The 42,391-nt window shown below is 44.0% G+C and carries 38 protein-coding genes, 1 pseudogene and 1 other annotated feature (1 of these 40 running past the window's edge); of the genes and pseudogenes, 11 read left to right on the top strand and 28 right to left on the bottom strand.

The features are described from left to right. Nucleotides 1-833: a sequence feature (16S ribosomal RNA rRNA prediction is too short), on the bottom strand (it extends 139 nt beyond the left edge of the window). A 366-nt stretch (nt 834-1,199) separates the two neighbouring features. Then, nucleotides 1,200-1,766, bottom strand: coding sequence for a D-glycero-beta-D-manno-heptose 1,7-bisphosphate 7-phosphatase (gene gmhB / locus Xmir_RS09100; RefSeq protein ID WP_099114068.1), 567 nt, complete (start codon nt 1,764-1,766; stop codon nt 1,200-1,202). A gap of 178 nt (nt 1,767-1,944) precedes the next feature. On the opposite strand from gmhB, the gene metN reads away from it, so the two are divergent. The 6 genes from metN (at nt 1,945) to proS (ending at nt 7,712) form a co-directional block, all read left to right on the top strand. Continuing rightward, nucleotides 1,945-2,976 (top strand): methionine ABC transporter ATP-binding protein MetN, encoded by a 1,032-nt coding sequence (metN, locus tag Xmir_RS09095; RefSeq protein ID WP_099114067.1) that lies wholly within the window; start codon nt 1,945-1,947, stop codon nt 2,974-2,976. Next, nucleotides 2,969-3,622, top strand: coding sequence for a methionine ABC transporter permease MetI (locus tag Xmir_RS09090; RefSeq protein WP_099114066.1), 654 nt, complete (start codon nt 2,969-2,971; stop codon nt 3,620-3,622). Before metN ends, Xmir_RS09090 begins: the two co-directional genes overlap by 8 nt. Before the next feature lie 161 nt (nt 3,623-3,783). Beyond that, entirely contained in the window at nt 3,784-4,599 is an 816-nt protein-coding gene (locus tag Xmir_RS09085) for a MetQ/NlpA family lipoprotein (RefSeq protein WP_099114065.1), read from the top strand. A 155-nt stretch (nt 4,600-4,754) separates the two neighbouring features. Continuing rightward, nucleotides 4,755-5,150: an Rcs stress response system protein RcsF gene (rcsF, locus tag Xmir_RS09080; RefSeq protein ID WP_099114064.1), complete on the top strand. Its 396-nt coding sequence runs from the start codon at nt 4,755-4,757 to the stop codon at nt 5,148-5,150. 19 nt (nt 5,151-5,169) lie between these two features. Further along, on the top strand, nt 5,170-5,877 hold the full coding sequence (gene tsaA, locus Xmir_RS09075; RefSeq protein WP_099114063.1) for a tRNA (N6-threonylcarbamoyladenosine(37)-N6)-methyltransferase TrmO: 708 nt from the start codon (nt 5,170-5,172) through the stop codon (nt 5,875-5,877). A 113-nt stretch (nt 5,878-5,990) separates the two neighbouring features. Then, nucleotides 5,991-7,712 (top strand): proline--tRNA ligase, encoded by a 1,722-nt coding sequence (proS, locus tag Xmir_RS09070; RefSeq protein WP_099114062.1) that lies wholly within the window; start codon nt 5,991-5,993, stop codon nt 7,710-7,712. Nucleotides 7,713-7,809: 97 nt separating this feature from the next. On the opposite strand, the gene nlpE is transcribed toward proS, so the two are convergent. Further along, complete coding sequence (gene nlpE / locus Xmir_RS09065; protein ID WP_099114115.1) at nt 7,810-8,511, bottom strand: envelope stress response activation lipoprotein NlpE; 702 nt, start codon at nt 8,509-8,511, stop codon at nt 7,810-7,812. Nucleotides 8,512-8,901: 390 nt separating this feature from the next. Here nlpE and rof point away from each other — a divergent pair, with 390 nt between their 5' ends. Beyond that, nucleotides 8,902-9,168, top strand: coding sequence for a Rho-binding antiterminator (gene rof, locus Xmir_RS09060; RefSeq protein ID WP_099114061.1), 267 nt, complete (start codon nt 8,902-8,904; stop codon nt 9,166-9,168). Nucleotides 9,169-9,331: 163 nt separating this feature from the next. Here rof and Xmir_RS09055 read toward each other — a convergent pair whose 3' ends face one another. From Xmir_RS09055 to rpsB, 22 genes and pseudogenes are all read right to left on the bottom strand, one after another. Next, a complete protein-coding gene (locus tag Xmir_RS09055) occupies nt 9,332-9,790 on the bottom strand; it encodes a VapA/VapB family virulence-associated protein (protein ID WP_099114060.1) in 459 nt (152 codons plus the stop codon). 191 nt (nt 9,791-9,981) lie between these two features. Further along, a pseudogene (locus Xmir_RS28140) lies at nt 9,982-10,104 on the bottom strand (IS1 family transposase); the annotation flags it as partial. Between the two features lie 312 nt (nt 10,105-10,416). Beyond that, entirely contained in the window at nt 10,417-11,502 is a 1,086-nt protein-coding gene (locus Xmir_RS09050) for a DUF3472 domain-containing protein (RefSeq protein ID WP_099114059.1), read from the bottom strand. Between the two features lie 493 nt (nt 11,503-11,995). Continuing rightward, nucleotides 11,996-13,357, bottom strand: a complete 1,362-nt coding sequence (gene tilS, locus Xmir_RS09045; protein WP_099114058.1) for a tRNA lysidine(34) synthetase TilS — start codon at nt 13,355-13,357, stop codon at nt 11,996-11,998. Nucleotides 13,358-13,389: 32 nt separating this feature from the next. Then, on the bottom strand, nt 13,390-14,307 hold the full coding sequence (locus Xmir_RS09040; protein WP_099114057.1) for a DMT family transporter: 918 nt from the start codon (nt 14,305-14,307) through the stop codon (nt 13,390-13,392). A 254-nt stretch (nt 14,308-14,561) separates the two neighbouring features. Then, a complete protein-coding gene (gene accA, locus Xmir_RS09035) occupies nt 14,562-15,521 on the bottom strand; it encodes an acetyl-CoA carboxylase carboxyl transferase subunit alpha (RefSeq protein ID WP_099114056.1) in 960 nt (319 codons plus the stop codon). Nucleotides 15,522-15,533: 12 nt separating this feature from the next. Further along, nucleotides 15,534-19,016 carry a DNA polymerase III subunit alpha gene (gene dnaE, locus Xmir_RS09030; RefSeq protein ID WP_099114055.1) on the bottom strand — a complete coding sequence of 1,161 codons (3,483 nt, stop codon included), beginning with the start codon at nt 19,014-19,016 and terminating at the stop codon, nt 15,534-15,536. 41 nt (nt 19,017-19,057) lie between these two features. After that, the gene (rnhB, locus tag Xmir_RS09025; protein WP_099114054.1) at nt 19,058-19,648 is read right to left on the bottom strand and encodes a ribonuclease HII; all 591 of its coding nucleotides are present in this window, start codon (nt 19,646-19,648) and stop codon (nt 19,058-19,060) included. After that, nucleotides 19,648-20,832 (bottom strand): lipid-A-disaccharide synthase, encoded by a 1,185-nt coding sequence (gene lpxB, locus Xmir_RS09020; protein ID WP_099114053.1) that lies wholly within the window; start codon nt 20,830-20,832, stop codon nt 19,648-19,650. Before lpxB ends, rnhB begins: the two co-directional genes overlap by 1 nt. A 4-nt stretch (nt 20,833-20,836) precedes the next feature. Continuing rightward, nucleotides 20,837-21,634 (bottom strand): acyl-ACP--UDP-N-acetylglucosamine O-acyltransferase, encoded by a 798-nt coding sequence (lpxA, locus tag Xmir_RS09015; RefSeq protein WP_099114052.1) that lies wholly within the window; start codon nt 21,632-21,634, stop codon nt 20,837-20,839. Nucleotides 21,635-21,637: 3 nt separating this feature from the next. Further along, on the bottom strand, nt 21,638-22,090 hold the full coding sequence (gene fabZ, locus Xmir_RS09010; protein WP_099114051.1) for a 3-hydroxyacyl-ACP dehydratase FabZ: 453 nt from the start codon (nt 22,088-22,090) through the stop codon (nt 21,638-21,640). Nucleotides 22,091-22,237: 147 nt separating this feature from the next. After that, nucleotides 22,238-23,266, bottom strand: a complete 1,029-nt coding sequence (gene lpxD, locus Xmir_RS09005; protein ID WP_099114050.1) for a UDP-3-O-(3-hydroxymyristoyl)glucosamine N-acyltransferase — start codon at nt 23,264-23,266, stop codon at nt 22,238-22,240. Between the two features lie 4 nt (nt 23,267-23,270). Beyond that, nucleotides 23,271-23,768 (bottom strand): molecular chaperone Skp, encoded by a 498-nt coding sequence (gene skp / locus Xmir_RS09000; RefSeq protein ID WP_099114049.1) that lies wholly within the window; start codon nt 23,766-23,768, stop codon nt 23,271-23,273. 151 nt (nt 23,769-23,919) lie between these two features. Then, the gene (gene bamA, locus Xmir_RS08995; RefSeq protein WP_099114114.1) at nt 23,920-26,310 is read right to left on the bottom strand and encodes an outer membrane protein assembly factor BamA; all 2,391 of its coding nucleotides are present in this window, start codon (nt 26,308-26,310) and stop codon (nt 23,920-23,922) included. Nucleotides 26,311-26,344: 34 nt separating this feature from the next. Next, nucleotides 26,345-27,700 carry a sigma E protease regulator RseP gene (gene rseP / locus Xmir_RS08990; protein WP_208620416.1) on the bottom strand — a complete coding sequence of 452 codons (1,356 nt, stop codon included), beginning with the start codon at nt 27,698-27,700 and terminating at the stop codon, nt 26,345-26,347. A 6-nt stretch (nt 27,701-27,706) separates the two neighbouring features. Beyond that, nucleotides 27,707-28,570 (bottom strand): phosphatidate cytidylyltransferase, encoded by an 864-nt coding sequence (gene cdsA / locus Xmir_RS08985; protein WP_099114047.1) that lies wholly within the window; start codon nt 28,568-28,570, stop codon nt 27,707-27,709. A gap of 9 nt (nt 28,571-28,579) precedes the next feature. After that, a complete protein-coding gene (ispU, locus tag Xmir_RS08980) occupies nt 28,580-29,332 on the bottom strand; it encodes a (2E,6E)-farnesyl-diphosphate-specific ditrans,polycis-undecaprenyl-diphosphate synthase (RefSeq protein WP_099114046.1) in 753 nt (250 codons plus the stop codon). A 266-nt stretch (nt 29,333-29,598) separates the two neighbouring features. Further along, nucleotides 29,599-30,795 (bottom strand): 1-deoxy-D-xylulose-5-phosphate reductoisomerase, encoded by a 1,197-nt coding sequence (gene ispC, locus Xmir_RS08975; protein ID WP_099114045.1) that lies wholly within the window; start codon nt 30,793-30,795, stop codon nt 29,599-29,601. Nucleotides 30,796-30,966: 171 nt separating this feature from the next. Further along, the gene (gene frr, locus Xmir_RS08970; protein ID WP_099114044.1) at nt 30,967-31,524 is read right to left on the bottom strand and encodes a ribosome recycling factor; all 558 of its coding nucleotides are present in this window, start codon (nt 31,522-31,524) and stop codon (nt 30,967-30,969) included. Nucleotides 31,525-31,691: 167 nt separating this feature from the next. Next, nucleotides 31,692-32,420: a UMP kinase gene (gene pyrH / locus Xmir_RS08965; protein ID WP_099114043.1), complete on the bottom strand. Its 729-nt coding sequence runs from the start codon at nt 32,418-32,420 to the stop codon at nt 31,692-31,694. Nucleotides 32,421-32,567: 147 nt separating this feature from the next. Beyond that, nucleotides 32,568-33,425, bottom strand: coding sequence for a translation elongation factor Ts (tsf, locus tag Xmir_RS08960; protein ID WP_099114042.1), 858 nt, complete (start codon nt 33,423-33,425; stop codon nt 32,568-32,570). A gap of 148 nt (nt 33,426-33,573) precedes the next feature. Then, nucleotides 33,574-34,299 carry a 30S ribosomal protein S2 gene (gene rpsB / locus Xmir_RS08955; RefSeq protein WP_099114041.1) on the bottom strand — a complete coding sequence of 242 codons (726 nt, stop codon included), beginning with the start codon at nt 34,297-34,299 and terminating at the stop codon, nt 33,574-33,576. 382 nt (nt 34,300-34,681) lie between these two features. Between rpsB and map the strand changes: the two genes are divergently transcribed. The 3 genes from map to dapD all read left to right on the top strand — a co-directional run bounded on the left by map (nt 34,682) and on the right by dapD (nt 39,156). Then, nucleotides 34,682-35,479 (top strand): type I methionyl aminopeptidase, encoded by a 798-nt coding sequence (gene map / locus Xmir_RS08950; RefSeq protein WP_099114040.1) that lies wholly within the window; start codon nt 34,682-34,684, stop codon nt 35,477-35,479. A gap of 160 nt (nt 35,480-35,639) precedes the next feature. Further along, complete coding sequence (glnD, locus tag Xmir_RS08945) at nt 35,640-38,294, top strand: bifunctional uridylyltransferase/uridylyl-removing protein GlnD (RefSeq protein WP_099114039.1); 2,655 nt, start codon at nt 35,640-35,642, stop codon at nt 38,292-38,294. Between the two features lie 37 nt (nt 38,295-38,331). Further along, nucleotides 38,332-39,156: a 2,3,4,5-tetrahydropyridine-2,6-dicarboxylate N-succinyltransferase gene (gene dapD, locus Xmir_RS08940; protein ID WP_099114038.1), complete on the top strand. Its 825-nt coding sequence runs from the start codon at nt 38,332-38,334 to the stop codon at nt 39,154-39,156. Nucleotides 39,157-39,235: 79 nt separating this feature from the next. On the opposite strand, the gene Xmir_RS08935 is transcribed toward dapD, so the two are convergent. Then, nucleotides 39,236-39,637, bottom strand: a complete 402-nt coding sequence (locus tag Xmir_RS08935; RefSeq protein ID WP_099114037.1) for an HVO_A0114 family putative DNA-binding protein — start codon at nt 39,635-39,637, stop codon at nt 39,236-39,238. 430 nt (nt 39,638-40,067) lie between these two features. Between Xmir_RS08935 and Xmir_RS08925 the strand changes: the two genes are divergently transcribed. Continuing rightward, complete coding sequence (locus Xmir_RS08925) at nt 40,068-40,454, top strand: DUF3461 family protein (RefSeq protein ID WP_099114036.1); 387 nt, start codon at nt 40,068-40,070, stop codon at nt 40,452-40,454. 84 nt (nt 40,455-40,538) lie between these two features. Here the strand turns inward: Xmir_RS08925 and Xmir_RS08920 are convergent, their stop codons facing one another. The 3 genes from Xmir_RS08920 to Xmir_RS08910 are packed head-to-tail and all read right to left on the bottom strand — an operon-like array spanning nt 40,539 to nt 42,119. After that, a complete protein-coding gene (locus Xmir_RS08920; RefSeq protein WP_099114035.1) occupies nt 40,539-40,985 on the bottom strand; it encodes a flavodoxin in 447 nt (148 codons plus the stop codon). Nucleotides 40,986-41,020: 35 nt separating this feature from the next. Then, nucleotides 41,021-41,791, bottom strand: a complete 771-nt coding sequence (gene truC, locus Xmir_RS08915; RefSeq protein ID WP_099114034.1) for a tRNA pseudouridine(65) synthase TruC — start codon at nt 41,789-41,791, stop codon at nt 41,021-41,023. Nucleotide 41,792: 1 nt separating this feature from the next. After that, nucleotides 41,793-42,119, bottom strand: coding sequence for a YqcC family protein (locus tag Xmir_RS08910; protein ID WP_099114033.1), 327 nt, complete (start codon nt 42,117-42,119; stop codon nt 41,793-41,795). Between the last annotated feature and the right edge of the window lie 272 nt (nt 42,120-42,391).

Genomic DNA, 42,391 nt, shown 5'->3' with positions numbered 1-42,391 from the left:
CCTCCAAATCGACATCGTTTACAGCGTGGACTACCAGGGTATCTAATCCTGTTTGCTCCCCACGCTTTCGCACCTGAGCGTCAGTCTTCGTCCAGGGGGCCGCCTTCGCCACCGGTATTCCTCCACATCTCTACGCATTTCACCGCTACACGTGGAATTCTACCCCCCTCTACGAGACTCTAGCCAACCAGTCTTAGATGCCGTTCCCAGGTTAAGCCCGGGGATTTCACATCTAACTTAATTGACCGCCTGCGTGCGCTTTACGCCCAGTAATTCCGATTAACGCTTGCACCCTCCGTATTACCGCGGCTGCTGGCACGGAGTTAGCCGGTGCTTCTTCTGCGGGTAACGTCAATCATGAAGCGTCTTCAGCTTCATGCCTTCCTCCCCGCTGAAAGTACTTTACAACCCGAAGGCCTTCTTCATACACGCGGCATGGCTGCATCAGGCTTGCGCCCATTGTGCAATATTCCCCACTGCTGCCTCCCGTAGGAGTCTGGGCCGTGTCTCAGTCCCAGTGTGGCTGGTCATCCTCTCAGACCAGCTAGGGATCGTCGCCTAGGTGGGCCCTTACCCCGCCTACTAGCTAATCCCATCTGGGTTCATCCGATGGCGTGAGGCCCGAAGGTCCCCCACTTTGCTCCTAAGAGGTTATGCGGTATTAGCCACCGTTTCCAGTGGTTATCCCCCTCCATCGGGCAGATCCCCAGACATTACTCACCCGTCCGCCGCTCGCCGGCAAAGAAGCAAGCTTCTTCCCGCTGCCGCTCGACTTGCATGTGTTAGGCCTGCCGCCAGCGTTCAATCTGAGCCATGATCAAACTCTTCAATTAAAGGTTTGATGCTCAAAGAATTTAACTGTGTTAGTTCGTAATGAATTAACTGTTCAGTCACTCTTCAAGACTGGTATCTTTTTCGCCTTCCGGCGTGGATAGCGTCTTGCGAGTGCCCACACAGATTGTCTGATTAATTTGTTAAAGAGCGTGGCAACCAGAAACATTCTTTCGGGTTACGAGGCTGCGTATCTTACGCTTTCCTCTGAGAGTGTCAAGCCTTATTTTTCAGGGCTTTTCACTTTGTCATCTCGACATGTTTGTGTGTTTGTCGTGACAACGGAAGCGCATTATAGGGAGCCTTTAAATTTAGGCAAGCCTTTTTTGTGATTTTTTATTTGAACGATCACAATTTAGGCTAAAAGGCTATTTTTGCCTGTTTTTTATCACATTTGGTAGGTCTGCCAGACTATTAATAACCAAGTCTGCAGCTTGTTCTGCTGCTTCTGTTACCGGTTTTCCTGTACGAACGAGGATCTTAGTTCCAACATTAGCGTCATGTGCTGCCAACATATCTTCTATTTTGTCTCCTACCATATAAGAAGCTGACATATCGATATGTAATGCTTGCTGTGCATCCAACAACATACCTGGTTGTGGTTTACGGCAATTACAGCTCTTCTTATATTCTTCATCATTCCCTTCCGGATGATGAGGGCAATAATAGATACCATCAAGATCGACGCCTCGGTCTGCTAATGACCAATCCATCCATTCTGTTAGCTGCATAAACTGATCTTCTGTAAAAATTTTACGTGCAATACCCGACTGATTTGTTACCAAGACCAGTGCATAGCCCATTTTCTTCAATTCAAGCATGGCTTCAATCACACCATCAATAAATTGAAAATTATCTATCTCATGCACATAGCCATGATCGATGTTAATCGTGCCGTCACGATCTAAAAATACGGCGGGAATACCTTGAGTCACCTGATTACTCCAAGAATGGATCAAGTAAACAGTATCGCATGATTTATTGCTGAATGAGAATGCAGCATTTAATTTATTCCCAGTTGACTTAGACGTCTAGACGCCTTAACATCCACTTTAATTCATGACTTGTTGAAATGTTCTCAAGTCATTCATCTATACATCTAATAAGAAAAAAATGATAAGACTGACTCAGATAAACAAGATATTTCAACAAGGCGCGCGTTCAATCAAAGCGCTTTCAGATATCAACTTACATGTCCCACAGGGGCAAATATATGGCGTCATCGGTTCTTCTGGTGCGGGAAAAAGTACCTTAATTCGCTGTGTGAATATGCTCGAGCGCCCAACTTCGGGTCAGGTATTAGTTGCAGGGCAAGATCTCACTTCTCTTTCAGAACGTGAACTAACTCGCGCACGTCGCCATATTGGCATGATTTTCCAACACTTTAATTTATTATCATCCAGAACAGTATTTGACAATGTTGCGTTACCTTTAGAATTGAACAACACGCCAAAAGCTGAAATAAAGGCTAAGGTTAATGAATTACTGGAGTTGGTTGGCCTTGCTGATAAGCATGACGCGTATCCTGCCAATCTGTCTGGTGGTCAAAAACAGCGCGTCGCTATTGCCCGGGCACTTGCGAACTCGCCGAAAGTACTTTTGTGTGACGAAGCCACCAGCGCATTGGATCCAGCAACAACGCGTTCTATTCTGGAACTATTAAAAGACATTAACCGCCGTTTGGGGTTAACCATTCTTTTGATCACCCATGAAATGGATGTGGTTAAGCGCATCTGTGATCAAGTTGCAGTCATTAGTGGCGGCCAATTGATCGAGCAAGATGTTGTCAGTGCAATATTTTCGCATCCTAAGACTCCGGTGGCTCAAGAATTTATCAAATCTACACTGCATTTGGACATTCCTGAAGATTACTTACAAAAGTTACAGCCGGAATCTGCGCCTGATCGCAGTCCATTATTGAAGTTGGAATTCACGGGTAAATCTGTTGATGCACCTTTAATTTCCATGGCAGTTCGCCGCTTTAATATCGATATCAGCATATTGAGTTCCCAAATGGATTACGCGGGTGGCGTTAAATTTGGTGTTATGCTGGCTGAGTTGGATGGAGAAGGCGATAGCATCAAATCAACAATTGAATTTTTAGAAACGCATCATGTGAAAGTAGAGGTTCTCGGTTATGTCTGAAGGAATGATTTTATTATTAGCTAAAGGAGTCTGGGAAACCCTCGTAATGACTTTCGTTTCTGGTTTCTTTGGCTTTGTGATTGGGTTGCCGGCTGGTGTACTTTTATATGTTACCCGTCCTGGGCAGGTTATTGAAAATGGCACACTTTATCGCATACTTTCTGCATTGGTAAATATTACTCGTTCAATACCTTTCATTATTCTGTTGGTATGGATGATTCCATTTACCCGTTTGATTGTAGGCACATCAATTGGCTTACAGGCGGCGATTGTTCCGTTGACCGTAGGGGCGGCCCCTTTCATTGCCCGCATGGTGGAAAATACATTATTAGAGATTCCGACAGGCTTAATTGAAGCGGCGCGAGCGATGGGTGCAACGCCATTCCAGATTGTTAAAAAGATTCTTTTGCCGGAAGCACTGCCAGGTTTAATTAATGCTGCCACCATTACCTTAATTACTTTAGTCGGTTATTCCGCAATGGGCGGGGCTGTTGGTGCAGGCGGTTTGGGCCAGATTGGCTATCAGTATGGTTATATCGGCTATGATGCAACAGTAATGAATACCGTATTAGCATTACTGGTTGTTTTAGTGTTCTTGATTCAATTAGGTGGCGATCGTTTAGCCAAAACCGTTAATCGTAAATAGCATTATTTCAAATAAGGAGCCACTAACGGCTCCGCTTACAAGGCTTATACCTAAAAGCCTCATTGTAATAGTACTTGTAATAGGTAGTGGTACTTGTAATAGATAGTACACAGTAGCTTGATAAGACAGGTTATAAATCAGTATTCAATAGGGGTGAAAATATGTCAGTAAAATTGAAATCCATTGCAGTAATCAGCGCTTTATTAGGTTCATTAATTATTGCTGGTTGCGGCCAGGAACAACGTGATCCAAACCATATCAAGGTTGGAGTTATTGCAGGGCCTGAGCTTCAAGTTGCTGAAGTTGCCAAGCAAGTTGCTAAAGATAAATATGGCCTTGATGTTGAGTTGACGACATTCAATGACTATGTTTTACCAAATGAGTCACTGAGCAAGGGAGATATTGATGTGAATGTCTTCCAGCATAAGCCTTATCTAGATCAACAAATAAAAGAACGTAACTACAAGCTGGCTATTGTTGGTAACTCTTTCATCTTCCCAATGGCGGCCTATTCCAAGAAAATTAAATCACTGGATGAATTGCAGGATGGTTCTCAAATTGCTGTCCCCAACGATCCAACCAACTTAGGTCGTTCGCTACTGTTATTACAAAAACAGGGTCTAATCACTTTGAAAGAGGGAGTAGGCCTGCTGCCGACCGTTCTGGACATTACCAGCAATCCTAAGCACTTGGATATCGTCCAGCTGGAAGCACCTCAATTACCACGCTCACTGGATGATCAGAAAATTGCTTTGGCTATCATCAATAACACCTATGCAGGGCAGATTGGTTTGACCCCAGAGCAAGATGGGATCTTTGTTGAAGATAAAGATTCACCTTACGTCAATATCATCGTTAGCCGTGAAGACAATAAAGATGCCGAAAATGTGCAAAAATTCGTGAAAGCATACCAATCTCCAGAAGTAGAACAAGAAGCACAAAAAGTCTTTAAAGGTGGAGCAATAAAAGGCTGGTAATCTTTCATATTCAGTCAATCAAGATTAAAATTATCGGGCGGATATTTTTATATCCGCCCGTTTTCGTTGAAAGAAACAAACGACTTTATCGTAGTTTCAATCAATAAGATTAAACCTGTTCCTCACTGACTCTATCAATATAAGGATTCAACTCGATGCGTGTGTTACCTATCTGTTTCATGGCGCTCTTTATGGTGGGGTGTACTTCACTATCAACTCAGGTCGATAAATCCAGTACATCAGATTCGAAGTTGAAACGTCAGTCAGTCAAGAAAAGCAAAACACCATCTTACGTCCATCTATACACCAAAACAGATGAGCTGTTAGGTTTACCATTTAAAGATTTAGGTATTGTAGCTGGGGAATCCTGTCGCAGTACGTTACAAGATCCCCCTGCCAGCATTGCAATTGCCCGGCAAAACATGCTGGCAAAAGCAAATTATCTAAACGCTAACGCGGTCTTACTTCATAAATGTGCGATCTTACCTGGTCAAGGTTGCTACCAAGTTGCCATTTGTGAAGGTTCAGCCCTGCTAACAACCAACAAGTAATTATTATTAAAAAACGCCCATGGCAGATTTTCATTTTACGCAAATCGGAACCATTCATTCTCCTTACAAAGAGAAGTTTGCCATTCCCCGTCAACCGGGTTTGGTGGAAGATGGTACAGGACAGTTAGAATTGCTTGCTCCTTATAATCAGATTGATGCAATACGAGGGCTGGAGCAATTCAGTCATTTATGGATCATTTTCGTTTTTCACCAAACCATGAACGGCGGCTGGAATCCATTAGTGCGCCCTCCCCGTTTGGGAGGAAATGCCAAAATGGGCGTATTTGCCACTCGTTCAACTTTCCGCCCAAATCCGATCGGCATGTCCTTAGTTGAATTGAAAGGAATTCAACACGCTAACAATCGTATCATTCTGGAACTTGGCAGTTTGGATTTAGTGGATGGTACACCCGTGATAGATATCAAACCTTATTTACCTTTTGTCGAATCACGTCCAGAAGCTAAAGCAGGGTTTGCCCAATCAGCACCAATTGCTGATATGAAAATCAATTTCTCGGCAGAAGCGGAATACCAACTTTTATCCCATCAAGCCAATTATCCTCATTTGCGACGTTTTATTAGCCAGATATTAGCTCAAGATCCTCGCCCGGCCTACCGTAAGAAAGAACGAGAAAACCGAATATATGCCGCCCATATATTGGATTTCAATGTCCGTTGGTTGGTGAATGACACTATGACAGAAGTGGTTTCTATCGAACACCGCTAAAACCACTTTTGACATCGCAAGCTCGCTGGTAGACTAGCAGTTTATTTTTATTTTCTGGGCAGGGTGGCGCTACTTGCCGCCCAGAAGCAATTTGCTATCCAATGGAAACTTATATGCGTACTAGCCAATATCTGCTCTCTACTTTAAAAGAGACGCCTGCTGATGCAGAAGTAGTCAGTCATAAACTGATGCTTCGTGCCGGCATGATCCGTAAACTCGCCTCAGGTTTGTACAACTGGATGCCGACAGGTGTCCGCGTGTTGAAAAAAGTTGAAAACATTGTTCGTGAAGAGATGAACAATGCGGGAGCGATTGAGGTTTCCATGCCGGTAGTTCAGCCAGCAGATTTGTGGCAGGAAAGTGGCCGTTGGGAACAATATGGCCCAGAATTACTGCGTTTTGTTGATCGTGGTGAACGTCCTTTCGTTTTGGGGCCAACCCATGAAGAAGTGATCACCGATTTGGTTCGCAACGAAGTCACCTCATATAAACAGCTTCCGCTGAATCTGTTCCAGATCCAGACCAAATTCCGTGACGAAGTTCGCCCACGTTTCGGTGTTATGCGTTCACGTGAATTTATCATGAAAGATGCCTATTCTTTCCACACCAGCCAAGCGTCTCTGCAAGAGACTTACGATAAGATGTATGCTGCTTACAGCAAAATCTTTACCCGTATTGGTCTGGATTTCCGCGCGGTTCTGGCAGATACCGGTTCAATTGGTGGAAATGCTTCTCATGAGTTCCAGGTTCTGGCAGCCAGCGGTGAAGATGATATCGTATTTTCAACCGAATCTGACTATGCAGCTAATATTGAGTTGGCGGAAGCAGTTATGCCATCTCAGGAACGTGCGGCTCCATCTGAGGAAATGCGTCTGGTTGATACACCAAACGCAAAAACTATTGCTGAGTTGGTCGGACAATTCAACTTACCAATTGAAAAAACAGTCAAGACGCTGATCGTTCATGCTGCGGAAGAGAGCGGACATAAGTTAGTTGCTTTGTTGGTACGTGGTGATCATGAACTAAATGAGATCAAAGCAGAAAAATTACCTCTGGTAGCCAGCCCACTGAACTTTGCGACTGAAGAAGAAATTCGTGCCATTGTAAACGCAGGCCCCGGCTCTTTAGGCCCTGTAAACCTGCCTATGCCCGTTATTATTGATCGCAGTGTATCCATCATGAGTGATTTCGGTGCAGGTGCCAACGTTGATGGCAAACACTACTTTGGTATTAACTGGGAGCGCGATCTGCCAGTGCCAGAAGTGGCTGATATCCGTAATGTCGTCGAAGGTGACGCCAGCCCAGATGGTAAAGGCACACTATTAATCAAACGTGGTATTGAAGTTGGTCATATCTTCCAATTGGGTACCAAGTACTCTGATGCCCTGAAAGCGACAGTACAGAACGAAGACGGGCACAATCAAGTTGTCAGCATGGGATGCTACGGTATTGGTGTAACCCGTATCGTTGCTGCCGCCATTGAACAAAATCATGACGATCGTGGCATTATCTGGCCAAATGCGATTGCTCCGTTCCAGGTAGCAATTCTGCCAATGAATATGCACAAATCTTATCGAGTAAAAGAAGTCGCTGAAAAATTATATGCGGACTTGCGCGCCAACGGTATTGATGTGATTTTTGATGATCGCAAAGAACGCCCTGGTGTTATGTTTGCTGACATGGAACTGATTGGCGTACCACATACTCTGGTTATCGGTGATCGTAATTTAGATAACGATGAGATCGAATACAAATACCGTCGCAGTGGCGATAAGCAGATGCTGAAACTGGAAAATATTGTTGAATATCTGCAAGGGCAAATTCAGCAAGCTTAATTTTACTTACGAGCAATAACTCAGTAAAAGCATCAGCGTAAATTGAAAAAACCTGCGTAGTTATCGCGCAGGTTTTTTTATGTGTCTCTGTTATGCGTTATTTTTTTGTATTGCAAGAAGATGACTTATCAAAACGGATTTTGCCTGTTTGGATCACTGAATTATCAAACAATCCATCTTCCATTGAAGGACGCAACGTGTAGTAACCCTCAACTTCCACATAAACTGGGGTTCCTCCTTCCACGCCCGTGGCACTGTAACCACGTTCCAAGTCAATATTTTCAGAAGCATCATAACGTTTGCCGGTACGACATTCCGTAAAAAGGGCTGAATCAGCAAAATAGCTGTATTCTCCTACCAATTTTTTCGGGGTTACCTTGACCAACTCATAGTTAAATTTCGATTCGATTGGCTCGCCGTTGATATCCAGCATAACCAAACTTTCATCTTTCATTTGGTAATAAGATTTTTTGCCATCTTCATTGCTCAATGTGACTTTTTTACCCTTTATTACCCACTTCCCTGTTTCAAAGAAAGTATTTTCCTCACTTTTAGCTTCCAGATAAGACTGCCCCAATATATAGGTCCCATCTTTGGCAAGCTGTAAGGTAGTGTCGATACCTGCGCAATCTGCACAAGGGATAACACCATTAAACACTTTCTCGGTTGGTAACGTCTTACCCTGAGATACATTGCCCGTCTGCAATGCCGGGTTATTCTGCAACATGGAGTTGTCCTGACATCCAACCGATGTAAATACTCCCGCAGCTAACAATACAAATAAAATTTTCTTATTCATCATCATTTAAACCCAATAAATTCAAAAGAATACCTAATCAATTTCGAGTTACAGTACGGCCAACGAAATAGCAACTTGAAGGATAGAGGGTATAACCCATTTTTTATAACGTCCACTCCCTATAAAACATGAGACTTAAGTAACAAAATTGACGCTACTTTACCGCATCCCAAAATACTCAGTGAGAAAAATCAAATTTTATGGCGTAATTTCATTGCCTGATGATGAGGGACAGGTTTAATCTACTCTTAATTTCAACGCAATTCCCACAGATGTATTTAGTAATCACGGTAGATTACTGTGCTATAGTCGTAGGTAGCATTTTTTGCGTTTGAGTTTGGTCAATCACGGGCGGCACGATTACCGCCAGTAACATAGTGGTGAGCAAATATGTTTATAGATACTGAATATCAACCAATTAACTGTGACGATTACGATAACCTTGAACTAGCTTGCCAACGCCAGCTTCATTTGCAGATCCAATTGCGAGATGGTGAAATATTTGAAGGAGAAGCTAAGGAATTGATTTTAAGAAAAAAAGTAGAATATCTCCTCATTGAATCAAAAGAAAAATCCCGTGAATTAAGGTTAGATCACATTATCAGTTTCAGCAATCCAGAAATTGGAACCATTGTTATTGAGCATTCTTCATTGTGATAATAACTTGCGATAATAATAGTCATTAACATGTAGAAAATCTCTACTACACTACAACAAAAGTCCTCACTTAATACGAGGACTTTATTGTTTAGTCATCCTCTTTCATATGAACCCGTTAATTACATCAAAACTGTCATCACAGTCGATGCGCACATGTATTTTATTCTGTTGGTGCCCACCGTCCCTTTCCGGCACCTGTGGATACCACTGTCGAGAGTCCTGCCCCTACAAAACTTCCCAAAAATGAGTTATTTTTATTAAAAAACATGATTATTGAGGTAGTAACATTCGAAGCATGCCAAAAACTATCTGTATTATCAATCAACTCATCATAATTACTGGTATAAACCGTCCCCAAATATTCTCCCTTACCTGGAGTACCCAATGTATCCGCCGAACCATCAAAAGTCACGTTATTATCTAAAACCACTTCTAAGGAAGCATATAATATGTAGCAAGTAAGCACAAATTTTGCACCGTAAAAATCTTTTTTATCACTTAAAAGAAATTCTTTACTTATTTCATCAATTTTACTTTGTTCTAACTTACCTTTCATATCATTGCAGAATGTAGTCAAAGATTGTAATTTAACTTCATGTTCATTAAATTCATATTTCATTATAATTCACCTTATTTAGAATAAATAACACCATTTCTAATTTTAAAAAAATCATTGCACTATAAAATGACAGTGATTAATTATAAAATCTGCTCTATATATTTAGGTGCGATTATTTCCAAGGCATTAACATAATAATAAACAACCTTAATAATACTGTAGCACCAATTTAGTAATGTCATCTTTTAGTAAAGTTGAAAGGTTCGTTTGCAGGATAACCAACGATAGCGTTGATGTCCCGCATCGCCTTTACCGTGTTTTTTGACGAATTCTGTGTGTTAACAAAATCGACATTTTACTTCAACTGCCGCCATTTAATTTCTCCAAAAAAAGGGGGAATTATATACCACCATTAACGAGTTGAATACGTGACCCATTAACCCAATATTTTATAATCTGGAAAAATATTGTAATAACTCTCAGGAATAAAATACACACCATCAATCAAATACCTATGATGATATATATTTTAAATGTGTTAATATTAAATCTATAAGTAGATAAATACATTCACCTTAATAATATTATATAGTTGCTTTGCATAAAATGAATTATTTATATCATCAAAATAGTCAATGAAAAGTACATATTTAGGATCAATGTCGACAAATTAGAATGATAGTATTTTACTTTATATCAATTGATATAGATTTAAGGTTTGACTTTTGATTAAATATATCAATAAATTCCACGGTGGCATAATATCTTCCGTTAGTAATATTACCTACATAAATTGACTCATTTCTTTTTTCTGGTATAGATTGTGAACTGTGAGCCATAAGCTCACCATGTAAATTATTTTTATATATTTTCACAAAGTAACTCAACTGTGGAGGGGTGTTTTCAGAGTTTATCCATGCTACACTAATAACACCATTATTAAAAAACATAGTCATGGATTCAATTCTAGGTTGAATTACTGGTTTTGGTTTTTCATCAAATTGGTTAGGATAAAGTATTATTTCATTTTTATTGTTATTAAACTCACCGCCCGCAATCAACCTAACATTAACCCCTTGATATAATTCAGCATTCCAATATTTCGGATTACCTCCGGCCGTTGCCTGATAATGCAAAGGTTTTTCCCATTGGCCATATTTATTTAGGCGAAAATGTTGCCCATAGACACCATAATAACCTAATTCATTTCCAGCAAAACGTTCAAGAAAACCTGTACATCCATTACCTGTAAAATAAAGATCTCTATCTGGTATTTTAACTGAAATATAATGAGTCCACTTATTATCCTTATATGAATACATAAACATAGCCATTCTCGTTGAATCTTCACCCTGAATATACCATCTGCGAAGAACAATTGAGTACCAATGATCTGGAAACCAAGGCATTGGATTTAATGTCTGTAAACCAGAGCCTTCTCCTCCAAAATGTTTCGAATAGGTATTGGGAGAAGAATATGTCAATTGAACCTCTGTTGGAAGCGAAGGATCTTTTTCAATTTTATCCCATATAGAGCATATGTTATTACGAATAAAAGGTACTCCATTGATAACTGAGTTTACTTGATGTTGTATCCCAGCATATCCACCGCGATCCTCAAAATAAAAATTACATCCAGACCAGTAAATATACCCTTTGTCTCCATTATTAGGAACCATTTGCTCTACATATATTAGTTCGGCGTAATTAGAATTGAAAACAGAGGTTACAGATGGGCCACTTGTTGGCACATTTGATGAATCGTTATTCATTCTTCATCTCCTTAGTATTTTAATAAAAATAGGATTAAAAATTATTATTAAATATACTTTTTCATACTAAGCTTTTTCAAAAAAACAAAAAATATAGATAAATTCCATTTTAATGCTCGAACTTCATTAACTTAAATATATGATAAATTAGGTGAAATTTCTACTTTGTAGGATTGGGTGATATTTTAAAATTGGTTTGACAAACACCAATAGTAATAAATAAAATACCACCCCTGCCTTAAAATTTACCTTCACTTTATCACATCAAAATTTTCTTTATATTTTTAAAGATAGTATACATTTATTTATTTTCAAGATGAAATTATTTCATTTGAAATCACAATGCTTTTACATCTCACATTTTTTAGCCCTAAAAATCACATATTCTATTGAATTTAATCAATAAAAAAAGATTGCATCAGAAATAACGCAATCTCTCAAGTCAGCAAAATTGTTATCCAAATTTCTGTCAATGTAATAACAGCTACATTCTTCAATGTGGTGTAGGGTTTTTATTCCAATAAACGATAACCCCCATGTCATCAACCAAACATTGCCCTTCTTTGGTGACAAAAACCCCCAGTGCCGCAATCAGTTTATCGCCATAATAAAGCAGTGGAATCCTCTCCCTGAGCCAAGGTGCAACGCCAAGCTCCTGCCACAATTTTTTACTCTGGCGGGAATGCTGCCGCCCCACGATACTGATATTCCCCTGAACACCAAAACGAATTGTCACTTGTTCATTATTATCAGGAGCTCTTACTTTTATACCGTTTTCTTCCGCCCGAACCAGCGTTCCCAATCCATCAGGCAACGCCAGTTCCTGTTCTATATCCCATTCAAGAACCGTTCCCGCCAAAAATTGATGCTGAGGAACCAGCCATAGTTGCTGCCGATAACGGCGAATATGATATTGCCCCAATTTAAAACAAGGCCCTGCATCTTGCCGGGCGAGCGCCACTTCTGACCAAATTCGTTGAAGCTGCTCCCGCGCAGGCATTTTTACACCCTGCTGGTTGAACCATCGGCGCAACAATGCGTTACGTTTAGCTTCAGAACACCTTTCCAAAGGTGGAATGGAAATCGCACCTTCCAATGTGGTTAGTGAGTTCAATGATTCACTCAACAGTTCATCCAACAACCTTTCTTGTTCCCCACATAAACCTGCACTGCGGGAAACGGCTTGTGGGAAATGAGGCCAACGCTGGTTGAGTAATGGCATAATATGCAGGCGTAAGAAATTACGATCATAGCGATCATCCTGATTGCTATCGTCCTCAATCCATTTCAACCCCTGCGCCTGAGCATAGGCTTCTAATTCTGCCCGGCCTGCATTCAATAGTGGACGAATTAATGTCGTTTCAGCAAATGGCATACAAAAAGGCATGGAAGATAACCCAGCAGGACCACTTCCCCGTTTCAATGCCAACAAAAATGTTTCTGCCTGATCATCAAGATGTTGTGCTGTTGCCAGAATTTCACCCTGCTGTAGTTCACGTTGAAAAGATTGGTAACGGGCATCTCTGGCCGCAGCCTCAATGCCATTCCGCCGGATATCCAAACTCACTTTTTCAGTTCGAAAATCAACCTGCCAGTCAATACAAATCTGACGACAATGTTCAACCCACAAATCCGCCTTTGCATTTAAACCATGATGGATATGGATTGCCCTTAAGGTCATTGGCTCACAATTCTGTTGCTGATAATCCAGTTGCTGATATTGAGTTCGCAGACGAACCAGCAAATGTAACAATACGGTGGAATCCAATCCACCGCTAAACCCAACCAAAATCTTTTTATGCGGTTCAATTTGTTCTGCCAACATCGTCAGCAGAGGTTCATGAGTATTTGTCATTACGGACTCAAGCCTTCTTCATATCTGCCAGATTAGTCTTCAATCAAATCATCCACTGACTTCTTCCCTTCGGGATCGTTGCCTTTGGCCCGGATACAAAGAAGTCCAGAGATGATAACAAGCGCTAATCCCACCACATAAGCAAGAACAAAAGCATCACCGAAAAACAGAATAATCCACATCATCGACAAGACGGGTGATAAGAATAAGATTGAAGCTATTTTATGAGAATCCGGGCTGCTCATGGCCTTGAACCAAATAATATAGGAAATACCATTCAGTATGATGCCATTGAGCAATGTTGGCATCAGTGCATCACCAACAGGTAAGTTGATGCTGCTGAAAGCGAACATAAATACTGCGGAAACTAATGTAGAGAAAATGAATACCCAAAGCGTGCTGATATAGGGATCAATAGCAAATTGTCTCGATAATACGGACATCAGCGCAAAACAAAATGAGCCACTAAATACCAGAAACAATGCCTGAGGATGTTCTACGGCAATCTCGGTTATATTGCCTTGCGTGAAGGTAATCACCACAGCCATGAACCCCATCACAATGCCAATCATCTGCCTAATGGACAACCTTTCTTTGAACAGAAAAAACGATAAACCGATTATCATTAATGGCCAGCTATATTGAATAACTAAAACAGCAACACCATTCTCGATGGAATAACCATAATAAAGCAACAGATAGAAGAAACAGTCTAACGCGCCTAAGATCAATACCTTAAGCATAATTGGAAAAGGAATGTATAATAGTTTCTTCCAGTTTCTCCCCATAATGAGAGCAACAACAAATACCGCTAAAACAGACAGGACATTTGACCAGAATAAATATTGGAAATGATCCATCTCTTTCTGACCAACACGCGCTATAGAAGGAATAAAACTCCAGATAAACACACAAGAGAACGCATAAATAATATATTTATATTTAGCCATAGAAAAACTCAACTTATTATTTTAAAGCCCAACGACTGAGGCCCCGAATCCATCCCAATATCCCTGAAAATGATAATACCAGCTGGCAAAGAACGTGATGGTTTCACCCGCCATAAACAACAAAACAGGTGGAAATATTGAGGAGTGATAATTCCCCAGTATTTCCACCTGCTATTAGTCATATTGAAAATAAAGCTGTAACTATCCAAAAATAGTTATCAATAAAACAGCTTTCAGAGCCCCATTTCCTAAGCTCAGCAGTAACCGTACTGCATTAAACGCTCATAACGACGGTTAACTAACTCTTCGCTGCCTAGTTCACTCAACTCAGAGAGATCAGCCAACAATTGCGTTTTTAATGTCTCAGCTATCTCTTCATGATGACGGTGTGCACCACCCAATGGCTCCGGGATAACAGTATCAATCAGTTTCAACTCTTTCAGGCGTGGGGCTGTATTTCCCATTGCTTCTGCTGCCAATGGCGCTTTTTCAGCACTTTTCCACAAAATGGAAGCACAACCTTCAGGAGAAATGGTCGAGAAGGTGCTGTATTGCAGCATGTTTACTTTATCGCCCACACTGAGCGCCAATGCGCCACCAGAGCCTCCTTCACCGATAACCGTACAAATCACCGGCACAGAGAGGCGGGACATCTCACGCAGGTTACGGGCAATCGCTTCTGATTGACCACGCTCTTCTGCTCCCACACCAGGATAGGCGCCAGGAGTATCAATGAAAGTGATGATTGGCAATTTAAAACGCTCTGCCATTTCCATCAATCTCAACGCCTTGCGATAGCCTTCCGGTGATGGCATACCGAAGTTACGACGGATTTTTTCTTTCGTTTCCCGGCCCTTCTGGTGACCAATGATCATAACCGGACGACCATCAATACGCGCCAATCCGCCCACAATTGCCTTATCATCAGCATAGGCTCGATCACCCGCCAATTCTTCGAAATCGGTAAAAATGTGTTTAATATAATCCAGCGTATAGGGACGCAGAGGATGGCGTGATAATTGAGATATTTGCCATGCCCCCAAATCAGAGAAAATCTTGCGAGTCAGCTCTAGGCTTTTTTCCCGCAGACGCTGGACTTCTTCATCCAGATTTATATCTAGCTTTTCATCTTGACGGCTAACTGCGGTGAGCGAATCAATTTTCGCTTCCAGCTCGGCAATCGGCTGTTCAAAATCCAGAAAATTCAGACTCATAACGTTCCTATCTTAGTCAAATTCTAATTCTACCTGCTCGTTACCCAGCAGAGTTCGCAGATCTGTCAAAAGGGTGTCCGTTGGCGTTACCCGCCATGTTGCCCCGAATCGTAAACGGGCACGGGCATCTACCCGCTGATAATAAAGATGAACCGGTATCGTACCTGAACGATGTGGCTCCAATACACCACGAAGACGGTTCAATAATTGCTCATCAATTTGCCTGTCTGATAACGAGATAGCAAGCCCACGTGCAAACTTTTCACGTGCCTCACTGATATCCATTAATTCACGAACCGTCATTTTAAGCCCACCGCTAAAGTCATCAAAGCTGACTTGTCCGGTAGCAATCAAAATTTTATCCTGCTCTAATAAATGCTGATATCTTTCCAACGCATCAGAAAACAGCATGATTTCCAGCCGTCCTGAACGATCATCCAACGTGCTGATACCAATGCGGTTACCCCGCTTGGTTGTCACTATTTTGGATGCCAACACCAAACCTACCACTGTCGTTACCTGACCACGAGGCGTCGGGTTCACATCTTTTAGACGCAACCCATTTGTATATCGTTCAATCTCTTTTAAATAACTTGTGATCGGGTGACCCGTTAAATACAGCCCAAGCGTTTCTCTCTCACCATCCAGAACAACCTGATCCGGCCATTTTGGCGTACTGGCATATGAACGCTCAACCTCTTCAGGCTCTTCGGCCAACACACCAAACATATCCGTTTGTCCAATCGCCTCCGCTTTGGCGTGTTGGTCAGCCGCTTTCAGTGCATCTTCCAGAGAAGACATCAACGCCGCACGGTGTGGCCCCAACCTGTCAAAAGCGCCGGACATGATTAACTTTTCCATCACACGACGGTTGAGTTTTTTAATGTCAGCACGCGCACACAGGTCAAAGAGTTCCTTGAAATGCCCTCCTTTCTGGCGGGCCTCGATAATGGCCTCAATCGGCCCTTCACCTACACCCTTGATCGCACCAATGCCATAAACAATTTCACCTTCATCATTAACGTGGAAGTGATACAGACCACTATTGATATCCGGTGGCAAGACTTTAAGCCCCATGCGCCAGCATTCATCCACCAGCCCAACGACTTTTTCGGTGTTATCCATATCCGCCGTCATCACGGCTGCCATAAATTCTGCCGGATAGTGAGCCTTCAGCCATAAAGTCTGATAAGAAACCAACGCATAAGCTGCGGAGTGAGATTTGTTGAAGCCATAACCCGCGAATTTCTCCACCAAATCGAAGATTTTCATCGAGAGTTCGCCATCAACACTCTGTTTTATCGCTCCCTCTTCAAATACCGAACGCTGTTTAGCCATCTCCTCTGGCTTTTTCTTACCCATTGCACGACGAAGCATATCTGCACCGCCAAGGGTATAACCCGCCAATACCTGAGCAATCTGCATCACCTGTTCCTGATACAGAATGATGCCATACGTTGGTTCCAATACGGGTTTTAAGGTTTCATGTTGCCATTCGACATCAGGATAGGAGATCTCTTCCCGCCCATGTTTACGGTCAATAAAGTTATCCACCATGCCGGATTGCAATGGCCCGGGGCGGAACAGCGCCACCAATGCGATCATGTCCTCAAAACAGTCGGGACGCAGGCGTTTGATCAGATCTTTCATCCCACGAGATTCAAGCTGGAATACAGCCGTGGTTTCGGAGCGTTGCAGCATATCGAAACTTTTCTGGTCATCCAGCGGGATGGCTGCAATATCAATCGGCTCCAGACCCTTTTTAGCACGGCGCGCATTAACCATCTCAAGTGCCCAGTTGATGATGGTCAGGGTTCTCAGGCCAAGGAAGTCAAACTTAACCAGCCCCGCATATTCCACGTCGTTCTTGTCAAATTGGGTAACGGGGTTTTGCCCTTCGGGATCGCAGTAAATCGGCGCAAAATCAGTGATCTTGGTTGGTGCAATAACAACACCACCCGCATGTTTACCTGCGTTACGGGTGACACCTTCCAATTTGCGCGCCATGTCGATCAGCGCCTTAACCTCTTCATCCGCTTCATAAATTTCAGGCAGTTGAGGTTCCGCTACGAAAGCTTTTTCCAGCGTCATGCCGGGATCAGGCGGCACCAGTTTTGATATGCGATCGACAAACCCGTATGGATGCCCAAGTACACGCCCGACGTCACGGATAACCGCTTTTGCTGCCATTGTACCGAAGGTGATAATCTGCGATACCGCATCTCGCCCGTACATATCGGCAACATGGTCAATCACCTGATCACGTTTTTCCATACAGAAATCAACATCGAAGTCAGGCATGGAAACACGTTCAGGGTTCAGGAAACGTTCGAACAGCAAGTCGAATTCCAATGGATCGAGATCGGTAATTTTCAACGCATAAGCGACAAGAGAACCCGCACCGGAACCACGTCCCGGCCCAACGGGAACACCGTTGTCTTTCGACCACTGGATAAACTCCATGACGATCAGGAAGTAACCGGGGAATCCCATCTGGTTGATAACTTTCAACTCAATATCCAGACGATCATCGTATTCCGGGCGTTTTTGTGCCCTGGTTTCTGGATCGGGATAGAGAAACTCCAGACGCTCTTCCAGACCTTGTTTGGATTTTTTAATCAGGAAATCTTCGGTGCTCATGTCTCCCGTCGGAAATTGCGGAAGAAAGTATTCACCAAGACGGATCGTGACATTACAGCGTTTAGCAATTTCTACGCTATTTTGCAGCGCTTCCGGGATGTCGGAGAAAAGTTCGCACATCTCCTGTTCACTGCGCAGATATTGCTGAGGGCTGTAATTTTTCGGGCGTTTTGGATCAGCCAGCGTATAGCCATCATGAATGGCGACCCGAATTTCATGTGCGTCGAAATCGGTACTTTCCAGAAAACAGACGTCATTGGTCGCGACAACCGGCACATTTTTTTCCGCTGCCAATTCTACAGCGGCATGAAGATAATTCTCTTCATCCTGACGTCCGGTGCGGATTAATTCAAGATAATAGCTGTCCGGGAAATGTGCCTGATAAAAATCGAGGCACTGATCGACCATCGCCCGATTGCCACGCAGCAGGAATTTACCCACATCTCCCATGCGCCCGCCCGACAACAGGATCAATCCGGCTTTCCGCGTTGCCAGCCATTCCCGTTTGATAGTCGGGCCAATCGCACCATAACCTTTTTGGTAGGCTTCAGAGATCAGCAAGGTCAGGTTTTGGTAACCTTCATTATTGCGAGCGAGGATCGTCAAATGGGCATATTCATCCCCTAACAGCTCACTTTCCACATAAAAGTCAGCCCCGATAATCGGCTTGATACCCGCGCCGTGGGCGCTGCCATAGAATTTCACCAATCCACATAAATTGGTGAAATCCGTAATGGCAAGAGCCGGCATACCCAATTTGGCGACTTTTTTTACCAATGGCCCCGTCTTAGCCAAGCCATCGATCATTGAATAGTCGCTGTGAACACGTAAGTGTACAAAACGTGGTTCTGTCATAATCTGCCCAGATATTTATTCCAGATACTTATCCCAGATTCTTATTCAAGACCCAGCGCCCGTTTAACCGGCGCAAAACTTTTACGATAATGTTCCGTCGCACCCAGCAACGCCAGTTTTTCCAGATGCAGGGCCGTAGGATAACCTTTATGTTTCGCAAAACCGTAATCAGGGAGCTGTTTATCCAGTTCTGCCATTTCTCTGTCACGTGTCACTTTAGCAAGGATTGAAGCCGCACTGATTTCGGCAACCAAGCTATCCCCTTTAACCACCGCTTGAGCTGGCATTGCTAATGCCGGGCAACGATTACCATCAATCAGGACATAATCAGGCGTCATTGCCAAACCCGCTACTGCCCGCTGCATGGCAAGCATTGTGGCATGGAGGATGTTGAGCTGATCGATTTCTTCTGGCTCTGCACGCCCAAGACTCCAACACAATGCTTTTTCTTTAATTTCTAAATACAGCGCTTCACGGCGTTTTTCTGTGAGTTTTTTCGAATCCGTTAAGCCTGTAATAGGCTTAGCCGGATCCAGAATAACTGCCGCAGTGACGACAGCCCCTACCAGTGGGCCACGCCCAACTTCATCAACACCGGCAATTAAATTCACCTGAGGATAAACAAAATCCATTATCTTCTCGCTAATTCCAGAACAGCTTGAGCAGCCTGTTCATCAGCATCGCAACGAATGCTTTCATGTAAATGCAGGAACGTTTGTTTCAGTGCTTCCACGTCAGCGCCACCTTGCAGAAGAGGCAACAGCGCCTGCGACAACGCTTGTGGTTCACATTCATCCTGCAATAACTCTTTGACTAATTCTTTACCTGCCAACAAGTTAGGCAAGGAAACATATGGCGTTTTCACCAGGCGTTTTGCCAGCCAGAATGTAAAAGGTTTCATTCTATAACCCACTACCATCGGGCATTTGGCCAACATACACTCCAGTGCTGCCGTTCCTGATGCCAGTAAAGTTGCGTCACTGGCAATCATGGCTTCACGCGCTTTTCCATCCAATAAATGGATTGGCAAATCCGGTGCAATTTCGTCTTTAATGCGCTGAAACTGTTCACGCCGTTTAGCATTCACCAAAGGAACCAATACGTGCAGATCAGGCAATTCCTTCCGTAATAATTGTACGGTTTTTAAGAAATCAGCACTGAGCATCTCTACTTCAGCATTGCGGCTACCGGGCAGCACCGCCAGACAATGGGTATTCAATGGAACGCCCAAAAATTCTCTGGCAGCGGCTTTATCTGTTTGCAGAGGCATTGCATCTGCCATCGTATGACCAATGAACCGGCATGGAACGTTAAACCGATCATAGAACGCTTTTTCGAATGGTAAAAATGCCAGTACCAAATCTGTTGACCGGCCGATTTTAAACACCCGTTTGTGTCGCCATGCCCATACTGATGGACTGACGTAATGGATTGTTTTGAGCCCCTGCTGCTTAAGCCGCCCTTCCAGGGTGATATTAAAATCAGGGGCATCAATGCCAATAAATACATCCGGCCTTAAGGCAGTAAAACGCGCCGTTAAGTCTTTGCGTATTTTCAGCAAACGGGGCAAACGCCCCAAAACTTCAACAATCCCCATTACGGCCAGCTCTTCCATCTCATACCAGGCTTCACAACCTTCCGCCTGCATAAGAGGGCCAGCAACACCCACAAAGCGGGCATTTGGAATTTTTGCTTTCAATGCACGAATCAGGCCAGCCCCAAGAATATCACCGGATGTTTCTCCGGCGACCAAACCAATTGTCAGCGGGCGCTGATTGTCAACAGAAGAAAAGGTAGTCAAAGGAGTGTCCTTCATCTACTTAACGAATAATGCCACGACTGGATTTTGCGGAATTTTCCAGAAAATCACTGAATACTTTCACGTGTGGGTTATTTTCCGCTTGAAGGCCAATTTCGTGTCTGGCTTCTTCCAACGTTTTTCCGCTGCGGTAAAGCGTCTTATAAGCGTTACGGATAGCATGCAGCGATTCTTTATCAAACCCGCGACGTTTCAAGCCTTCGATATTCAATCCGAAAGGTGTTGCATGGTTTCCTTGTGCAATAACGTACGGAGGAACATCCTGAGCAACGCCAGAACAACCTCCAACCATGACATGGGAACCAATCTGACAGAATTGATGCACTGCCGTCATTCCACCAATAATGACGTAATCACCCAAAATGACATGACCGCCTAATGTGCCATTATTTGCAATGATACACCGATCACCAACGATACAATCATGGGCGATATGGGCGTTGATCATAAGCAAATTATCACTGCCGACTTTGGTCACTCCACCGCCCTGAACAGTACCACGATGAATAGAGACACTTTCACGAATGCGGTTACGATCGCCAATTTCAACACGAGTCGGTTCACCTTGATATTTGAGATCCTGATTGACTTCACCAATAGAAGCGAACTGATAGATCTGGTTATCGCGACCAATCTTAGTTATCCCATTAACCACAACATGAGATTTCAGTTCAGTCCCTTCACCAATCTCAACCTGAGAACCGATATAACAAAATGGGCCAACGCGAACATTGGCACCAATAACAGCACCTTCTTCAATGATTGAAGAAGGATGAATAACAGCGGTCTGATCAATCATGGATTATTCCTCACGGCGGCGAGCACACATCATTTCCGCTTCGCAAGCCAATTCCCCATCGACTTTCGCTACGCCCCTGAAACGCGCAACACCGCGACGCTCTTTAATAAACTCAACATCCATCACCAATTGATCACCCGGCAGCACTGGGCGCTTGAATCGGGCACCATCAATAGCGGCAAAGTAATACAATTCACCCGGCTTAAGTGACCCTACACTTTTGAATGCCAGAATTCCGGTGGCTTGAGCCATGGCTTCAAGGATCAGAACACCCGGGAAAATAGGTTTACCCGGGAAGTGCCCCTGAAAGAATGGCTCATTGAACGATACATTCTTGACTGCGCGTAAAAATTTACCTGCTTCAAAATCCAAAACACGATCTACCAACAAAAATGGATAGCGATGAGGCAGTAAATCTAAAATTTCTTCAATTTGCAGAGTATGACTATTACTCATCTAAATACTCTTCCTGTCTATATAAGAATCATTGTATTAACGACACGGCCTGCGTTAACTCTAAATTTAGAGTTATCAGGCAGGCCGCAAAAATTAAAAGCACAACCAAAAATGCTGATTAAAAACGTTTAATCAAATGTAGTATGATTACTCGTTTTCACCTTCTAATCGGCGTTCCACTGACTTCAAGCGTTTATTCATGTCATTGATACCCATGACTAAAGCGGCAGTCTTACGCCAAGTTTTGTTCGGTTGTAATGGGATACCCGACGAATAAACACCAGGCTCTGTAATGGGGCGCATCACCATGCTCATACCCGTCACGGTGACTTTATCACAGATACTCATGTGTCCATTAATAACACTTGCACCCCCGATCATGCAGTAACGACCAATTTTCAGGCTGCCCGCCATAATGACACCACCCGCCACTGCGGTGTTGTCTCCGATCGTCACGTTATGGGCGATCTGGCATTGGTTGTCTATGATAACACCATTGCCAATGACTGTGTTATCCAACGCACCACGGTCAATAGTCGTACATGCGCCGATTTCAACTTTGTTCCCAATGATTACAGTGCCTAACTGTGGGATTTTAATCCAGTTTCCGCGTTCATTGGCATAACCAAAACCATCGGAACCTATAACAGTTCCTGATTGGATCAAGCAGGACTCACCCATTTCAACGTTATGGTATACCGATACATTGGCCCAAAGACGGGTACCCGCACCAATTCGTGCATTCTTACCAATAAAGCAACCTGCCCCGATGATGACATTATCACCAAGTTCAACACCAGATTCGATAACAGCATTTGCGCCAACCGCCACATTTTTGCCCAAAACTGCATCGGGAGAAATAACTGCTGATGGGTGGATATCCTGCGCAGACTGTGGTGTTGTATCCATAATTTGCGCCATACGGGCATAGGCAAGATAAGGATCCTTGACAACCAATGCGGCAACCTTGCAGTGAGGAAGGTCGGCTTCACGTAGCACAACAGCCGCTGCCTGACACTCAACAAGCTTGTCAGTATAACGGCTATCGGATAAAAATGTAATTTGTTCGCTATTTGCTGAATACATCGGTGCAATACCGGTGATGACGATATCGCCATCACCGTGCAATTGCGCATTCAACTGCTGAGCGAGGTCAGCCAATCGAATTGAAACCATCTACTTATTTAACCTGTTTCAGTACTTCTGCGGTGATATCTTTACCCGACGCAGAATACACAGCGGCATTCGCATCAAGAACAAGATCGTAACCTTCTTTACCTGCAACAACTTTAACCGCATCCTGAATACGGGTCAGGATTTTGTTGCGCTCTTCCAACTGGCGACGGCGGCTATCGTTTTCCAAAGATTGTGCTTTCTGGGCAAACTCATCGCGTTTCGCCACAACTTCTTTTTCTAATTTTTCACGTTCACTGGCTTTCATTGTTGAGCCATCACGCTGTAATTTCTGGAGCTTGGTCTGCAAATCTGATTCCATACGCTGCAATTCAGTTGCACGGCTTTTAAACTCGTTGTCCAACTGTTTTGCCACAGCTTCACGGGCTGGCAACTGTTGAAAAACTTCAGCAACATTCACTAAAGCGATTTTATCTGCCGCCTGAACACCCGCAGAGAACGCCAACGCCATACCCAGGCCTGCTGCACATAATACTTTTTTCACTATAAACTCCTTTGACCCACGCTATTTTTACAGATTGGAAAATTTAGAGCTTATCCTATCAGGCTATTTTATATGCCAATCGGAATCTGGAACACTCTAAATATCGCCCTATCTAATAATAGAGCGATTTTTTACCAAAAAAGATTAATTATTACCAAGATCCGCCAATGTTAAACTGGAACTGCTCAGATCTATCACCTTCGTAATCCTTAATTGGCTTCGCATAAGAGAAGCTCAGCGGCCCTAACGGTGACATCCATTGTAGAGCAATACCGGTCGAAACACGGATATTGTTTGGCTTGCTGTAGTCAGGCATCCCGTGAGTCTTAGCCCAATTAGTATCCCAATTCGTATCCCAAACCGTTCCCGCATCCACAAACAATGAAGTTCGAACGGAATTGGAATATTTAGCATCCAGGAACGGCGTTGGCGTAATCAGCTCGAAACTCGCAACCGCTACCGAGTTCCCCCCCACAGCATCACGGGATGGGTTATTTTTATCTAGCTTACCCTGATTATTTAAATAAATCGCTTTCGGGCCGATATTATTCGAGCGGAAACCACGAACACTGCTAGGGCCACCAGCATAGAAGTTTTCATAGAATGGCATTTCTTTGCCACCAAAACCACCACCATACCCCAGACGGGTACGTCCCATCATCACCCATGAATGATCATCATCAAGAGGATAATAACCTGTCGCGTTCCAAGTGATTTTATAGAACTGGTTGTCAGAACCAGGAATTGTCATTTTGGTATCCAGAGATGATCGGATACCCGCAGTTGGGAAGAAACCACGGTCAAGGCTGTTATAACTCCATCCCAGTGTCAGAGACAAATCATTGGTATCGAATTTCGCCTTGTCATCATATCCCCGTTTTTTACCCATTTTATCCAGATAACGCCACATCGCGACTTGTGGACTCATGTTAGACAGGGAGTTATGTACATAACCCAGTCTCAACGCCAGAGAGTTATTTTCATTCAATGGGAAGCCAAGCACACCCTCTGTACCATATGCTTTGTTGGTATAGTTCGAAAGCTCAGCATCATCAGCACGGAAGTCATTATAAAACACGCGACCACCTAAACTGACCCCATTGACGGTGAAGTAAGGATCGGTCATAGATAAATCAGCCGACGTTGAATAATCATTTTTACTGGCGCTGATACCTACGGAATTCCCCGTTCCCAACCAGTTATCCTGTTGGAGACCGATTTGGAAGCTCACGCCACTTTCCGTACCAAAACCAACACCAAAGTTCATGGAACCGGTATTACGTTCTTTGACCTTATAAACGATATCAACCTGATCTGGGCTACCCGATACACGTTCAGTATCCACATCAACCGATTCAAAATAGCCGAGTCGATTTAAGCGTTCTTTGCCCTGTTCAACCTGATCACTACCTAACCATGCCCCTTCCATCTGACGCATTTCACGGCGCAGTACTGAGTCTTTACTAATATCATTACCTGTAAAGCGAATCTTGCGCACATAGAAACGGTTGCCTGCATCGACATTGACATGCAGCTTAACGGTTTTATCAGCATCGTTGATTTCAGGTTGAGTCATTACGCGAGGGTAAGCATAACCATAGCGACCAAGCAGATTTTTGATGGCTGTTTCCATCTTGGTCACTTCTGCACCGTTATACAATGATCCCGGCTCAATGTTAGTGAATTCCTGTATCTGTGACTGATAGCCAGCCAAATTACCGTTTAAATCAACATTTGATATCTTGTATTGATCACCTTCGGTGATATTGACGGTAATATAAATGTCTTTCTTATCTGGTGTCAGATTGACTTGGGTTGAATCAATGTTGAAACGGGCATAGCCGCGGTCAAGATAAAAACTGCGCAGGGTTTCAAGGTCACCAGACAGTTTTTGTTTCTGATATTTCTGATCAGCCGTCATATTCCACCAAGGAACATCGTCCCTGAGCTGGAAATTATTAAGCAGCTCTTGGGTCGAAAAGGCCTTATTACCAACAATATTAATTTGTTGAATTTTGGCAGAAACACCTTCAGAAAAAACAAGTTTCAAGTCAATACGGTTGCGGGGCAGCGGCGTGACAACCGCTTTCACTGTCGCGTTGTATTTACCAACACTGTAGTAAAAATCTTCCAGCCCTTTTTCAATATTGGACAGCATAGTGCGGTCAAGGGCTTCACCAACACGAACACGCGACGCTTCAAGATTCTGCTTAAGCATGTCATCTTTCACCGATTTATTACCGGAAAAAGTGATACTGGCGATAGTCGGTCGTTCTTTTACCTGAACGACAAGTGAATTGCCATCACGTAAGACACGAACATCTTCAAAGTTCCCAGTTGAGAACAGTGCATGAATCGTGCGACTAATGTCTTCATCGCTAACCGTATCACCGACTCGAACTGGCATGTTCAGTAATGCTGCACCAACGGTGACACGTTGAAGACCCTCAAAATGAATGTCCTGAACTATGAATCCGTCTGAACCGTATGCAGTGGCGCTGCCGAACAGCAGCGACGCTATGAGCAACTTTTTCATCGCCATCGTTGTTATGCGTTTTCCTAACCGGTCTCCCGTCTTAAAAACGGGAGAAATCATTGAAAAGTGCAAGCCCCATTAATAACACCAGCAATACAGCACCAATGCGATAACTGAAGTCTTGTACACGCTCGGAGACCGGCCCTCCCTTGATCTTTTCGATTGCAAGGAAAAGCAAGTGTCCACCATCTAGTACAGGTAATGGGAACAGGTTAATGATCCCAAGGTTGACGCTAATCAGCGCCAAAAACATCAAATAATACACCAAGCCAGAATCAGCCGATACTCCGGCACCTTTGGCAATGGAAATCGGGCCACTTAAGTTATTAAGTTTCACCTCACCCACAATTAATTTGCCCAGCATATTGACGGTCAGCTTCATTAATTGCCAAGTTTTATCCCCTGCCTCATAAATGGCAGAAAAAGGCCCGTACTGTTGAACCACTTTGTATTCATCTGCCAGTGGAATGACCTTAAGTTCAGTACCTGCAAATCCTTCCTCACGGCCATTGGATAATTTTTTGACCTCAGGGATCAGAGACAGGGAAATCATCCCTCCAGCTCTCGCAACGTCCAATTTTAGAGGAATATTGGGATTCTTCCTGACAAATGATGAAAAAGTGTGCCAGACATCTACATCCTGACCATTGACTTTAACGATTCTGTCTCCCGACTGTAAACCGGCTTTTTCAGCAGGTGAAGCAGGATAAACCTTCTCCACTTGCGAACTGACTCGCGGAACAACAGGCATGATGCCCAAAGACAGCAAAACGTCCTGCTTAGATGGGTCGAATGCCCATCCGCGCAAATCCAGCGTCTTTTGAATACTGTCAGTGGCATCCACGGGAGTAACATCCATGGACACAGATGTCTCACCCACTTTACTTACCATAGCAAGACGTACCGAATTCCAATCAGAGGTTTCGATACCATCAACAGCTTTTAGTTCCATTCCAGGCAAAATATTTGCCTGTGCGGCAATAGAATCTGGCTTAACATCCAACACCACAGGGCGTACAGTTGGCACACCAATCACAAAAACCAACCAATAAGCGATAACCGCCAGAATGAAGTTTGCAATTGGCCCGGCGCTGATCACTGCCGCGCGCTGGCCGATGGTTTTATTGTTGAATGCCATATGACGACGTTCGGGCGAAACATCCCCCACCCGTTCGTCGAGCATCTTGACATATCCGCCAAGCGGAATAAGGGCAATAACGTATTCGGTCCCCTGTTTATCTGTACGACGCCAAAGCACTTTACCAAACCCGATGGAAAAGCGTTCAACGTAAATACCACATCGTCTGGCAACCCAAAAATGACCAAACTCATGCACTGTGATGAGAACACCCAACGCAACAATAAATGCAGCCAGATTCCAGAGAATATCCATTATGTACCCTCAGAGAGCAAATCCAGAAGAAATTAACATGACCAAACCCGCAAATACAGGGATGGCCGCTGTTAAGCTATCTACCCTATCCATGACTCCGCCATGTCCCGGAATCAATTGACTACTGTCTTTAATCCCTGATTCCCGCTTGAACATGCTTTCGGTCAGATCACCAAAGACCGAGGCAATAACGACTACCGTAGAAATCAACAACAAGTGTTCTGGCATTGCAGGTACGGGTGCAAATTTACCGAACAGCCATGAAATCAGTGCAGCAGTTAACAGCCCACCAACAAGCCCTTCAAGGGTCTTGCCCGGTGACACTTTTGGTGCCATTTTGTGCTTACCCATAGTGCGGCCAAAAATATAAGCACCGGAATCAGCAGCCCATACCAGCAACATGACATACAGCAGCCACCATGCTCCATCATAGGTATTGTTTTCATAACCCTGGGTGCGCAGTACCATCATTCCACAATAAAATGGCACGATAGTCAGGACACCAAACAGCAGGCGCAAAACAACCGATGACTTCCAGATGGAAGCCGAAGCCGGATAAGTGACCACCAATAAAATTGCGGCTACCCACCAAAGCATGCCAGCCCACAACAGATATACAATTTGCGGTTTTTCAATAAGATGAGAAAAATCTGACAAAGAGTATTGTAAAGCCAATAATCCTACGGCACATAATACAGCCAGCGTAATACGTTTAGTTTGAGTGAAGAGACCAGCAAATTGCCCCCATTCCCATGCGGCAAGCGCTGAAACAGCAATGACAACCAATCCAAATCCTGATGGGGGAAGGAAAAACAGTGCTGCTACAACAAGTGGAATCAATATCAACGTAGTTAAAAGACGGTACTTCAGCAAGTTCTCCTCCTATGATCCCACTTCGGCATCGTCTGGTGTTCCGCCAAATCGGCGTTCTCGTTTGGCAAAGGCATTAATTGCACCTTCAAAAGAAGTTTCATCAAAATCAGGCCAAAGTATATCGGTAAAATACAATTCTGCATAAGCTATCTGCCATAACAAGAAATTACTGATACGATGTTCGCCTCCGGTTCGAATGACCAGATCAACTTCAGGCTGCTGACTTAAATTAATGAAGTTACCTACTGTGGCCTCGCTGATTTCCTCAGGAACCAACTCATTTGACTTAATTTTTTCAGCTATTTGCTTAATACCCTGAACCAAATCCCAACGTCCGCCATAGTTAGCGGCAATATTAAGCTGCAATCCGGTATTGTCCGCCGTTAATTCAACTGAACGGCGGATACGCTCCTGCAACCGTGGGCTAAAGCGACTAATATCGCCAATAACAGACAATTTCACATTGTGTTTATGCAGGCTCTTCACTTCATTATCAAGAGCAAAAACAAACAGCTCCATCAATGAACTGACTTCCTGCTGTGGGCGATTCCAGTTTTCACTGCTGAAAGCATATAGGGTCAATGATTCAATGTTATGTTTCACTGAAAAACTCACGGCACTCCGCACAGCTTTAACGCCTGCGCGATGACCAAACACTCTTAATTTGCCACGCTTTTTTGCCCAACGACCATTGCCATCCATAATAATGGCGACATGTCTGGGCAACGTTGGCAATGAATCACTATCACTGGGAGGTATCACTCAAAATAATCCTTAAAATAACTAAGCTGGCTTTTCGATGAATTCAATCTATTCCAAACATGAAAAAGCCGTGTTACGTGTTAATGATTATCACGGCTACCACGGCTATTTCTGGCACGGCCTGAATGAAAGCCTTTGTCCTTGATATACACGATTGAAACGCGGATACCAACTAACTGAATTGGCTATTATAACAACTATAATTTACCCGCGAACTATATCATTTGCCAAAACGCAAACAAACACATACTTATTAACAAAATTCGCTATTTGGCAAAAATTCTGATGGTTTCTCTCGCCAAGATCCGTGCTGTATTGTCGACTTCTAAGACCTCTTCAATACTTTGAGGTTCAGATAAATTTAATTTTTCCACGACCAAGCGATTAATTGTCGCGATATCTGTGAAATGAATTCCATCTTTCAAAAAAACATCAACAGTTTCTTCGTTAGCTGCATTTAAGGCTGTGGTTGCCGCCTGGCCTTGATTACAAGCTTCAATGGCCAATTTTAGACAAGGGTAGCGTTGATAATCGAGGGCTTCGAAGGTCAGCATGCTCAGCTCGGTAAAATCCAATGGTTTTGCGCCGGATGAGATACGATTAGGATAAGCCATTGCATGGGCTATTGGAGTACACATGTCCTGCGTTCCCAATTGTGCAATGATGCTGCCATCCTGATAGCGAACCATGGAATGGATGACTGACTGGGGATGTAACAATACTTCCATTTCATCGGCAGACGCATTGAACAGGTAACGCGCCTCGATATATTCCAGCCCTTTGTTCATCATGGTAGCCGAATCAACAGAAATTTTACGTCCCATTGACCAAATAGGGTGGGCACACGCTTCATCCGGCGTAACATGAGGTAATGTTTCTAACGGCGTTTTACGGAACGGCCCACCGGAACCTGTCAGAATAATGCTGGAAATGCCATAATCCTTCAAATTTACATTGCCGAGGTTATGTTGAACCGCTTCCGGCAAGCTCTGAAAGATAGCATTATGTTCACTATCGATGGGTAACAGTTGCGCTTTATGCTGGACAACAGCATCCATAAACAGACGCCCACTGGTAATCAGGGATTCTTTATTCGCTAACAGAACCTGTTTTCCCTTACGGATAGCCGCCAATGTCGGTAATAACCCGGCCACCCCAACAATGGCAGACATGACTTGATCGACTTCTTCCAGTGCGGCTAAATCACAAATAGCATCTTTACCGAACAACACTTCGGTTTGACTTCCCTGTTCCTGCAATAACCGGCGCAGCCCCTTTGCGGATTGCTCATCTTCCATCGCTGCATATTGTGGGCTAAATTCCAGACACTGCTGTGCCATAACTTCAATATTTTTCCCGGCAGCAAGGGCGACTACCTTGAATTTTGTTGGGTTATTTCTGACAACAGAAAGCGTACTTTTCCCAATCGAACCCGTTGAGCCAAGAATAGTTAACCGTTTCATTTTGATACTCTGAATAGACTACTGATATAAAATTACAATAGTTTGAGCGGTACAGATCGCTATGTCCATCGCTTGAGAAAGAAATGTGATACGAAGTGTAATATCAAGAATAAGCACAACGCCGCAAAAATTGCGGCGTTGTGCTTATGAGTTGTATTCCTGCATTAGCAATTAGAAGTCCATCAATTCGGCTTCTTTATTTGCCAGTGCTTCATCAACCTTCTTAATGAAGCTATCAGTCAGTTTCTGAATATCATCTTGTGAACGACGCTCTTCATCTTCACTGATTTCTTTATCTTTCAGCAATGCTTTGACCTTATCATTAGCATCACGACGAATATTACGGATAGAAACACGACCCTGCTCCGCTTCGCCACGAACAACCTTAATGAGATCCTTACGGCGTTCTTCTGTCAGTGGTGGCAGTGGGACACGGATAATGGTTCCGGCAGAAGATGGGTTCAGACCCAGATCAGAAGCCATAATTGCTTTTTCAATAGCCGCAGTCATAGAACGGTCAAATACGGTGATCGCTAAAGTACGTGCATCTTCTGCAACGACGTTTGCAATCTGACGCAGTGGAGTCGCAGCGCCATAATATTCAACGCTGATTCCATCCAACAGACTAGGAGAAGCACGGCCAGTACGAACCTTGCTGATTTGGTTTTTCAGTGCTTCGACGCTTTTTTCCATGCGGTCTTGTGCGTCTTTTTTGATTTCATTAATCACGTTACAAACCCTTGGGAGATGTTATTTTTTAGGCCAAATGCGTAATGAGCAAATATCGCATCAAATACGCTAATGAATAAGTGGCCCTGTGTCATTAAATTTGGCGCATCAGGTCGCTGATCATACCGTCAAACTTCATCGGTGTCTCTGAGCATGAATTATGAAAATCAGTTGTTAGAAATCAGCGTACCTTCATTTTCCCCCATCACAACACGACGAAGTGCGCCTGGTTTGTTCATATTAAAAACACGAATTGGCAGGTTATGGTCACGAGCCAACGTAAAGGCCGCCAGATCCATCACTTTCAATTCACGCTCTAATACTTCCTGATATGCCAGCTCGTGGTAGAGTTCTGCTTCAGGATCTTTCTCAGGATCAGCGGAATAAACGCCATCAACTTTGGTTGCTTTTAACACAACATCCGCTTCAATTTCAATGCCACGCAGACATGCAGCGGAATCAGTTGTAAAGAACGGGTTACCAGTTCCCGCAGAGAAAATAACAACGCGACCGTGACGCAGTAAGCTGATCGCCTCAGCCCAGCTATAGTTGTCACACACACCATTCAATGGAATGGCAGACATCAAACGAGCGTTCACATAGGCGCGGTGCAACGCATCACGCATCGCCAAGCCGTTCATCACGGTCGCCAACATGCCCATGTGATCGCCTACTACACGGTTCATACCTGCTTGTGCCAAGCCTGCGCCACGAAACAGGTTACCTCCTCCAATAACGACACCGACCTGAATACCCAGCTCAACCAGTTCTTTGATTTCCTGAGCCATGCGGTCTAAGACTCTAGCGTCGATACCAAAACCTTCTTCGCCTTGCAGGGCTTCTCCACTGAGCTTAAGCAGGATTCTCTGATATACGGGTTTTGCATTGGTTGCCATGGTGTTCAGTCCTAAGCAGATAAGGATTATTGAGGATTTATTACGGTTTATTCAATTACTACACATCCACGCACTATTCAGCCCAGATGTAAAAAACTCATGTCGAGATAAAACAGAACCGCCAATCGGCGGCTCCGTTTAAGAAAATTAAGACTGTTTACTCATTGCAGCAACTTCTGCTGCGAAATCAGCTTCAACTTTCTCAATACCTTCACCAACTTCGAAGCGGATGAAGTTGATTACTTTAGCATTGTTTTCTTTCAGCAGATCGCCAACAGATTTGCTTGGATCCATCACGAAGTTCTGACCAGTCAGAGAGATTTCGCCGGTGAATTTGTTCATACGGCCAGAAACCATTTTCTCTGCGATTTCGCGAGGCTTACCAGACTGCATTGCGATGTCCAACTGGATCTGGTGTTCACGCTCAACAACGTCAGCAGGAACGTCAGTTGGGTTTACATATTCTGGTTTGCTTGCAGCAACGTGCATTGCGATGTGCTTGATCAGCTCTTCGCTTGCGCCTTCAGCAGCAACCAGAACACCAATGCGAGCACCGTGCAGGTAAGAACCTACAGCTTCGCCTTCCAGAATTTCAACACGACGGATGTTGATGTTTTCACCGATTTTCGCTACCAGAGTAGCACGCTGTTCTTCGAACTTCGCTTTCAGAGCTTCGATGTCAGCGTTTTTGTCAGCCATAACGGAAGCAATAACTTCTTTACCAAACGCCAGGAAGCCTGCGTCTTTAGCAACGAAGTCAGTTTCACAGTTCAATTCAACGATACCTGCGAATTTAGCATCAGCAGCAACTTCAACCAGGATAACACCTTCAGCAGCAACACGGCCTGCTTTCTTAGCCGCTTTTGCCTGACCTGATTTACGCATGTTATCGATAGCCAGTTCGATATCACCATTTGCTTCAACCAGTGCTTTTTTACATTCCATCATGCCTGCGCCAGTACGCTCACGCAGTTCTTTTACCAGAGCAGCGGTAATGTCAGCCATTTGTTTTATTCCTCGATGTGTCTCGCGGGAAGATAATATTCCGCGGGGATAGTTCTATATCAGATATGTAAAGGGGGCCGTGACAGGCCCCCTAACCAATATATTTCAATACCTGGTCAATAAGGGCTCAAGAATTGAGCATGCCTTATTATTCAGCGTCTACAAGACCTTCTTCAGCCTGAACAGCCAGATCTTGAGAACGACCTTCACGAACAGCGGTAGCTGCAGCGGTCAGGTACAGTTTTACTGCACGGATTGCGTCGTCGTTACCAGGAATGATGAAATCAACGCCATCTGGATCAGAGTTGGTATCAACGATAGCGAATACTGGGATACCCAGGTTGTTGGCTTCTTTGATAGCGATGTGTTCATGTTCAGCATCGATAACGAACAGAGCATCAGGCAGGCCGCCCATGTCTTTGATACCACCCAGGCTGTTTTCCAGTTTGCCAAGCTCACGAGTACGCATCAGCGCTTCTTTCTTGGTCAGCTTGTCAAAAGTACCGTCCTGAGACTGAACTTCCAGATCTTTCAAACGCTTGATTGACTGACGAACAGTTTTCCAGTTAGTCAGCATACCACCTAACCAACGGTGGTTAACGAAGTATTGGTCACAGCTCAGTGCTGCTTCTTTTACTGCTTCGCTAGCAGCACGCTTGGTGCCAACAAACAGAATTTTACCTTTACGGGAAGCGATTTTGTTCAGCTCTGCCAGTGCATCGTTGAACATTGGAACAGTTTTTTCCAGATTGATGATATGAACTTTGTTACGAGCACCAAAGATGAAAGGTTTCATTTTTGGGTTCCAGTAACGAGTCTGGTGACCGAAGTGAACGCCCGCTTGCAGCATATCGCGCATGGAAACAGTTGCCATTTTAGACCTCTATAAAGTTAATTGGGGTTATGCCTCCACAGATCCCATGACACCGACTCTTTGACTGCGGATGATTCATATCAATGAATTAACCGCATTAGAGCACCCCGGTGTATGTGCCGATCCGTGTGTGTTATTTACACATAATGAGTTTATTTAGTATCCCTGCGAACTGCATCACATCAGAAACAATTACACAGAATACCGGCGCGCTTTATACCACAAACCGCCACCATACTCCAACATTTGTTATTGCTTTCTGGTAGTCTGTCAGCCAACAGTTATTGGCAGACATTCGGTGGGCTGATACCATTACTGACAATATTTTTCCTTAGTTAATATCAAGTGGTCGGCAATTTTCCGACTTAAATGGACCCATTTCATGGCTATTTCTATCAAAACAGAAGAAGACATTCAGAAGATGCGTGTTGCCGGACGTCTGGCAGCCGAAGTTCTGGAAATGATTGAGCCTTACATCAAGGCTGGTGTCACCACAGGTGAACTTGATCGTATTTGTCACGAACATATCACCGGGAAGCAACAAGCTATCTCAGCTTGTCTGGGCTATCACGGTTTTCCTAAATCCGTGTGTATCTCCGTCAATGACGTGGTTTGTCATGGCATTCCAAGCGATGACAAGGTGCTGAAAGAAGGCGATATCGTCAATATTGATGTGACTGTTATCAAAGAAGAGTTCCACGGTGATACTTCCAAAATGTTCATCGTTGGTAAACCAACCATTCAAGGTGAACGCCTGTGCCGTGTGACACAGGAAAGCCTGTATCTTGCCCTGAAAATGGTTAAGCCGGGTATTCGCCTGCGTAGCATCGGTAAAGCCATTCAGCAGTTTGTGGAAGGTCATGATTACTCTGTTGTCCGCGAATACTGCGGCCACGGTATCGGTAGGGTCTTCCACGAAGAACCTCACGTTCTGCATTATGATGCCGATGATGGTGGCGTCGTCCTGCAAAAAGGCATGGCATTCACCATCGAGCCGATGGTAAATGCAGGTGATTTCCGCATCCGTACCATGAAAGATGGCTGGACAGTGAAGACCAAAGATCGTGGCTGGTCTGCACAGTATGAGCATACGATTGTCGTTACCGACAATGGCTGTGAAATCATGACATGGCGAAAAGAAGAAGAGTCCCATATCTCTGCGGTACTGGTGAACGCATAAAAGCCTTGATGCCAGGTATCCCCCTAATTAATGAAGCTCCTGCTCACTCCGCAGGGACTTCATTCTCTGGCAATAATCCCTGTTCATCTCACGTGTTTCTCAGTAATCTGGTCATTATGGTTTGTTTCCTCATGAGCTTTCTCATAATAGGTTTCCGCATATGCCAGCCGATATTTCCTTAGCACAAGCGCCCATTCCGCCCATTTCTCCTGTGGAGTTTTCCCACAACGATCTGCAACTTCCTGCCCTGAAACAACATATTGATGAATTTCAGCTATGGCTTGAACAGGCATTTAAGGCGGGCATTTCGCCGAACGCACTGATTTATGCTCGCAGTGACTATATTGATCAGCTTTTAAAACGATTATGGCAGGAACAGGGATTTGACCAGATAGCCTCCCTTTCTCTGATTGCAGTAGGTGGCTACGGTCGCCGCGAGTTGCACCCTCTTTCCGATATTGATCTACTGATTCTCAGTGAATCTCCATTGAGTGAAGAACAATCCGCTCATATCGGAAAATTTATTACTTTACTCTGGGATATTCGTCTGGAAGTGGGCCACAGTGTCAGAACGTTCGAAGAGTGTAAACAAAAAGGGCTTGCCGATCTGACTATTGCCACAAACCTCATTGAAGCCCGTTTAATTGATGGGGACTTACCTCTATTTCTGCGCTTGCAGAAATATATTTTCAGTGATGATTTCTGGCCATCAGCCCGATTTTTCTCAGCTAAGCTCACTGAGCAACAAGAACGTCATCAGCGTTATCACGGCACCAGTTACAATCTGGAACCTGATATCAAAAGTAGCCCGGGTGGATTACGCGATATTCACACGTTACTCTGGGTTGCTCACCGCCATTTTGGGGCAAAATCGTTAGATGAAATGGTTGGTTTTGGCTTCCTGACTCAGGAAGAGCGCAACGAATTGAACGAATGCCAGAATTTTCTCTGGCGTATCCGTTTTGCACTGCATTTGGTCGTTACCCGCTATGATAATCGACTGTTGTTTGAACGTCAGGTCAGCGTCGCCCAATTGCTTGGCTATGAAGGTGAACGCAATCAGCCTGTCGAACGGATGATGAAAGATTTCTATCGCATGACCCGTCGTGTCAGTGAACTGAATAACATGCTGCTGCAACTGTTTGATGAGGCCATTCTGGCATTGCAGCCCAATGAAAAACCGCGTCCCTTGAACGCTGAGTTTCAGCTACGAGGAAACCTCATCGATTTAATTGATGAAACACTGTTTAGCCGTGATCCCACGTCAATTTTGAAAATGTTTTATCACATGGCTGAACATCGTGAAATCAAAGGTATCTATTCCACAACATTGCGCCAGCTTCGCTATGCCCGTAGAAACCTGACAACCCCCTTGTGTGATTTGCCCGAAGCACGAAAGATTTTCATGGATATTCTACGCCATCCCCGTGCAGTCGGAAGCGCCCTGCTCCCGATGCACCGGCATAGCGTGCTAGGCGCTTACATGCCGCATTGGAGCAACATTGTCGGCCAGATGCAATTTGACCTTTTTCATGCGTATACAGTTGACGAACATACCATTCGGGTACTGCAAAAACTGGAAAGCTTTGCTGACGAAAACAACCGCGTGATCCACCCCCTATGTGTCGAGCTTTACCCACGCCTTCTTCAGCCAGAACTCTTGCGGCTGGCGGCTTTTTTCCACGATATCGCCAAAGGGCGCAATGGCGACCATTCTGAACTTGGGGCCAAAGATGCTTACTTATTCGCACAACAGCATGGCCTGACAAACCGCGAAGCAGAATTAGTGGAATGGCTGGTTCGCGACCATTTGCTGATGTCAGTCACTGCCCAGCGGCGGGATATTCAAGATCCTGAGGTTATCCAGCAATTTGCCAGTGTGGTCAAAAATCAAAATCGCTTAAATCATTTGGTCTGCCTGACCGTTGCTGATATCTGCGCGACGAATGCCAAACTTTGGAATAGTTGGAAGCAAAGCTTGATACGTGAACTCTATTTCGCCACTGAAGCCCAATTGCGCCAAGGCATTCAGAATACGCCTGATTTACGGGAGCGTGTCCGTAACAACCGATTACAGGCATTAGCTCTGCTGCGGCAAGAAAATATTGACGAAGAACGATTACATTATATCTGGGGCCGCTGCCATGCCGATTATTTTTTACGTCACAGTCCCGATCAATTAGCCTGGCATGCCAGCCATCTTATCCACCCTTTCTCTGCGGAACCAATGGTTCTGATCAGCACCGCTTTTTCTCACGGCGGCACAGAAATTTTTATTTGGTGCCAAGACAGGCCTTCTCTCTTCGCTGCCGTTGTCGGGGAATTGGACCGGCGCAATTTAAGTGTTCATGATGCCCAAATCTTCACTAATCGTGATGGGATGGCGATGGATACATTTATCGTTTTGGAACCTAATGGTCATCCATTGTCTCTTGATCGCCACGAACCTATCCGTCGAGCCTTACTGAAAGTCGTGAATGATCCTCATCCTAAAGTACCAAAAGCGCGTAGCCTGCCTTCTAAATTACGTCATTTCAATGTGCCAACCAAAGTGAGTTTTTTGCCAACAAAAAATGTTCGTCGCTCCTATATGGAATTAATTGCGTTAGATCAGCCCGGATTATTGGCACGGGTAGGCAATATTTTCGCTGAATTGGGTGTTTCCTTACATGGTGCGCGCATTACTACTATTGGTGAACAAGTTGAAGATTTTTTTGTACTGGCAGATAAAGATCAAAACGCATTACATAAAAAAATCAGGGATGAATTATCAGAAAGGTTGACAGAAGCCCTCAACACACGGGATAAACTATAGCAAAATTCTCTTAACAGAAATTAGGAACCGCATAATTATGCAGCAATTACAAGCTACTATCGAAAGTGCGTTTGAAAATCGCGTAAACATCACACCCGCTACCGTTGATGGAACGACGCGTGATGCTATTAATCAAGTCATCCAGATGCTCGATAACGGCAAACTGCGCGTCGCTGAAAAGATCGATGGGCAATGGGTCACTCACCAATGGCTGAAAAAAGCCGTGTTGCTCTCCTTCCGCATTAATGACAACCAAGTCATGGAAGGCGCTGAAAGCCGCTATTTCGACAAAGTACCCATGAAATTTGCTGATTATGATCAGGCTCGTTTCGAAAAAGAAGGATTCCGTGTCGTCCCTCCTGCGGCTGTCCGTCAGGGTGCATATATCGCCCGTAACACTGTGTTAATGCCATCTTACGTCAACCTTGGTGCTTATGTGGATGAAGGTACGATGGTAGATACTTGGGCAACTGTCGGTTCTTGTGCACAGATCGGCAAAAATGTTCATTTATCTGGCGGCGTTGGTATTGGTGGTGTGTTGGAACCATTACAAGCCAATCCGACCATCATTGAAGATAACTGTTTTATCGGCGCCCGTTCTGAAATCGTGGAAGGCGTTATCGTGGAAGAAGGCTCTGTGATCTCAATGGGTGTCTACATCGGTCAGAGCACTAAAATCTATGATCGCGAGACCGGCGAAATTCATTATGGCCGCGTACCAGCAGGCTCTGTTGTAGTCTCCGGTAATTTGCCTTCGAAAGATGGCAGCTACAGCCTGTATTGCGCCGTTATCGTGAAAAAGGTTGATGCCAAAACGCGTGGCAAAGTGGGTATTAATGAATTACTGAGAAATATTGACTAAATATTAAAAATAGCAGCAAGCCTCCTTATAGCGGGTGGTTTGCTGCTGCGGTCTGAAAAAAGTCGGAACTTATTCAATCTCAGGCAGCTTTTTTACCTTTTGAGCAGGCTTTCATAATTCTTTCGGTAACATCCTGTTCAATCTTTATTTCAAAATCGGTAAATAAAGCAATTGGTTTGACATTTTTTCCATTTTTTTCCAACCGAACAAAACCATGCCGATTAAGTGTTTTTAACGTAGTTGATAAATTGCTAGGTTTTCTCCCCGAAAGCCCGGAAAGTTCGGCTATGGTCTCTGGCTTCTGCTCATCCATCATACGAAGTAAAGCGATATTATTTTCACTCAACACCTGAGCCAGCGCTATCATGGAGGTAAACCAGACCTTGGGTTCATCTGAAAGTGGTTTATATTCCCCTTTGGCTATTGCCAATATACGTTTACGAATGAGTTCTTCATTCATTACGCCGATGAGTGCTTTCATTTTACTAACCTCTAGATTCTCTCTCAGCTATGACCTCGTCAATTTTAGCAAAAAAGTCTTCAATTAATTGATAAGGTGACATGAACTCGTGTGGTACTCCTTTATCATGCGAGTTTCTGTGCATATGATCGTATACTATACGACCCTTATATTTCCCACCAATAACCATCATCCCTATTAACTCATTGGCAATGAAGATCTAGTAAGATCTCTAGTCCATGTTCATAATCCACGATCAAGGCCCCGTCATTATTATGAGCTGATCATATGTATATTTATGGGGAGTTTCAAGCGACATCATTGCGCTAATTTTTGTGTAGCTCCCCTCAATCGCCATTAACCGATTGACTTTTAACAATTACGAAATGGATAATAAATCCACTATTTCTTTTGCCTTTTCCATTTCATTTAGGTGACTAGGTGACGCGCTATGTACGATAATTTGAAAAGTTTGGGGATCACGCATCCTGAAGATATTGATCGCTATAGCCTCCGTCAGGAAGCTAACAACGACATTCTGAAGATTTATTTCCGCAAGGACAAAGGCGAGTTCTTCGCCAAGAGCGTTAAATTTAAGTACCCACGCCAGTTGAAAACCATCTCTGACGATCATTCCGGGCAAGGTTACAAAGAAGTCAAAGAGATCAACACCAACCTGCGTTATGTGATCGAAGAGCTGGATCAAATTTGCAGACGTGACCAGATCGAAGTGGATTTGAAACACAAAATCCTCGACGACTTACGTCATCTTGAGCATGTTGTTGCCAATAAGATTGCAGAAATCGAAGCAGATTTGGAAAAGCTGACCCGTAAATAATCACGTCAGCAATGTCACAACACCGCTTATCCTCTTGCATTTCAAGCCAAGGTAAAGGTATAAGCGGTGTGACAACGCATTTTTCTACAGCAAAGTTCCCCACTCCTCAATCCAGTTCTGGGCGAAGACCTCAGGTTCAACTACCTCAATAGCATCAATCAGCAGCATATCCCCGATTCGTTTGGCTCCCTGCTCCTGTAACAATTTATCAAAGGTACGACCACCACCACAGAAAGTGTCGTAACTGCTGTCACCCAGCGCAATTACGCCATAACGCAAATCGGGCTGATAGCCCAACTTATCATTCAACTCTACATAAAGCGGCTGGATATTATCAGGCAGATCGCCTTGCCCTGTCGTCGAAGTGACAACTAAAACAATTTGTTGCAGATACTCTCGCCATTGCGCTAAGGTTGCATCTTCAAAGATCTCAACCTCATGCCCTTGCTGCCTGAGGATCTGCTGTGCTTCTTCCGCAACTGCCAGCGCATTGCCATAAACTGTACCAACGAAAATACCAATCTTTGCCATAGATATTGATCTCTTTAATCGGTTTGATACTACGTTCATTTATGAGTCGTTAAACATTTATGAGTAGCTAAACATTCCAAATCAGGCACCATACCCTGCCAGCCAAATTGTTCAAGCAAATGCTGCCACGATAGATCCCACCGGGCGGTTAAAAGAAGATCTTCTCCTGTCACGGGATGCTTGAGCCGAAGGTGGCTGGCATGCAGCATTAATCTGCCAATCTGATAATATTTAGCAACTCCTCGATTTTGCCGCAAATCGCCGTGCGTGGTATCCCCGATGATGGGATGCCGAATATGTGCCATATGACGTCGCAATTGATGCTTACGACCTGTTTTGGGCATCAGCTCCAACAGGCTGAAACGTGATGTCGGGTAACGCCCTATTTCAACCGGACACTCAACTTTTGCCAATGAACGGTAATGCGTAATTGCTGACTGTGCTTCCCGGTCTGGATCAGCAAATTTATCCGCAATTTTGTCCAACTGTTCCATTAAGGCGTAGTCGATAATATCATCACCTTCAACATAACCCCGCACAACAGCATGATACGTTTTTTGTATATCGTGGAATTCAAATTGTTGTGCAAGTGTTCTGGCCACTTCACTTGAAAGCGCCATTAATAAGACACCAGATGTCGGCCTGTCCAAACGATGGACAGGAAAAACATGCTGCCCTATTTGATCGCGCAGCGTCTGCATCACAAAAACAGTTTCATGGCGCGCCAGCCAACTGCGATGGACTAACCAACCCGCAGGCTTATTAACTGCAACAAGATGTTCGTCCTGATAAATAATATCCAGCATATCAAATGTCCTGCATAAACAGGTTGTCCAATGCTCGCAAGTGTTCAAGTAAAGGTAAATAACGTTCTGTTTCTTCTTTATAAACTTCCTCAAAATACGGGGCGATCGAAAATGCCGTCGGCAAGTTGGCTTTTTGTTCTATTAAGGCGCGCATTCTTGGAATTAATACCCATTGTAGCCACTCTTCCGCTGACATCGTATCAATGGAAAAAGGCTCGGTACTTTCAAAAGATTCTGGTTTAGGAGGATAATTCTGCCATAAGCCTACCGCTTTCATGGTGACTTCAATGGACTGTAATTGATTTAGAATTTGTTTCTCGATACTCATGATTTTTCGTCTGATGCTTAGCTGTGGCTCAGATGACAAAAGCTGCCACCATGTCATTAGAACATAAGAGTATCATTGATACGATTTCAGCGGAAAACTTGCGATAGGATAAAATGAAACAATGACCACCCCTTCAAGAGATGGTTTAAGGATGATAAAAAAAGAGGAGAGATAAAATCCCTCCTCTTAATTTATCTGTCATAGCAATCCTGCTAAATCAATCGCTTCCTGCTCATTCCCTGACAAAAATACTTCCTTGTCTGTCATCCTTT

The organism is Xenorhabdus miraniensis (assembly GCF_002632615.1).
This window is presented reverse-complemented; position numbering and strand designations above follow the sequence as displayed.

Coding starts and splice junctions, on each gene's coding strand:
- metN (WP_099114067.1), top strand. CDS start 1,945: ATGATAAGACTGACTCAGATAAACAAGATATTTCAACAAGGCGCGCGT.
- Xmir_RS09090 (WP_099114066.1), top strand. CDS start 2,969: ATGTCTGAAGGAATGATTTTATTATTAGCTAAAGGAGTCTGGGAAACC.
- Xmir_RS09085 (WP_099114065.1), top strand. CDS start 3,784: ATGTCAGTAAAATTGAAATCCATTGCAGTAATCAGCGCTTTATTAGGT.
- rcsF (WP_099114064.1), top strand. CDS start 4,755: ATGCGTGTGTTACCTATCTGTTTCATGGCGCTCTTTATGGTGGGGTGT.
- tsaA (WP_099114063.1), top strand. CDS start 5,170: ATGGCAGATTTTCATTTTACGCAAATCGGAACCATTCATTCTCCTTAC.
- proS (WP_099114062.1), top strand. CDS start 5,991: ATGCGTACTAGCCAATATCTGCTCTCTACTTTAAAAGAGACGCCTGCT.
- nlpE (WP_099114115.1), bottom strand. CDS start 8,511: ATGAATAAGAAAATTTTATTTGTATTGTTAGCTGCGGGAGTATTTACA.
- rof (WP_099114061.1), top strand. CDS start 8,902: ATGTTTATAGATACTGAATATCAACCAATTAACTGTGACGATTACGAT.
- Xmir_RS09055 (WP_099114060.1), bottom strand. CDS start 9,790: ATGAAATATGAATTTAATGAACATGAAGTTAAATTACAATCTTTGACT.
- Xmir_RS09050 (WP_099114059.1), bottom strand. CDS start 11,502: ATGAATAACGATTCATCAAATGTGCCAACAAGTGGCCCATCTGTAACC.
- tilS (WP_099114058.1), bottom strand. CDS start 13,357: ATGACAAATACTCATGAACCTCTGCTGACGATGTTGGCAGAACAAATT.
- Xmir_RS09040 (WP_099114057.1), bottom strand. CDS start 14,307: ATGGCTAAATATAAATATATTATTTATGCGTTCTCTTGTGTGTTTATC.
- accA (WP_099114056.1), bottom strand. CDS start 15,521: ATGAGTCTGAATTTTCTGGATTTTGAACAGCCGATTGCCGAGCTGGAA.
- dnaE (WP_099114055.1), bottom strand. CDS start 19,016: ATGACAGAACCACGTTTTGTACACTTACGTGTTCACAGCGACTATTCA.
- rnhB (WP_099114054.1), bottom strand. CDS start 19,648: ATGGATTTTGTTTATCCTCAGGTGAATTTAATTGCCGGTGTTGATGAA.
- lpxB (WP_099114053.1), bottom strand. CDS start 20,832: ATGAAGGACACTCCTTTGACTACCTTTTCTTCTGTTGACAATCAGCGC.
- lpxA (WP_099114052.1), bottom strand. CDS start 21,634: ATGATTGATCAGACCGCTGTTATTCATCCTTCTTCAATCATTGAAGAA.
- fabZ (WP_099114051.1), bottom strand. CDS start 22,090: ATGAGTAATAGTCATACTCTGCAAATTGAAGAAATTTTAGATTTACTG.
- lpxD (WP_099114050.1), bottom strand. CDS start 23,266: ATGGTTTCAATTCGATTGGCTGACCTCGCTCAGCAGTTGAATGCGCAA.
- bamA (WP_099114114.1), bottom strand. CDS start 26,310: ATGGCGATGAAAAAGTTGCTCATAGCGTCGCTGCTGTTCGGCAGCGCC.
- ispC (WP_099114045.1), bottom strand. CDS start 30,795: ATGAAACGGTTAACTATTCTTGGCTCAACGGGTTCGATTGGGAAAAGT.
- pyrH (WP_099114043.1), bottom strand. CDS start 32,420: ATGGCAACCAATGCAAAACCCGTATATCAGAGAATCCTGCTTAAGCTC.
- tsf (WP_099114042.1), bottom strand. CDS start 33,425: ATGGCTGACATTACCGCTGCTCTGGTAAAAGAACTGCGTGAGCGTACT.
- rpsB (WP_099114041.1), bottom strand. CDS start 34,299: ATGGCAACTGTTTCCATGCGCGATATGCTGCAAGCGGGCGTTCACTTC.
- map (WP_099114040.1), top strand. CDS start 34,682: ATGGCTATTTCTATCAAAACAGAAGAAGACATTCAGAAGATGCGTGTT.
- glnD (WP_099114039.1), top strand. CDS start 35,640: ATGCCAGCCGATATTTCCTTAGCACAAGCGCCCATTCCGCCCATTTCT.
- dapD (WP_099114038.1), top strand. CDS start 38,332: ATGCAGCAATTACAAGCTACTATCGAAAGTGCGTTTGAAAATCGCGTA.
- Xmir_RS08935 (WP_099114037.1), bottom strand. CDS start 39,637: ATGAAAGCACTCATCGGCGTAATGAATGAAGAACTCATTCGTAAACGT.
- Xmir_RS08925 (WP_099114036.1), top strand. CDS start 40,068: ATGTACGATAATTTGAAAAGTTTGGGGATCACGCATCCTGAAGATATT.
- Xmir_RS08920 (WP_099114035.1), bottom strand. CDS start 40,985: ATGGCAAAGATTGGTATTTTCGTTGGTACAGTTTATGGCAATGCGCTG.
- truC (WP_099114034.1), bottom strand. CDS start 41,791: ATGCTGGATATTATTTATCAGGACGAACATCTTGTTGCAGTTAATAAG.
- Xmir_RS08910 (WP_099114033.1), bottom strand. CDS start 42,119: ATGAGTATCGAGAAACAAATTCTAAATCAATTACAGTCCATTGAAGTC.